53 protein-coding genes (1 of these 53 running past the window's edge) are annotated in these 57,671 nt (G+C 31.2%); 3 read left to right on the forward strand and 50 right to left on the reverse strand.

The window, feature by feature from the left end:
- Positions 1-237: 237 nt before the first annotated feature.
- From I6U48_RS04600 to I6U48_RS04760, 33 genes are all read right to left on the reverse strand, one after another.
- On the reverse strand, positions 238-972 hold the full coding sequence (locus I6U48_RS04600) for a hypothetical protein (RefSeq protein ID WP_218319234.1): 735 nt from the start codon (positions 970-972) through the stop codon (positions 238-240).
- 68 nt (positions 973-1,040) lie between these two features.
- Complete coding sequence (locus tag I6U48_RS04605) at positions 1,041-1,832, reverse strand: flagellar hook-basal body complex protein (RefSeq protein ID WP_218319235.1); 792 nt, start codon at positions 1,830-1,832, stop codon at positions 1,041-1,043.
- A gap of 57 nt (positions 1,833-1,889) precedes the next feature.
- Positions 1,890-2,669 (reverse strand): flagellar basal-body rod protein FlgG, encoded by a 780-nt coding sequence (locus I6U48_RS04610; protein WP_218319236.1) that lies wholly within the window; start codon positions 2,667-2,669, stop codon positions 1,890-1,892.
- A 196-nt stretch (positions 2,670-2,865) separates the two neighbouring features.
- Positions 2,866-3,405, reverse strand: a complete 540-nt coding sequence (locus tag I6U48_RS04615) for a hypothetical protein (RefSeq protein ID WP_218319237.1) — start codon at positions 3,403-3,405, stop codon at positions 2,866-2,868.
- Positions 3,406-3,467: 62 nt separating this feature from the next.
- Positions 3,468-4,196: a FliA/WhiG family RNA polymerase sigma factor gene (locus tag I6U48_RS04620; protein WP_218319238.1), complete on the reverse strand. Its 729-nt coding sequence runs from the start codon at positions 4,194-4,196 to the stop codon at positions 3,468-3,470.
- 4 nt (positions 4,197-4,200) lie between these two features.
- The gene (locus I6U48_RS04625) at positions 4,201-4,875 is read right to left on the reverse strand and encodes a flagellar brake protein (protein WP_218319239.1); all 675 of its coding nucleotides are present in this window, start codon (positions 4,873-4,875) and stop codon (positions 4,201-4,203) included.
- 13 nt (positions 4,876-4,888) lie between these two features.
- The gene (locus I6U48_RS04630; RefSeq protein WP_218319240.1) at positions 4,889-5,788 is read right to left on the reverse strand and encodes a MinD/ParA family protein; all 900 of its coding nucleotides are present in this window, start codon (positions 5,786-5,788) and stop codon (positions 4,889-4,891) included.
- The gene (flhF, locus tag I6U48_RS04635; protein ID WP_218319241.1) at positions 5,782-6,924 is read right to left on the reverse strand and encodes a flagellar biosynthesis GTPase FlhF; all 1,143 of its coding nucleotides are present in this window, start codon (positions 6,922-6,924) and stop codon (positions 5,782-5,784) included. The genes I6U48_RS04630 and flhF overlap by 7 nt, the downstream gene beginning before the upstream one ends.
- Positions 6,921-8,939, reverse strand: a complete 2,019-nt coding sequence (flhA, locus tag I6U48_RS04640) for a flagellar biosynthesis protein FlhA (RefSeq protein WP_246615208.1) — start codon at positions 8,937-8,939, stop codon at positions 6,921-6,923. The genes flhF and flhA overlap by 4 nt, the downstream gene beginning before the upstream one ends.
- Positions 8,940-9,115: 176 nt before the next feature.
- Positions 9,116-10,945 carry a fused FliR family export protein/FlhB family type III secretion system protein gene (locus tag I6U48_RS04645; protein WP_218319311.1) on the reverse strand — a complete coding sequence of 610 codons (1,830 nt, stop codon included), beginning with the start codon at positions 10,943-10,945 and terminating at the stop codon, positions 9,116-9,118.
- Between the two features lie 43 nt (positions 10,946-10,988).
- Positions 10,989-11,258, reverse strand: a complete 270-nt coding sequence (fliQ, locus tag I6U48_RS04650) for a flagellar biosynthesis protein FliQ (protein ID WP_218319243.1) — start codon at positions 11,256-11,258, stop codon at positions 10,989-10,991.
- Between the two features lie 10 nt (positions 11,259-11,268).
- Entirely contained in the window at positions 11,269-12,039 is a 771-nt protein-coding gene (gene fliP, locus I6U48_RS04655) for a flagellar type III secretion system pore protein FliP (RefSeq protein ID WP_218319244.1), read from the reverse strand.
- A complete protein-coding gene (fliO, locus tag I6U48_RS04660; protein WP_218319245.1) occupies positions 12,032-12,442 on the reverse strand; it encodes a flagellar biosynthetic protein FliO in 411 nt (136 codons plus the stop codon). The genes fliP and fliO overlap by 8 nt, the downstream gene beginning before the upstream one ends.
- A 34-nt stretch (positions 12,443-12,476) precedes the next feature.
- Positions 12,477-12,995, reverse strand: a complete 519-nt coding sequence (locus I6U48_RS04665; protein WP_218319246.1) for a flagellar basal body-associated FliL family protein — start codon at positions 12,993-12,995, stop codon at positions 12,477-12,479.
- A gap of 168 nt (positions 12,996-13,163) precedes the next feature.
- Complete coding sequence (locus tag I6U48_RS04670; RefSeq protein WP_218319247.1) at positions 13,164-13,358, reverse strand: flagellar FlbD family protein; 195 nt, start codon at positions 13,356-13,358, stop codon at positions 13,164-13,166.
- A 317-nt stretch (positions 13,359-13,675) separates the two neighbouring features.
- Positions 13,676-14,716, reverse strand: a complete 1,041-nt coding sequence (locus tag I6U48_RS04675) for a flagellar hook-basal body complex protein (protein WP_218319248.1) — start codon at positions 14,714-14,716, stop codon at positions 13,676-13,678.
- A gap of 93 nt (positions 14,717-14,809) precedes the next feature.
- A complete protein-coding gene (locus I6U48_RS04680) occupies positions 14,810-15,199 on the reverse strand; it encodes a TIGR02530 family flagellar biosynthesis protein (RefSeq protein WP_218319249.1) in 390 nt (129 codons plus the stop codon).
- A 24-nt stretch (positions 15,200-15,223) separates the two neighbouring features.
- A complete protein-coding gene (locus I6U48_RS04685; protein ID WP_218319250.1) occupies positions 15,224-15,886 on the reverse strand; it encodes a flagellar hook assembly protein FlgD in 663 nt (220 codons plus the stop codon).
- A gap of 153 nt (positions 15,887-16,039) precedes the next feature.
- Positions 16,040-17,575: a flagellar hook-length control protein FliK gene (locus tag I6U48_RS04690; RefSeq protein WP_218319251.1), complete on the reverse strand. Its 1,536-nt coding sequence runs from the start codon at positions 17,573-17,575 to the stop codon at positions 16,040-16,042.
- On the reverse strand, positions 17,576-18,025 hold the full coding sequence (gene fliJ / locus I6U48_RS04695; protein WP_218319252.1) for a flagellar export protein FliJ: 450 nt from the start codon (positions 18,023-18,025) through the stop codon (positions 17,576-17,578).
- A gap of 30 nt (positions 18,026-18,055) precedes the next feature.
- Entirely contained in the window at positions 18,056-19,363 is a 1,308-nt protein-coding gene (gene fliI, locus I6U48_RS04700; protein WP_218319253.1) for a flagellar protein export ATPase FliI, read from the reverse strand.
- Between the two features lie 4 nt (positions 19,364-19,367).
- Positions 19,368-20,147, reverse strand: a complete 780-nt coding sequence (locus tag I6U48_RS04705) for a flagellar assembly protein FliH (protein ID WP_218319254.1) — start codon at positions 20,145-20,147, stop codon at positions 19,368-19,370.
- Complete coding sequence (fliG, locus tag I6U48_RS04710; RefSeq protein WP_218319255.1) at positions 20,131-21,147, reverse strand: flagellar motor switch protein FliG; 1,017 nt, start codon at positions 21,145-21,147, stop codon at positions 20,131-20,133. Before fliG ends, I6U48_RS04705 begins: the two co-directional genes overlap by 17 nt.
- A 6-nt stretch (positions 21,148-21,153) precedes the next feature.
- A complete protein-coding gene (gene fliF / locus I6U48_RS04715) occupies positions 21,154-22,749 on the reverse strand; it encodes a flagellar basal-body MS-ring/collar protein FliF (RefSeq protein ID WP_218319256.1) in 1,596 nt (531 codons plus the stop codon).
- 17 nt (positions 22,750-22,766) lie between these two features.
- Positions 22,767-23,069, reverse strand: a complete 303-nt coding sequence (gene fliE / locus I6U48_RS04720; protein WP_218319257.1) for a flagellar hook-basal body complex protein FliE — start codon at positions 23,067-23,069, stop codon at positions 22,767-22,769.
- A gap of 12 nt (positions 23,070-23,081) precedes the next feature.
- Positions 23,082-23,516, reverse strand: coding sequence for a flagellar basal body rod protein FlgC (gene flgC / locus I6U48_RS04725; protein WP_218319258.1), 435 nt, complete (start codon positions 23,514-23,516; stop codon positions 23,082-23,084).
- 22 nt (positions 23,517-23,538) lie between these two features.
- Entirely contained in the window at positions 23,539-23,940 is a 402-nt protein-coding gene (flgB, locus tag I6U48_RS04730) for a flagellar basal body rod protein FlgB (RefSeq protein ID WP_218319259.1), read from the reverse strand.
- Positions 23,941-24,228: 288 nt separating this feature from the next.
- Entirely contained in the window at positions 24,229-25,119 is an 891-nt protein-coding gene (locus tag I6U48_RS04735; RefSeq protein ID WP_218319260.1) for a flagellin N-terminal helical domain-containing protein, read from the reverse strand.
- A gap of 29 nt (positions 25,120-25,148) precedes the next feature.
- The gene (locus I6U48_RS04740; RefSeq protein WP_218319261.1) at positions 25,149-25,826 is read right to left on the reverse strand and encodes an Ig-like domain-containing protein; all 678 of its coding nucleotides are present in this window, start codon (positions 25,824-25,826) and stop codon (positions 25,149-25,151) included.
- Positions 25,827-26,054: 228 nt separating this feature from the next.
- Positions 26,055-31,526, reverse strand: a complete 5,472-nt coding sequence (locus I6U48_RS04745; RefSeq protein ID WP_218319262.1) for a DUF5050 domain-containing protein — start codon at positions 31,524-31,526, stop codon at positions 26,055-26,057.
- A 191-nt stretch (positions 31,527-31,717) separates the two neighbouring features.
- Complete coding sequence (locus tag I6U48_RS04750; protein WP_218319263.1) at positions 31,718-34,024, reverse strand: cell wall-binding repeat-containing protein; 2,307 nt, start codon at positions 34,022-34,024, stop codon at positions 31,718-31,720.
- Positions 34,025-34,048: 24 nt separating this feature from the next.
- Complete coding sequence (locus I6U48_RS04755) at positions 34,049-36,838, reverse strand: cell wall-binding repeat-containing protein (RefSeq protein ID WP_218319264.1); 2,790 nt, start codon at positions 36,836-36,838, stop codon at positions 34,049-34,051.
- 282 nt (positions 36,839-37,120) lie between these two features.
- Positions 37,121-37,462, reverse strand: coding sequence for a hypothetical protein (locus tag I6U48_RS04760; RefSeq protein WP_218319265.1), 342 nt, complete (start codon positions 37,460-37,462; stop codon positions 37,121-37,123).
- 265 nt (positions 37,463-37,727) lie between these two features.
- Here I6U48_RS04760 and I6U48_RS04765 point away from each other — a divergent pair, with 265 nt between their 5' ends.
- Positions 37,728-39,428 (forward strand): sensor domain-containing protein, encoded by a 1,701-nt coding sequence (locus tag I6U48_RS04765; RefSeq protein WP_218319266.1) that lies wholly within the window; start codon positions 37,728-37,730, stop codon positions 39,426-39,428.
- A 350-nt stretch (positions 39,429-39,778) separates the two neighbouring features.
- Here I6U48_RS04765 and I6U48_RS04770 read toward each other — a convergent pair whose 3' ends face one another.
- The 4 genes from I6U48_RS04770 to I6U48_RS04785 all read right to left on the reverse strand — a co-directional run bounded on the left by I6U48_RS04770 (position 39,779) and on the right by I6U48_RS04785 (position 42,728).
- Positions 39,779-40,114: a single-stranded DNA-binding protein gene (locus I6U48_RS04770; protein ID WP_218319267.1), complete on the reverse strand. Its 336-nt coding sequence runs from the start codon at positions 40,112-40,114 to the stop codon at positions 39,779-39,781.
- A 59-nt stretch (positions 40,115-40,173) separates the two neighbouring features.
- Positions 40,174-40,533, reverse strand: coding sequence for a zinc ribbon domain-containing protein (locus I6U48_RS04775; protein ID WP_218319268.1), 360 nt, complete (start codon positions 40,531-40,533; stop codon positions 40,174-40,176).
- 8 nt (positions 40,534-40,541) lie between these two features.
- Positions 40,542-41,213 carry a superoxide dismutase gene (locus tag I6U48_RS04780; protein ID WP_376774528.1) on the reverse strand — a complete coding sequence of 224 codons (672 nt, stop codon included), beginning with the start codon at positions 41,211-41,213 and terminating at the stop codon, positions 40,542-40,544.
- A 456-nt stretch (positions 41,214-41,669) separates the two neighbouring features.
- Complete coding sequence (locus I6U48_RS04785) at positions 41,670-42,728, reverse strand: HD-GYP domain-containing protein (RefSeq protein ID WP_218319269.1); 1,059 nt, start codon at positions 42,726-42,728, stop codon at positions 41,670-41,672.
- A 192-nt stretch (positions 42,729-42,920) separates the two neighbouring features.
- Between I6U48_RS04785 and I6U48_RS04790 the strand changes: the two genes are divergently transcribed.
- Complete coding sequence (locus tag I6U48_RS04790; protein ID WP_246615204.1) at positions 42,921-43,601, forward strand: TrkA C-terminal domain-containing protein; 681 nt, start codon at positions 42,921-42,923, stop codon at positions 43,599-43,601.
- A 558-nt stretch (positions 43,602-44,159) separates the two neighbouring features.
- On the opposite strand, the gene I6U48_RS04795 is transcribed toward I6U48_RS04790, so the two are convergent.
- From I6U48_RS04795 to I6U48_RS04825, 7 genes are all read right to left on the reverse strand, one after another.
- The gene (locus I6U48_RS04795; protein WP_218319313.1) at positions 44,160-46,637 is read right to left on the reverse strand and encodes an MBL fold metallo-hydrolase; all 2,478 of its coding nucleotides are present in this window, start codon (positions 46,635-46,637) and stop codon (positions 44,160-44,162) included.
- Positions 46,638-46,678: 41 nt separating this feature from the next.
- Positions 46,679-47,335 (reverse strand): PilZ domain-containing protein, encoded by a 657-nt coding sequence (locus I6U48_RS04800; protein WP_218319270.1) that lies wholly within the window; start codon positions 47,333-47,335, stop codon positions 46,679-46,681.
- Between the two features lie 163 nt (positions 47,336-47,498).
- Positions 47,499-47,900, reverse strand: coding sequence for a type VII toxin-antitoxin system HepT family RNase toxin (hepT, locus tag I6U48_RS04805; protein WP_218319271.1), 402 nt, complete (start codon positions 47,898-47,900; stop codon positions 47,499-47,501).
- Entirely contained in the window at positions 47,893-48,321 is a 429-nt protein-coding gene (gene mntA / locus I6U48_RS04810; protein WP_376774529.1) for a type VII toxin-antitoxin system MntA family adenylyltransferase antitoxin, read from the reverse strand. Before mntA ends, hepT begins: the two co-directional genes overlap by 8 nt.
- Positions 48,322-48,476: 155 nt before the next feature.
- Complete coding sequence (locus tag I6U48_RS04815; RefSeq protein WP_218319273.1) at positions 48,477-48,653, reverse strand: YjfB family protein; 177 nt, start codon at positions 48,651-48,653, stop codon at positions 48,477-48,479.
- Between the two features lie 155 nt (positions 48,654-48,808).
- Positions 48,809-49,759 carry a flagellin N-terminal helical domain-containing protein gene (locus tag I6U48_RS04820; protein WP_218319274.1) on the reverse strand — a complete coding sequence of 317 codons (951 nt, stop codon included), beginning with the start codon at positions 49,757-49,759 and terminating at the stop codon, positions 48,809-48,811.
- Between the two features lie 162 nt (positions 49,760-49,921).
- A complete protein-coding gene (locus I6U48_RS04825) occupies positions 49,922-50,167 on the reverse strand; it encodes a hypothetical protein (protein ID WP_246615205.1) in 246 nt (81 codons plus the stop codon).
- A 234-nt stretch (positions 50,168-50,401) separates the two neighbouring features.
- On the opposite strand from I6U48_RS04825, the gene I6U48_RS04830 reads away from it, so the two are divergent.
- Entirely contained in the window at positions 50,402-51,640 is a 1,239-nt protein-coding gene (locus I6U48_RS04830) for a hypothetical protein (protein ID WP_218319275.1), read from the forward strand.
- Positions 51,641-51,680: 40 nt separating this feature from the next.
- On the opposite strand, the gene I6U48_RS04835 is transcribed toward I6U48_RS04830, so the two are convergent.
- From I6U48_RS04835 to rffA, 6 genes are all read right to left on the reverse strand, one after another.
- On the reverse strand, positions 51,681-52,757 hold the full coding sequence (locus I6U48_RS04835; protein ID WP_246615206.1) for a glycosyltransferase: 1,077 nt from the start codon (positions 52,755-52,757) through the stop codon (positions 51,681-51,683).
- 36 nt (positions 52,758-52,793) lie between these two features.
- On the reverse strand, positions 52,794-53,288 hold the full coding sequence (locus tag I6U48_RS04840; RefSeq protein ID WP_218319276.1) for a DUF8042 domain-containing protein: 495 nt from the start codon (positions 53,286-53,288) through the stop codon (positions 52,794-52,796).
- Between the two features lie 69 nt (positions 53,289-53,357).
- Positions 53,358-54,218: a glucose-1-phosphate thymidylyltransferase RfbA gene (gene rfbA / locus I6U48_RS04845; protein WP_218319277.1), complete on the reverse strand. Its 861-nt coding sequence runs from the start codon at positions 54,216-54,218 to the stop codon at positions 53,358-53,360.
- Between the two features lie 14 nt (positions 54,219-54,232).
- Positions 54,233-55,285 carry a dTDP-glucose 4,6-dehydratase gene (rfbB, locus tag I6U48_RS04850; RefSeq protein ID WP_218319278.1) on the reverse strand — a complete coding sequence of 351 codons (1,053 nt, stop codon included), beginning with the start codon at positions 55,283-55,285 and terminating at the stop codon, positions 54,233-54,235.
- Between the two features lie 151 nt (positions 55,286-55,436).
- On the reverse strand, positions 55,437-56,792 hold the full coding sequence (locus tag I6U48_RS04855) for a class I SAM-dependent methyltransferase (protein WP_218319279.1): 1,356 nt from the start codon (positions 56,790-56,792) through the stop codon (positions 55,437-55,439).
- Positions 56,793-56,815: 23 nt separating this feature from the next.
- On the reverse strand, positions 56,816-57,671 hold the 3' portion of the coding sequence (gene rffA / locus I6U48_RS04860) for a dTDP-4-amino-4,6-dideoxygalactose transaminase (protein WP_218319280.1). Its footprint extends 278 nt past the window's final position; the window shows 856 of its 1,134 coding nt (coding positions 279-1,134); the start codon falls outside the window, past its right edge; it ends in the stop codon at positions 56,816-56,818.

Consider the following 57,671-nt stretch of genomic DNA (forward strand, 5'->3'; position numbering starts at 1 on the left):
GGCTGTTACACTATAGAGAACCACACCAGACACTTAACTTATACGCAGGGATATATTTACATTCTGGAAGACACATTTAAATACTTTTCATACAAGTCTTAGCTTTTTCAAAAATATGTGCTTTAGACTTGTCAAAAGTATTTATCGTGCTGGAAGAATGTAAATATATCCCGGAGCATAAGTTAAGTGTCGGTCGTATTTATATATAAGTGCAACATCCCTTTTATTATAAATATCTTAATCTCTTAATTCTTCTATATTTACAACTTTTATTTTTACATCAACCATATCTTCATCGGCCATGCCTTGCATTAAAGAAGGATTCATCATTTGATGCTGCATTCCTGCAGTTGGAGGGACCATGTCCATCATTGGATAGTGCATTTCTTCTGTCGTAGGAACCATATCCATTGGTTGATGCATTCCCTCTATTGGTGAAGTCATATTCATCATTGGATGCTTCATCCCCTCCATTGGTGAAGTCATATCCATCATCGGATGCTTCATCCCTTCCATTGGTAAAGTCATATCCATCATTGGATACTGCATCCCTTCCATTGGTGAAGTCATATCCATCATTGGCTGATGCATCCCTTCCATTGGTGAAGTCATATCCATCATTGGACATTGCATTCCATACATTGGTAAAGCCATATCCATCATCGGATACTGCATTCCTTCTAATGGTAGAACCATGTCCATCATTGGTGGCATGTTCTCCATATAAATCATAGGACATACCATTGGCGGCACCATCATTTCCATTGGATGTTCCATTTTAGGCATATACATATGATTTTTTTTGTCATGCCTACTTCGATGCTGCTCATCAAAACTATGTTCTATAGGACAACCTTCCATAGCGTTCATATCATATAATCTATGCTGCATCATAGGTTCCATGCACATATAGCACATCATAGGACACTGATAATTCATATCTGTTTTACAGTTGTTTTTTCTTGTATCCACTAAATTTCCTCCTAAATAACATACATCAATATATTATATGTGGACACGTCACTTTTGTTTACAAAAATCTACTTGCCTTTCAAGTTATTAATCATTGACCACATCTCATCACCAGTTTGTAACGCTTTAGATCCCATTCCAAACGCCCTTTGCGCTACTATCATATCTGTTAACTCTTTTCCAATATCTACATTAGATTGCTCAACAAATCCTTGACGTATACTAACATTGTTTGATACATTCATTTGTCCGCCTTGCTTTAACACATAAAGATTTTGTCCTATGGAACTCAATGAATCCTGGCTTATTGGATTATAAATATTCATTTTACCATAGTAAACACTGTCAGCCTTGTTATCTACATATATCTCTCCGTTTTCTTTTACGGTAAAATTGTTATTAGTAAGTACTACTGGTGAGCCGTCTGCATTTTGACCTTGATCTGTAACGTCTATATCAATTTTATTTCCGTTTTTATCTACAAGCGTACCACTGTTATCCAGATTAAAGCTTCCTGCTCTTTCATATGCTTTACTTCCATCTGTCAATGTAACCCTAAAATATCCATCTCCATCTATAGCAAAATCCGTTTTTACATCAGTTTCTTTCAATGTACCCTGAGTAGTATCTCTTATCCATGCTCCTGCTTTAACACCAGTACCATTTAATATATTATTTTTACTATCATTAGTAGGATATCCTGTTCTCTTTACACTTTCATATACCAAATCTTGAAAACTAACATCCTCACCTTTATATCCTGTTGTATTCACATTTGCAATATTATTAGAAATACTATCTAACTTCTGCTGTTCAGCATTCATAGCACTTCTTCCATTCCATATTACTCTTAATGTCATAACTTTTCTCCTTTCATACAGTAATTCATAAAATAAAAATTTTGCAGTTCAAAATTTTTATCTTGCACTTCCTACCTCATTTACTGCTTTATTTAAAGTTTCATCTAAGGATTGTATAATTTTTTGATTTGTTTCAAAACTTCTCATAGTAGTAATCATATTAGCCATTTCATTTATTACATTTACATTAGACTTTTCTAATGAATTTTGCCTTACAACTGCATTATTGGGAGCCGCGTTATCACCTTGATAAAGGTTATCTCCAACCTTTTTTAGGCTGCTGTAATTATTAAAATCTGCTGTATACAATTTATACATTGGAGTTCCATTAAGGCTTATATTTCCTGAAGCATCACATTCAAACTTTTCCGCCCCAATGTTTATTGGTCCTAACTGTCCCGTCTGCAGATTTCTGCCTAAAACTGTATCTCCTGAATCATCAACAAGGGTTCCATTCATATTTACATGAAAATGACCATCTCTTGTGTAGTATTGTCCATTACTAACCCCATCATTTCTCTGTACAGCAAAAAATCCTCTACCTTCTATAGCAAAATCCGTAGGTTTTTCTGTATTCTGTATCATTCCTTGAGTAAAATCTGTATTTATGGAGTCTACTTTACTTCCTAAACTCAACGTTCCTATTTCATTCCTTACATTTTTTCCGCCAACTACTTTATCATAATTTTGCAGCATTACATCATCGAATCTTGTTATAGCTAAGTTATCTTCTTTATAACCTACTGTATTTGCATTTGCTAAATTATTGGTTACTACATCCTGCTTTGCTTCCTGCGTTATCATTCCTGATATTGCAGTATAAAGTCCTCTTATCATTTGCTCACTCCCTTATCATTTACAACTTTAACTTCGTCGGGATATATCATCCCCATAGATCTGGCTTTATCTTCCACCTGGCTTTTACTTAGCTGATAGTTAATCTTAGCTCCTGTCATGGTGGTTGTAGCTATAACAATTCCAACACCTATGCCTATTAGAATTTTTCTATCACTAAAAAACTCTAATACTTGCTTTATTTTATATATAATTCCTTTATTAATAGTACTTCCCCCTTACCTACACCTATCTTTTCAGCTATTTCATCCACCGATAACCCTTCATCTAAAAACTTACTTATTTCTTCTACCTTCACACTGTTGTGTCCTGATTTTTGTTGTCTATTAACTTCCTCTGTTTCAATATTTTCATTTCTAATAACATCATAATTAATGTCATTAATTATATTTTCGTACTCTATTACCTTATTGTTTAGTGTATTATTTATAAATTCCTCATCTTTATATATTTCTTCATTATTTCTATTATTATCTTCTTGATTTTCACGTGTTAATTTTAGTTCTATCTCAGCCTTTAACTCTTGAATTTCATTTTGCAATTCCAATACTGTTTCAGCAAATTCTTTTCTTAGTTTACCTATTTCTAATTCATAATCCTTAATATTACTCTCGCTGCTATTTAAGATATTATTAAAAGAATTCTTTTCTTTTCTAATAGTGTTAATATTTATAGCAATTAGAAGTATACCTATTAGTAAAAGTCCAACTGCAGTCATAAATTCCTCCTATCTATAATAAACAGCTTTAAAATTAATTTTAAAGCTGTTTATTTATGATACTATTTCATATATTTTAATTTCACCAAAGCTTTTCTCAAATGAACTATTGCTCTGCTGTGAAGTTGACAAACTCTAGATTCTGAAACATTTAATACATACCCAATCTCTTTTAAAGTAAGTCCATCATAATAATAAAGTGATAAAACAGTTCTATCTTTTTCACTTAACAGCTCTATTCCTTTAGCTAAATACTCTAATTCTTCTTTTTCCTCAAGACTTTTCTCCGGGCTTGGACTCTTAGTGTCTTCAATAGTTCCTATAAGCGGAATGTCATCCTCATCCGAAAATATTAAATCTTCTAGGGATACAATAGATATATAATTAATATAATTTTCAATTTCCATCATTTCTTTTAAACTGATTTTAAGTTCCTGTGCTATTTCTGCATCCGATGGCTCTCTTCCAAACTGCTTTTGAAGCCTTTCTATTGCATCATTATATCTATTAAGTTTATCCATGGCACCTTTAGATATAGGACTATTTTTTCTTAATTCATCTATCATTGCTCCTTTCACTCTTATAGATGCATAGGTAGAAAATTTCATTCCTCTTGTGTCATCAAACTTGTTTATTGCATCCATAAGTCCAAGCATTCCATAGCTTACAAGGTCTTCATATTCTATGTACTTTGTTTTTCCTATTATCACTCTCGATGCTATGTATTTAACCAGTGGTATATACTTCTTAACCAGTTCTTCTTTTATATCCAGGCCATCAACTAGCGACATGAAGCTACTCCCCCTTTGCTCCATTTTTCATTTGCTCCCTCATAATCTTGAAAACCAGCCCTACTATTTCTTCTCTGGTTTTCCTATCTAAATCTACAAAACTTAGACCATAAATAATTTTAGGGTTTTTGTTATCATTCTCTACTCTAACTACTTTACATTTTATTGCTAGGTTTTCATTTTCAATAGGAAGATTAACCATTAATAGATTTCCTAACTCAACTTTTTTATCAAGATTTCTGTCTAAAGCTATTCTCATGCCTCCACCACTTATATCAAGAGTATATGCATCAAAACATTCAACTTGGTTATTCATTATATTTTCAATTTTTCTACTGACTTCTAATAAAACGCAGTACACATTTATCATAACTTGAACTCTTACAAAGTTTCTCCTTTGATACATTACTACTTTGTCTGGTCTTCCCAGCATTATAATTAAAAGTTTATCTACTTTTCTGCCTATAACTACAGTCTCAAATTTATATATGTCTTTATTAATATAGTAAATTCCTGTAACTCTTTCACCTTTTCTAAGTGGCACATATTTTCCATTATTCACAGGTATACTTATTCCAATGTATTCATCTGTTATATCTTGAATATTACTTTTATATACTCCATCTTCCATTTCTATTTCTATTTTTTGATTTATTAGAAATTCTACCTTGTTCTTCATTAAAACCTACCCCTTATGAAAAAATATTAAAAATCTTTTTGAAAAAATCTTGAACTCCATTTCCTTTCTTTTCCACTTCCAAACCTATAATCTTACTTGCTATATAATCTATATCCCTAGCCACGTCGGAATTAGGGTAGCTGATTAGAAAAGGCTGCTGCTTACGTACCGCTTGTATAAGCTTTTTATCATCTGTCAATTGTCCCAAGTATTGTAGTTCAACATTTAAAAATTTTTTTACAGCACTATTAAATTTATTAAATGTGTTCTCACCCTCATTTGCATCCATAACTCTATTTACTATAACCTTTGCATCTTGTCTTATTTTAAAATGACTTACAGCCTTAAGCAAACTATACGCATCAGTAAGTGATGTAGGTTCTGGCGTAGTTATTAATATCAATTCTTCACAACAAGAAATAAATCCAAGTACATCTCTATTGACGCCAGCACCAGTATCCATAATGATATAGTCCAAATCCTCTAAATATGACAACTTATCTAAAAAATCATCTCTTTGCTTATCAGTCATCTGCTCTATCCTAGAAATTCCTGTTCCTCCTGGAAGAAGTTTTACTCCAAAAGGTCCTTCAACCAGTACATCCTCTATCTTTTTTCCCCCAAAGATTACATCATATACGTTATATTTAGGTAGAAATCCCATGAGTACATCATCGTTACCTAAGCCCATATCTGCATCAAATATCAATACTTTTTTTCCAATCTTCTGAAGGGCTATAGACAAATTTACCACAAAATTACTTTTACCTACCCCACCTTTACCAGAAGTAACAGTAATTATTCTAGGTTTTGATATATTTTCTTTTGGCTCAACATTGTTATCTTTTTCTTCAATATTGTCTTTTTTCTGCTGTTCTACCAGTTGTCTCAATTTCTGGGCTTGATCTAGCATATTATATCCTCTCCTAGTATAAGTTTAGTTAGCTCCTCAGAAGTCATTGTTTTTATGTCATCGGGTACATTTTGTCCTGTAGTAATAAAGCTTATAGGTTTCTTTGCTCTATCAAGTATATTTAATATAGATCCATATGTAGTTGTTTCATCCAATTTAGTAATAACGACATTATTATAATTCAGTGCCTTATAACCGGCAACTATGCTATCAATGTCCTTACTTTTTGTGGTACAGCTTATAACCAAATGTATATTATCTGTTTTTACTCTATCTATAAAGGCTCTAAGTTCTGAAATCTGCATTGTATTTTTACTACTTCTTCCTGTAGTATCAACAAGAACAATATCACAATCTGTCATATTTTCAAGAGCGGACTGCATATCCTTAATTGTAAATACTACATTAAAAGGTATATTCATTATATCAGCATAAGTTTTTAGTTGTTCAACAGCTCCAATTCTATAAGTATCAATAGTTATAAGACCAACTTTTTTATTTTCAACTAGTGAAAATCTTCCTGCAAGCTTAGCTATAGTTGTAGTTTTCCCAACTCCTGTAGGACCTACTAATACTAGAACATTATTCATTTCATTAGAAGCTACCTTAATCATATCATTTACTACTTCTTTAAGCTTTTCTTCCTCTGGTTTTTCCTCATCAATTGCCTGCATCTTTTTTGCTATCTTATCTGCAATCTTGCTATCAACATCGTTTTCTTCAAGCTTTAATTGAATATTACTCTTTTGTATATTTCCGGAAACTTGTCCATTCATCATATCCTTAAGCATATTTCTCATTTCTTGTACTTCTTTTGCAAGACTTTCACTGTTTGAAGATTCATAGTCTCTCTTTTTATATACATCTTTTTCATATGTACTTTTATATTCTTCATCAGCTTTTGTCTTCATAATCTTTTTTATTGCTTCAATGCCTTCTTTCATGTTTTCTTTACTACTACTTTTATTATTGTCTATTGCAGCAGTAACTTCAAGCATTTTTTTTGAAAATAATCCTAGAAAGCCACCTTTTCTAATTTTCCTTTGACTTACTATTATTGCATCTTTTCCTAGTTCATATCTTATGCGAGTTAATGCTTCATTCATGTTATTTACTGTATATTTCTTTATAATCATTGTACAGAAACCACTCCCTCAGTTTTTATCTCAATATCATTAGGTATTTCATTAAGCGACAATACATTCACCGCTGGAAAAACCATCTCAATTAATCTTCTAAATGCCGGCCTTACCTTTGGTGATACTAAAACTACTGGTTGATTTTCATAGAAATATACTGAATCTAAAGTATTTTTTAAGGAACCCAATATTCTTCCTGTAGTATCAGGATCTATAGCTGGGAAGGACCCCTGCATAGATTTTTGTATATTATTACTTATTAAATCTTCAATTTGTGGATCTAATGTAATCACCGAAATAGCTCCATTTTCATCTACCATAGGATTACATATGCTTCTTCCGAGAGCAAACCTTACATATTCAGTCAAAACTTCAATATCTTTTGTTGCTCTAGAGTTATCAGCTAAAGATTCCATTATAGTTACCATATCTTTTATAGGAACCCTTTCTCTTAAAAGATTCTGAAGTACCTTTTGCAGCTCTCCTATAGTCAAAAGATCTGGTATAAGTTCTTCAACAACGGTGCTGTATTTTTCCTTCACAGAGTCCACAATAAGTTTAACTTCTTGCCTTCCAAGTAACTCATAGCAGTGGTTCTTTATAGTTTCTGTTAAGTGAGTAACCATAACAGTAGTTGGGTCAACTACTGTTAAACCTTTTATTTCTGCTTCTTCTCTCTGGTCTTTATTTATCCAAATAGCAGGCAGTCCAAAAGATGGCTCCACAGTTGTAATACCTTGAATCTCACTTTCTCCATTTGTAGGATCCATGCATAACAACATATTAGGCATAAGCTCTCCCTTTGCTATTACTGTTCCCCTTATTTTTATAACATACTCATTAGTTTTCAGCTGAAGATTATCTCTTATTCTAATTGGCTGTACCACTATTCCCATCTCAATAGCGCATTGTCTTCTTACCGAGGTTATTCTCTGCAGTAAATCTCCTCCCGAAACTTCATCTGCCAGTGGAATAAGTCCATATCCTATTTCCACTTCCATTGGTTCAACGGAAATTAAACTCATAACATTTTCTGGTTCTTTATTCTCTATTTCAGTTATTTCCTGTTGTTCCATTTCAATTTGTTCTATAACCTTTTCTTTTTCATCTTTAAATAGCAAATATGCTGATATACCACAAGCTATTGCTAAAATAGCGAATGCCATATGAGGAAGTCCTGGTATTATAGCCAAGAATAAAAGTACTACAGCTGCTATTGCTATAACCTTCGGAAACCCAGTTAACTGTCTTGCCGCAAGGCTTCCAAAATTTTCATCATTTCCTGAACGAGTAACTAATATACCCGAAGCCGTAGATATTAAAAGTGCAGGTATCTGTGTTACAAGCCCATCACCTATAGTAAGTCTAGTATAGGTTTGTGCCGCTGTACTAGCATCCATATTTAACATCACAACACCTATTATAATACCTCCAACAATGTTTATCCCAGTAATTATAATACCTGCTATTGCATCCCCTTTAATAAACTTAGATGCACCATCCATTGCTCCGTAAAAGTCTGCTTCCTGCTGCAAATTCTTTCTTCTCTGTCTTGCACCCATTTCATCAATCATTCCTGCATTTAAATCTGCATCTATACTCATTTGTTTACCAGGCATAGCATCAAGAGTAAATCTTGCAGATACTTCTGATACTCTGCCAGCACCGTTTGTAATTACTATAAATTGTATAATTACAATAATTAGAAATATTATTATACCAACAACATAATTTCCTCCAACAACAAAGCTACCAAAAGACTCTATTACTTTTCCTGCATAAGCATCCTTCAATATTAACCTTGCAGAAGATATATTAAGTGCAAGTCTAAATAGTGTTGTTATAAGTAGTAAAGTTGGAAATACAGAAAACTGAAGCACTTCAGTAGTAAACATGGTTAAAAGTATAATCACTACCGACACTGTTATGTTAAAGGATATAAGTATGTCTAATACCTCTGCTGGAAGTGGTATTATAATCATAAGTACTATTGATATAACCACAAACGCCATTACTATATCTATATTATTTTTTAAGCTAAACCCTTTTCTGTTATTTTCCAAAATATCACCCCGTATGACAATTGACAGTTGACAATGGACAATGGACAATCAAGGTAGATTTTCCAACCCAAGGAGGAAAATTTTCATTAATTGTCAATTCTCAATCCTCAATTCTCAATTAGTATTTACTTTTTATTATTAATCTTAAAAACAATTGCTAATATCTCTGCTACTGCTTGATACATTTCAGCAGGAATTTCATCATCTATCTCTACTTCTTCATACATTAATCTAGCTAAAGGTTTATTTTCAATTATAGGAACTTCATTGTTCTTTGCTATTTGTTTAATTTTTATTGCTACATGATCAGCCCCTTTTGCCACTACAGTAGGTGCATTTTGTCCTTTTTCATAACTTAAAGCTATTGCTATATGTGTTGGATTTGTTACAACTACAGTAGCCTTAGGCACTTCCTGCATCATTCTTTTCATAGCCATTTCTCTTTGCTTTTGTTTAATCTTACCTTTTATTTGAGGGTCTCCTTCATCCTGCTTGTACTCTTCTTTTATTTCCTGCTTTGACATTCTAAGATCTTTATTAAATTGAAATCTTTGATATAAATAATCTATAATTGCTATAATAATCATTATTATCGTTATTCTAAAAAAGATTCCTATGGCTAAGTTGCCTACTGCCGCCATTACTCCTGCCGGATTTAAATCTCCAAGAGTAAGTATATATGTATAATTGCTTATTACATATTTAACTCCTACATAACCTATTACAATAATTATTGCAGAATCTTTGAGTAGTTCCATTAGACTTCTCATTGAAAACATTCTTTTAAAACCATTTATTGGGTTTAACTTTGAGAAGTCCGGCTTTAATGGTTCTCCAGTAATTAATCCACCTGTTTGTAAAAAATTAACAAGTATTCCTATCAACATAATAGGTACAACTATTGGTAAAAAAATTATTGCTACCCTCCATACTGTTATAATTGTAATCTTTTGTATACTCTCATAGGTTAAAGCCATTGTTATATAGTTATTTAAAAAAGTAACCATGGTATTCTTCATCTCATTTTCAGCATATCCACCAATCGATAAAAGAGTAATAGTAATGGCCAGTAATGTAAATGCTAATCCTATTTCTTTACTTTTAGGTATCTGACCTTTTTTTCTAGCTTCACTCTTTTTTTTCGGAGTTGCCTCTTCAGTTTTGTCATCAGATGCGAATATTATAAGTATAGGGATAGTTTTATAAAATCCTTTTATTGCATCAGGTATCCCATAAAAAGAATTTTCTATTATTCTCAAAAATATAGGAAGCGCAAAACAAAATGCTCCAAGCCCTACAAGGATTTTTATTGGCATTCCAAGTATCATTATATTTAACTGGGGAACAGTTCTTGCAATTAGACCCATAGTTAAATCAGTTATAAAAATTATAAGTACTATTGGTATAGCTATTTTTAGTCCTATAGCAAAATATTCAATGAATGCCTTTATAATTATATTTATCGAACTTTGCCCTAAGAAAAATTGCCCTACTTTTATAACCTTAAAACTATCTATTAATGTTCTTATAAGCATATGATGTCCATCTACTGTAAAAAAGACTACAACACTAAACCAATATAATAAATGCTCCATCAAAGTTGTATTACTGCCTGATGTAGGATCAAACATTGTCATCATAGAAAATCCTACATTAAAATCAATCAAGTTCCCTGCAACCCTTACACTAATAAAACATAAATTTGTTATGAATCCTAGAGTAAGTCCTGCTACAGCTTCGTTAAAGCAGTTAATTATAAAGGGCATATTATTAGTTATAGTGCTTATTCCTGAATAATCTATCCCAGGTATAAGTATATAGGCTATAACTAAAGTTAGGCCTACTTTAACAGTACTCGGAGTTCCATTTGGAAAAAATACAGGGACTATAAGAAAAAAACAAAACATTCTAATAGTTATTAGTATTAAAGCTGTAAAGTATAGCGTATCTATCAAAACTTTCACCTGTCCTCTAAAAAATGCTTCGCATTTTTTTATGCTACTGCGTAATATGTGCTATATATGTAAATATTCTTGTAGTAAAACTTACAAGTTGGTGGAGCATCCAACTTCCTGTAATAAGCCCTATTAGAGCTCCAGCTAAAATTTTAGGTACAAAAGTTAAAGTTTGCTCCTGTATTTGGGTTGTGGCTTGTAATATACTTATTATAAGTCCAACTACTATTGAAACTAAAAGAATAGGCGCTGACACTATAAGTCCTGTTTGTATGGCATCTTTTATAATGCCCATTACCATATTTTCACTCACTTAGCTCACCTCATGAAAAACTAATAATTAAAGATTTAACTAGTAGATACCATCCATCCACCATTACAAACAGTAATAGTTTAAAAGGTAGTGACACCATTACTGGTGGAAGCATCATCATTCCCATAGACATAAGTACACTTCCTACAACTAAATCTATTATCATAAATGGTATATATAGCAAAAATCCTATTTGAAAGGCTGTCTTAAGTTCACTTATCATAAAGGCTGGAATTACAACATAAAGAGGTGCATTATCTTTTGTCACCTTATAGTTTAACTTTGCTTCATCAATAAATAACTTAAAATCCTTTTGTCTTGTCTGCTTAAGCATAAACTCTCTTAAAGGCTTGGCCCCTTCTTCTATAGCTTGTTCCTGGGTTATTTTATTTTCCATAAAAGGTTGTATTGCATTAGTATTTATTTTGGTATAAACTGGCTGCATTATAAATACAGTTAAAAACAAAGCTAGTCCAATCATCACCTGATTAGGTGGTGACTGCTGAGTCCCCATAGCAGTCCTTAAAAAACCTAAAACTATTACAATTCTTACAAAACTAGTCATCATCATAATAATAGATGGAAGTAGTGTAAGTATTGTAAGCATTATAAGAAGTTTTATATTTCCTACATACTGCTGTGGAGTATTAGCATTATCCACAGAAATATTTATCTTAGGTATTGGAAAGGCTTCTGGTGCTGCGTGAACTTTTGCTGCAATAAATACTACACTAATAAAAACTAAGACTGCTGCTAAAATTTTGCTGTTTTTTTTATTCATTTCTATCTTCCTTTTTAAATTTAAGTTTTTCACAAAGGTTTTTAACTGGAATTTTTTCTTGAAACTTCTTTAATCCTGTTTTTTCATAAAAGTCTTTTAAATTTTCATATTGAGGTAAAACCTTTGAAGCTTCAACCTCGATTAATTCTCCTTCTAAAAGTTCAGATATTACTTCTATCTTTCCACTTGAAGACGCCACAACATACCCTTTTTGCCCTATTTTTACAACTAAAAGACTATTTTCTTTAGAAATAGGCGCCCTTTCTAGAATTTTTATATATTTTCCTTTTTGGATATCCTGCAGCTTACTTCCGCCATATTTCATTGACACATATATTAAAATTAATATAAAACCAAGAGCCATTACTGTTCTTAAAATTTCTGAACCAAACTGCAAATCCATCAACCTTCTCCATTTCTTATATAAAATACACTGTTTATTGCACAAGTAAATTATCAAAATAAATGTTATTTAGTTGTCCTTTCGTAAGATTTGTATTTATTCTTTGAATAAGTTCCATTTTTATATTATCCATTCCCTTAGCGGACATATCAGCTGCTTTTTTTGTTCTTAAAACACTTATAATTGCATCTCTTAATATAGGTTTTTTCTCCTCTAATTCAGTATCAAGCTTTTTATTATCATATCCTAAAGAAATTTTCACCTTTAAATATCTCTTTCCATCCTCATCTGCAAGGTTAACCAAAAACTCATCCAGATCATAAGTTTTGGCTGAAACTACCTGTTGAAGGTAACTTGTATTTTGAGCTACTTGTTGCCCTTGAGCTGTCATTTGCTGCTGTGGTATGACTGCTTTATTAGTAGTGTTTTCCTTTGAAGCAAAAAATTTGTTGTAACCAAAATATCCACCAGCACCTAAAATAGCAACTGCGACAATTCCTATTATTATAAATTTTAATTTACCACCACTTTTTTTTTCTTTCTTCTTCTCCATAATGTCTATCTTCCTTTCACTTATATAGCTTATTCCCATTCTAGTTAAAGTTTACACCTTACTTTAATCTAATCCAAATATGTATCTTATAATTAAGAAAGAAGTCTGCTTCCTGCCTAATTTAATATTCATTCTCAAGTACTTATAATATAAAATTTATAAGTTACTTTATTTTAAATCTCCAATAAATATTCTTCTTTTATATTGCACTACTTTTTTTATAATTTCATCATTTGATTCTTTTACAAGATATTTATGACCATTAGTTAATGTAATAACACTTTCTGGTATTTGTTCTAGCTTTTCAATATGATCTGAATTAATAACATATTCCTTTCCATCTAAGCCAGTAATGTTTATCATAATTTTCCCCTTTTCTATTACTTAATTGGTGATTAAAGAATAATACGACATATTATTTTTTAGAGGACAATTGACAGAGGACAGAGGACAGTGAAGGTGAGTTTTCTTCCTTACGTCTGAAAACTAATTTATTTTTTTAGGCTTGTTTTGCTAATGCAAAACATCACTAAATCTATATAAATTAAAGATTTTTCGTAGTTTAGCGGAGAAAACTCCTCTTTCACTGTCCTCTGTCAATTGTCCTCTGTCCTCTAATAAAAATATTGCTTCACATTTTCTTATTCAACGAATATATCTATTAACCGTTAACTATTTTACTATCTCTTTAAGTTAACTAAATCCTGAAGAATTTCATCTCCTGTTGATATTATTTTTCCATTTGCCTGGAAAGCCCTACTTGCTATAATCATATCTGTAAACTGTTCTGCTAGGTCAACATTAGACATCTCAAGACATCCTTGAATAACATCTCCATAACCGCCACTGTTGTCCTCAGTTGTATCACCAGCAATACTTCTTAACAGTGGATCTCCAGAATTGGCAGATGATGAATATAGATTTTTACCATCTTTCTTAAGTCCAGCTTCATTACTAAAAGATGCCATTGCTATTTGCCCTAGTGCTGCAGAGGCTCCATTTGCTAAAACAGCATTTATAATACCATCCTTACCAACTGAAAATGATTGAACTTTCACAGGAGTACCTCCATTTATTGTTACACTATCTGGTATAACTAATGGAACTAGTGCTCCAGTAGAACCTGGATCCATATCAGCACCATTTTGTGCATTAGGATTTGTTATATCTACTGTATGAGCTGTTTTAACATCTGTAGCGTAAGTTATTGCTACATTAGTATTAGCATAACCATAAACTCTTAAACCATCAGATGTTAAAAGGTTTCCCTGAGTATCTAACGTGAAAGATCCATCTCTTGTAAACTGAGACGTAACACCGTCACCAGCCATCTTATGAGTTGCTGGGTCTGGTATAGTAATTACGTTACCAGAAGTAGCAGCACTATCAGTAGGTAAACCACCAGTTCCTACTACAAAATATCCCGTTCCATCTATAGCAAAATCTAAATTTCTACTTGTCGGCTGCATGCTTCCTTGAGATGTGGTTGTATCTATACCCGCCAGCTGTACACCAAGACCTACTTGCTTACCATTAACTCCTCCTGTAGTATTAGTAGCTTGTGATGCCTGAGATACACTCTGGCTTATCATATCCTCAAATCTTGCCCTTTGACTTTTAAATGCAGTTGTACTTGAGTTAGCTATGTTATTTCCTACTACGTCTAATTTTCTTTGATTAGCTTTTAAACCACTAATTCCTGAATACAACGATGGTAACATATATTTTTACCTCCAAAATTTTATTTTAATTATTTTTATACTCTTTGCTTCACTCGATCCGCAAAGTACAGCCCCCGTATTGGTCCAGCTGTTTTACAAAATTACTACACTATCTACATTAGTAAAGACATTTCCTTTACTGCTTTCTTTATCTACTGCTGTAATTATTGTCCTATTTTTTATAGAAGTTATAAGTGCAGTATCTTTATACAATATCAATGATTCTTTTGAACCTTTTTCTTCCGCCTTATTTATTCCTTCATTTATGCTTTTCATATCAGCTTCATTAAAACTTATGTTTCTCTGTTTTAATCTTTCTGCTGCATGATTGGATATAACAAAACTTTCATTATTATTAATTTTTTTGTTAAGTATGTCCTCAAAAGAACCAGTATTCTTATTGCCTTTATTTTTTTCTACTTTATTATAGGCTGGAAAATCTCCAACAAGGTGCAGCTTACCATTTATAACCCTATATCCCATAATATCACTCTTTCTAACATACCTTTATTTTACTTTAGCTACCTTATCAAAAGAAAAATCCTTAGTTTCAGTATCTGATGTTTGAACACTTATCTTTATACCGCTAGTGTCTCTTAATATCTCCTTTACTATTCCAGTATAATTATTACCTTCACTATCCTTCTCATCTAACTCTACAGTTTTTCCTATTAAAGCAGCTGCGTTTAAAAGATCACTATTAGTACCTGCTGTTGTTGTATTATTGCCTTTTATTGAAGCTACATCATCTAAGTCAAAATCTTCTACATCATCAACAGTATTTCCACTACTATCTTTCTTTGTTCCAACCGAAACACTAATCTTTACAGCACTACCACTTTTTGCTACACTTTCTACCACACCACTATATGCTTTTCCATCTGAATCAGCTTTATTTAATGTGACGGTTTGTCCTATAAGATTGTTTGCCCCTGATAGCCTCATGGTGCTATTCAAATTAGCCATTTGCTCAAGGCTTGTAAATTGTGCCATCTGCGATACATATTCAGTACCATCTTTGCTGTTTTCAGGATCCTGATTGGATAACTCTGCTGAGAGTATCTTTAGAAAAGCGTCTTTATCCATGTCTTCCCCTGCTTTTACTATTTTTGTACCTCTTGTGGTCTCAGTCGCATTAACATCAATACTACTGCTAACTGTACTTGCCATCTTTTTTCCTCCTTTATTTTTTTATAAAACTTATTTTTGTAAACTCTGAGACGTAATCACTGAATAAGCGATCATCTGAAAATCAGCACTCTGTGTAAGTGACTATCACCAAATCATAGATTTGGGATATCTACTTAAGATTTTGATGCCTGTTTAAGCCAGTATATTTAAATTACTGTCAACATTTGCTACATTCTCTTCAACATTTTCTCCATCTATAGCTCCAACAGACTGACTCTTCTTACCTTTGTTTTGTTCACTGTTTCTTTGATCCTTTGAACCATCTTTAAAGAAAGTGGTATCATCATTATAAATATTTAGTGCTAAACTATTAATTTTTATATCGCTATTTTGAAGCTTATTATTCATATCCAATAAATTAGAATTTAATAAATTGTAAGCTTCTTTATTTGAAGCTGATATTGTTGCCTTCATAGCTCCTGATTCCATAGTAAGCTTTATAACAACTTCTCCAAGTTCTTTTGGATTTATCTTAACAGTAAGATCCTTCAGGTTATTCATCTCCATATACTTTACTGTTTTTATTAAATCTGCACCAATTGTAGCTTTATTTATAACTACATTCTCTGCACTAGGCATATTAGCATTTTCTACCTTAACATTATTAAACTGTGCCATAAAATTAGTAACCTTTGAAATTTTGTCATTACTGTTATCGGATAAAAGATTTTTCAGGAAATCTTCGTCTGACTTAGAACTGCTATTTTCCATCATTAAGTTTGTATTTTCTGATTTTTTATCAGTTTTAGCTATTACATTTGTTTGACTTTGATTCTGAATGTTTTGTGTTTCAGTTTTTATGTTTTGTGATAAACTCTTCTGATCTTTTTGATTACTACTGCCATCGCTTAATTTGCTTTTTAATATATCTACAAGTTCTGTTTGTGTTTTTCCTGATGTATTGTTAGTATCTAAGTCTTTAACATTATCTTTCAATATATTAGAAAATTCCAATTGCAATTTTTGAAGTATACTATCACCCTTTGAACTTAAAGCTTCTTCAACCTTAGAAGAATCTAACTTACTTGAGGATTGAAGTTCATTAAATAATTTTAATATATCAGAATTTAAACCACTTTTTGTATCTTTTGCTGTATCTACATTGGATAATTCTTGTTCAATACAATTAGATATAACATTGATTAGCTTATCGGCATTTTCTTCAGCAAAATTTTTTATTTTTAAATAATCAGCACTGTTAAACTGCCCATTCATAAGAGTCATAAGAATAGCCAATAGTGAATTCGAATCTCCACTGTCCTTGGTGTTTGCTCCTAAAAGTTTTTTAATTATAGCTTCCTTTAACTCCTTTTCTGACTTTATGGCATTGATTTCATCATCAGACATACCTGCTTCTTTTAAAGCACTCTTTTCTTCTTTTGACAAAGGCTTATTGTCTGTGTCATCAACCTTGTTATTTCTTGTGCTTTTATTATTACTTGAATTATCTTGTATAGTGCTATTTTTATCATTACTTTGATCTGTTTGTCTAGTCTGAGTAGTCTGAGTAGTCTGAGTAGTCTGAGTATCTTGGATGCTTTGAGTGTTTTTAACGCTTTGACTCGTCTTTGCAAATATCTGATTAAAATCATTAGAATCTGAAGATCTTGTATTTAACTTAGTTGAACCAGCAGTTAATGCTTTTAAATACAATGAATTAATCTCCATTTAGTCACCTCCTTTTAAATTTTTGAGATTTCTTATAAAACCATATAGGGCAAATTCATCATTTGCTTTTTGCTCTATTTGATTTTGTTCTTTCAAAAATGCTTCCTTTTGCTTTTCCTTTAAAGTCTCTACAGTTTTTCTTTCTATTTGCTTTTGCTTTAAATCTTCTCTTTTTAATTCAAGTACTTTTTCTTTTTTTGAAAGATCTTCAGTAGTCTCATTTATACTAAGATTTATAGCATTTAGATATACATGCCTTATTTTTTGTTCTATAACAGACTCTTTTTGTGGTGTATTTCTATACTTCTCATAACTTTCCTTTAATCCATTAAGCTTTTCTTCTGCCATTAGTTTCTCGCTTTGAGCCTCTTTAAAATTTCTTTTGCATTCTTCCTCTTTTTGTAATCTTATGTCTAAAAGCTTCTGTAACCTAAATTTATATTGATCCATATATCACACCCCACTTTTTTCAATTTACAATTAATTGAAAATTTTTCTTAATGCATTAATGCTTTCCTGAAAGCTAGAGTGCTCTTTCATACCCTGTTTTAAATATGATATTATTTTGTCGTAATATTCTATTGAAAGGTCTATTTTCTTATTACTTCCTTTAATATAAGCTCCAAGATTTATTAAATCCTCTGAGTTTTTATAAGTTGCCATCAAGTCTCTGGCAAAGGATGCTACCTCTTTGTGTTCATCTTCTGATATTTCAGACATAAGCCTACTTACACTATTTAGAACATCTATAGCAGGATAATGATTTTTAGTAGCTAGCGCACGAGAAAGTACAATATGTCCATCTAATATACCTCGCACTGCATCTGCAATTGGCTCATTAAAATCATCACCATCTACCAGTACTGTATAAAAAGCAGTAATTGATCCCTTATCCGACATTCCTGCACGTTCCATAAGTCTTGGAAGCATTGCAAATACTGAAGGTGTATATCCCTTTGTTGCTGGTGGCTCTCCTATAGCTAGTCCTATTTCTCTTTGGGCCATAGCAAATCTTGTGACAGAATCCATCATTAGTATTACTTTTTTTCCTTTATCTCTAAAGTATTCCGCAATTGCTGTTGCCGTAAAAGCTCCTTTAAGCCTAACTAGAGCTGGTTTATCTGAGGTTGCACATACAATTATGGATTTTTTCATTCCTTCTTCACCTAAGTCCTTTTCAAGAAAGTCTCTAACCTCTCTACCTCTTTCTCCGATTAGCGATATTACATTAACATCTGCCTCTGCATATCTTGCAATCATTCCAAGAGTTGTACTTTTGCCAACACCACTACCTGCAAATATTCCAATTCTTTGTCCCTCACCACAGGTTATAAATCCATCAATTGCACGAATTCCTGTTGGAATGACATTTTTAATTCTTCTTCTCTTCAAAGGATCTGGCGGCTCTGTATCCAAAGGATAAAGAGTACCTCCAAGTGATAACTCTCCTTCTAATGGATTTCCAATTCCATCTAAAACTTTTCCAAACAACTCATCTGAACACTTTATACTTAGAGGTTTTCCTTCTGGAACCACTCTACATCCTGGCGCTATACCTATTAATTCACCTAAAGGCATTAATATTACATTATCATGTTTAAAGCCAACAACTTCACAAGGAATGGCAGTATTCTTTTCATTATAAACTGTGCAAACTTCCCCGACAAAAGATCTTATTCCCTCTACCTCAACAGTAAGTCCTATAACTTTTTTTACAATTCCCTCAGAGTATGTGAAGTTAGTTTCTTCTATTTTTTTATTTAACAAATCAAAGTTTAAGTTAATCATTAATTTACTCCACACTATTAAATATTTCTCTAAGCTTTTCCATAGCTATATCTATACTCACTACTACTTTCCCACTATCTCTTTCTATAATTGCACTGCCCTCTTCTATAGATTCATCTGGTATTACAAATACATCTGCTTTTAAAGGTATTTGCGACTTCCACTGGTCTATATTTCTATCAAATTCTTCACAGTAAATTTTATTGCTTTTTATCACTATACTCTTAGAATTCTTTACTTCTGATAAAGTTTCAAATATTAAGTCATTTAATGCTTCTTTATCTTTTACTTCTCTTCTTAACATATTTTCAACACAATTAAATATTAAGCTTCTTATTTCTATTTCTTTTTCTTGTAAATATCTATCTTTTTCTTCTTCACAACTTCTTAATATATTATCGGCATTATTCTTTATAAGTTCTGCCTCTGCCAATGCTTTATCTATATTACTTTTATAACCATCTTCATAGGCTTTATTAAACCCATCATTATAACCTTTTTCATTCCCCAAATTATATGCTTTCTCATAAGCTTCTTTTTCTAATCTTTCTGCTTCTTGATAAGCAACTGAAAGTATTTCCTCACTTTGCCTTCTAGCATTTTCTATCATATTCTTAGCTAGATTTTCATAGCTATCGATGAAATTTTTAGCGTTAGTTTCACTTTCTTCTTTCTGCTTAATATTTCGTTCAATTTCTTGCTTTTCTTCAAATTCTGTAATTATCTCCTTTGGCTTGTTGCTAATTACGCTGGAACTTTTAATGACCCTATACGATGATTGCATCTTCGCCACCTCTTGATATTACTATTTCTCCTGATTCATCTAATCTTCTTATTACACTTACAATCTTTTGCTGTGACTTTTCTACATCCATAAGTCTTACTGGACCTAAGAATTCTATATCTTCTTTTAGTGCAGCAGCGGCTCTCTTTGATTGGTTTCTATAAATAGCATTTGCAACTTCCTCTGAGCAACCTTTGAGTGCCAACGCAAGTTCTTTAGTTTCAACCTCTCTAAGAACTCTCTGAATAGAAACATCATCAAGAGTAACAATATCTTCGAATATGAACATAGATTCTTTGATTTTTTCAGCAAGTTCTGCATCTTCTTTTTCCAACGATTCAGTAATATTTCTCTCTGTAGTTCTATCAACTTGATTTAATATATCAACAAGAGCCTGAACTCCACCAATTGCCTTCATATCAGATTTAACTACCGAAGACAACTTGTCATCTAAAACTTTTTCAATCTCTTTAACTACTAATGGTGAAGTATTATTCATCGAAGCAATTCTAAAAGCTACTTCTGCTTGAACTTCTTCTGGCAATTCAGATAGTATTTGACCTGATTTATCTGCCTGAAGATAACAAAGTATCAAAGCAATGGTCTGCGGATGCTCATTAGATATAATATTTAAAAGCTGCTGAGCATCCGCCTTTCTAGCAATTGCAAAAGGTCTAAACTGTTGTGTAGCCTCTGTTACTTTATCAAGTATTTCCATTGCTCTTTGATTACCTAATGCCTTTGAAAGTAGATTACGAGCATATTCTATACCACCTTCAGTTAAATAATCCTTAGCCTTGTTTATCTGTATAAACTCATGCAATATTTCCTGTTTCTGATCTGACTTTACAGCGGATATATTGGCAATTTCATAAGTTATTTTTTGTATTTCCGATTCTGGCAATTTTTTTATTATATCTGCAGAAGCTTCCGGACCAAGGGTTATAAATAATATTGCTGCTTTTTGAACTCCTGTTAAGCTAGGTGCTTCTTTTGGCATAATTTATCACCTCTCATCCTCTGCTAGCCATGATTTAACAATATCTGCAACCTGTTCAGGTTTCTCTTTAGCGTATTTCTTAATTTCATTTTCAATATGACTTTTTTCATCTTCAGTTTCAAAATCAATAGGCTTGAATTTAGGACGATCCTTTTCACTTTCCAATTCATCTCCTATAATTACATCAATTCCCTGACGTCCAAGTTGTTCTTCTAGTTCTGCTTCTTCTGCTTTCTTCTTTCTTCTCCATGCTATAAATGCGGCTATTCCTCCTGCTAATAGAATTGCCCCTAAAATTCCACCTATGATGTACATTTTACGCTTTGCAGCAGCATCGGCAGCTTTCTTCATAGCATCTAAATCATCCTTAACACCCTTTTGTGCTGTAGTATCAAAAGGAATCCCTTCAACACTTACAGTATCACCTCTAGTTGCATCAAATCCTATAGCTGAGGAAGCAAGATTTTTTATAGAATTTATAGTTGCAGGATCTACATTTCCATCTAATGCTATTGAAGCTGTTAGTCTTTTAACTGCACCTGGAGCCTTTATAGTCTTTTGCTCAACCTTCGGTACGTCGTAGTTTTTTGTACTTTCCTTATGAGTTGACGTTCCATTACCATTACTATTTGTTGTGGTGTTAGTCATATTATTATCTACGGGACTACTAGATCCTGATGTACCTGGTGTTGTAGAACTATCATCTACATTATGTTCGCTAACAACTACACTTTTGGGATCATAGGTTACAGAATCTTGCTGTGTTGCATCAAAATCCAAGTCTGCATTAATTTTTACCTTGACCTTGTCCTTTCCATACACAGCTTCCAGCATACTTAAAAGTCTTTTTTCTACATCTTTTTCATACTGTTGTTTTAATTGCTGCTGTTTTTCAGCTGGTGTTGTCGACGCTGATAAATCTTTGTTATTACCATCATTATATAAGTCCTTTGACAACAAATTCATTTTATCATCTATTACTTCTACATTTTCCTTAGGTATATTCTTAACACTGCCTGATATCAATGATACGATTGATCTTACTTGATCATCAGTAAGCTTTGCTCCTGCCTTCACCTTTATAGTTACAGATGCCTTTCCTGGATCTGTATCCTTAACAAATGTAGTGTCATCTGGCATTACAAGGTGTACTCTTGCATTTTCAACTTCATCAAATCCCTTTATTGTTCTTTCCAGTTCCCCCTGTAGTGCTCTTTGGTAATTTATCTTTATCTCCTGATCTGTAGACCCAAGTTTACTTTTATCTAAAAGTTCAAAACCCTGACTTCCATTTGTCAAGGATACTTCTGATAATATTTTCATTCTTACTGTATCTACTTGATCTTTTGGTACCAATATAGATGTTCCACTAACCTTGGCATCTACTTTATCAGCCTGTAATTGTTTATAGACTGCAGCCGAATCAGAAGAATCCATATTCGAAAATAGAACTGCATATCTAGTTTGCCCAAAATATACTCCTCCAAAAATGAGTGCTGCTACAACTCCAGCAGCTATAACTCCATAGGCTATTTTTCTTTTTTTACTCAGCTCTTTCCATCTTTCAATTAAATTTTTAAACATTTGTGATAGCTTACCCATCCATTTAGCACTCCTTACTACAACTGTGTTCTACTCAATTCTTGGTAGGCCTCCACAAATTTATTTCTAACCTGCACTGCTAATTCTAATGACATCTTAGCTTCTTCTGTATCCAACATAACTTTATGTATATCTGTATCTTCACCTGAAATAAATTTTTGCGTTGTATCATCTGCCTGAACTTGTTGATCATTAACCTCATCAAGCTTTTGCTTCAGCAGTTCTCCAAACCCACCATCCTGACTTTTGGTCTGTTTGTCATTCTTTTCTCCAATACTTTGAAAAATTTTGCTATCTGGCGTAAACTCATTTATTCTCATAATTTAGTCTCCTTATTTGCCAATTTCTAAAGCTTTTAAAAACATGCTTTTTTCTGAGTTAATAGCAGTAACATTAGCTTCATAAGCTCTGGTGGCTACTATCATATCTGCCATTTCATTAAGTATATTTACATTAGGCATTGTCACATAACCCTGATTGTCTGCGTCGGGATTAGAGGGATCATAAACTCTTCTCATAGGAGAATTGTCTTCTTTAATACCAATGGCTTTTACTCCCATTGGCACATCTTCATATTTTCCAGTTTCTTTGTTTAGTTCGCTGCTTAAATTTTCTTGAAATACTGCGATTTTTCTTTTATATGGTTGTCCATTTGCTCCCCTGGTAGTGTTAACATTAGCTATATTAGAAGCTATTGTATCCATTCTAAGCCTTTCTGCTGAAAGTCCACTAGCGCTTATTCTTAAATTATTAAAAGTTTTTATCATTTAATGTTCTCCCCCGTTTTTACTATTTTCCACTTATTACATATCTCTCCGCAGATAACCTACTGTTAACTTGATTTATTAATGCATTATACATTAATGTATTAGCCGCTGCATTTGTCATTTCGTTATCTACATCCACATTATTGCCGTCCTCTCTTATGCTTGTAGTATTATCTGTTTCTGTTTTGATTTCTCCGTATTCACTTCCATATTGCATATGCTTATCATCTGTATTTTTAAGTTCTAAATTATCTGTGCTTTGGTTTAGGGATTCTTCAAAAGTAACATACTGTCTTTTATAACCTTTAGTGTTAATATTAGCAATATTATTTGAGATGGCTTTACTTCGAGCAGAGGTTGCATCTAGAGACTTTTTTAACAAATTATAAGTTAACTGGTCTTTTGATAAATCTGTTATATTCAAGTTATCAACTCCTATACTATTTTATTATTAGACACCGTTTATGTGATTCCTCTTCTATTATAATTTATTTTTGTTTTAAATTAAATATTTTATTAAAAATATTTCTTCCTATCTTTGTCCTATTATTATACAACTAATTATACAATAGTTATTTATCATTTTCTATAAATATTCGATTTTATTATACATATATATAGATAAATATTTTGAAAAAAAAGCAAGTATTAACTTTTAGCTTAAATTATATGTCTAAAAGTTATCACTTGCTTTTTTAATGAACTTATTAAATTACTTACTTCTTACATTCTGTAAAATTTGCAATACATCTTGTGGAAATTTGTTGGTTTGCGCCATCATTGCGTTAGCTGCATCAATTAATATATTATCCTTACTATACTCCATCATTTCCTTAGCTATATCTGCATCTCTTAAACTACTGTCTACATTTTCCATTGTATCGGATATTTCATTTACATCGTTTAGGGTACCTTCAAATCTATTTTCTAGTGAACCATATTTACTTCTTACGTTAACAACCTTGTCAATGGCATTATCTACAATAGTTAACGCATCATCAATAGATGTTCCACCAGCTTCAATGTTAATATCATTTATACTTTTTCCTGCTAAAGCCCCACTGCCTTCTATTGCAAGTTTTCCTGGTGATAAATCATATATAGGTATTTTGACACTATCACCAGAATTTGCACCTATTTGCATATCCAAATTTACAGCTTCACCAATATCCGTTGGATCTAACTTTGTTTTATTCAGAACAGCTTTTCCATTAAATTCTGTATTATTTACTATATCTCCTATGCCTTTCACCATTTGATCAATTTCACTCTGTATGTTCTTTCTATCTTCAGGTGAATTAGCAGAGCTTCCCGCTTGCACAGTTAGTTCTCTTATCCTCTGAAGCATTTGAGTCATACCATCAAGACCACCCTCAGCTGTTTGAAGCATACTCACTCCATCCTGATTATTTTGGGCTGCCATTTGAAATCCTCTGATTTGCATTCTTGTTCTTTCACTTTGTGCTATAGCATTTGGATCATCCTTAGCACAGCTCACCTTGTAGCCTGAAGATATTCTGCTAAGTGCAGTACTTTGTTTTTGCGAAACTTTCATCTGACTTTTATATATCTCTAAGGATGCTATATTATGACTTAATCTCATCATATCACTCCAAACTATATTTTATAGTTTTAATTTGTTATTTTAATATCTGTAGTACTGTCGCTGCTAACATTCAGAAGTGCTGTTCCAATTTGAGTTATTCCATCGCTACTATAGAAATAAACATCAGCATTAGATCCAACTATTAATGATACTACATTCTCTCCTAGGTTACATAAATTATTGTTTCCTTCAACTTTATATTTAGTACCACTAGGAAGATTGGAAGAATTTATAGTTATTTGTTTTAATGTAGGTAAATAAGGTGTTAACGTAACTACCTTAGCATTCGCACTATAGCTATTGTTATCCTTTGCTTTAACAGAAAAAGATAGCACTGTCTTTTTAGGTAGAACCTCTCCTTTTTTTGATTTTACGCCTTTGTTTAAAACTAGCTGATAACTATGTCCTACAACATATCCACCAGAGGGTGCACTTATCTTTATGCTATAGGTATTATTTCCTTCAGTTACAGCAGGTGTAAATGTGCTTCCTGTTGTTAAATCATTAATTTGGACACTATTTGAAAAAGTGCTTATATCTATTTCAGATTTAAATCTTATAGTCCAAGCCTTATTCGTATCTGTTATAACTTTACTTCCCATGTCCTTTGTATCAGAATCTGAAGCAAAGGCCATATTGGGAGCAAAAGACAGACATATTAAAATAGCTAAAGCAACTAAAGCATACTTTTTTAGATTTTTCATACTATTAATTTCCTCCTTAAATTGTTTTACAAAAACATTTTACTCCATTACTTATTTTATCGTTGCTACAAGCTTTTTTCTTTATAGCTCTAATAAAATTTGCACATACATAACTATAACCTTAATTATTTTAATAAAAACAGCCCTATTACTAGGACTGCTTTTATTGAATTTTTCACAACCAAATCAAGTAAACTTACTGCATTTTCGACTTAAACTTGCCATCAATTAAAAACCTAATGATGCTGATGGTATTGTAAATATTATTGGAGCAGCCGCTGAATTTCCAGCTTCATCAACTACATTTACAGCAGTTATAGTTATAGTCTCCCCACCTGATATTGATTCACCTGTGCCTAATGTTATTTTAAAGGTATCGCTATAGGTTGTACCATTATAGGTTGTACTATTTTGAGGAGCTATTATTACTCCTGTAGTTCCAAAACTATTGCTGGATAAAGCTAAATTAGCAGCAGTAATATTACTTGTATTAATTTTGTCATTAAATTTAATTGTTATTGTATCTCCTGCTTGTATAGTATTAAGTGTTCCTCCATCATTTGATGCTGTTATTGGATTTGTTCCATCTGCTGCTGGTGCAGTTGTATCTATAACAATATTTTTAGTACTTGCTAAAGATGTACTATCTGCGTAAGCAGGCAAAATCAAAATATTAGCATCTCCTGTAACACTTCCTGCTGTTGATTTCATAGTTCCTGAATTTAGATTTATTGAACTTACATTTAAATAGTTTGAACTTGGAGTATTATCTGCAGCTCCAACAGTGTAATTAAATACTAGAATACTTGTACCAGATCCACTAGCATAAGTTGCAGTTCCTCCTGAATTTAATGTTAATTTTGGAATTCCTGTAACTGTAACATTACCACTAAAATTAACTGTTATAGGTATAACTGTTCCAGCTTTATAGTTACCATTGCTTTGAGAAGAAGTTATAGAACTTACAGCTGCAAATACATTTTGGCTAATTACAGCATCATTATACCCTGGCGAAGATATAGTTAAACTATGCACACCAGCGGTACTAAAGGTTCCTGCTGGTATCACTATTTTTCCTGATTGAGTTCTATCACAACTACTTATTATATCAGTAGTTCCATCCATTATATGGGTTATTCCAGTTCTCCATGTACTATCATCTGTAAATGTAATATCAATATCTTCTGCTGTAGACTTTCCTGTTGCTGGTGTTAAGTCTGGTGGATTAACGCCTAATACACTATTTGTTACCGTGTAACTACTAAGTGAACTTGCTAGATTTCCTGCTATATCCTGTATATTTCCTGTTGCCCCCGGAGTATAGTTTACTGTTACACTAATACCATGTGGGATTGATGAACCTAAAGTTAAAATAACAGTTTTTCCACTTACTGCAGCTGTAAAGCCAGAAGCAGCTGATCCAGCAATATTAACCCCAAAGTGAGTAGCATCTAAAGCTACACTACTGTTTAACGTTTCATCGTAAGTCAATACTATCTGATTATTCGCACCATTATTGACCGCAGCGCTTTGCAATATTGGTTTAGTTGAGTCAATTATAAAGGAACCTCCACTTTGTGCCAATACAGTTCCGCTACCAATAGTAGTTCCATCCACAAGCACTACTTTATAATCGTTTGTTTGTCTCGGTATAATTATGTTTGTATCTGCATTTGTAAAGTAGGTACAGTTATCTGAAGTCATATATTGTCTTATATCACTTTCTGCAGTATAATTCCAGGAAGTTGGTATTACATAAGCTCTATAAGTTGTTGGTAACCCAGAAACAATGCTTGATATCGGTTGAGATGTTCCTCCCTGTAATGGGGTTGCTGCTACTATCACTGGTGATGCTATAGCTGATGAAGCAGTACCTGGATTTATTAAAATTCCATTAAACAATACAGGATTTGATACATTATTATTTCCATCTAATAAATCTGTTGTAGGCGTAGAATTATCGTTTGTAACAGCTGCTCCAGTTACTTTTAGCACTGGTGCAACACAGTTATCAAAGTTATTTGGCTGTAATAAACCTAATCCTCCAATCTTAGCAGTACCCGCTGTTACGGCTACACCAGTATCAGCCCTTCCGACCGTAGGCACTGTATCAGTTGAAGAAGCTACGTAATGACTATAATTGGCAAACTTGTTACCTATAATCTCTAATGTTCCATTAGATTGGTAAACACCATTTTGATATCCATTTATTGACGCTGAATTTGCAGCAAAATTATTATTGAAAATTACTCCTGTGCTAGCAGAATTAAAATTTATAACTCTATTCAATGCATTTGTAGAATCAAAAACTGAATTTTTAACTGTTAAAGTACCTGAAGTTTGATTAATCCCCCAACATTGTCCATTGTCATTTTTAATATTAGTAAAGTACACCCCATCCAATGTTAAATTCTGTGAAGCATTAATAACATTGGATATATTTTTTGTATTCCCATCTATGGTTAAATTTTTAAGAGTTAACGAACTGCCACTTGCTGTGATAAAGGAACCGTTGTTTAAGCTGTTTATTTTAATTTGAGACATATTTCCTATTCCTTCTATAGTTAGGTCTCTATTAGAAGGCAGAGTGTAGTTATCCATAAGATAAACTCTAGATAACAATTTAATATCCGTTACTGTTGAATCTGCAAATGCAGCAGCCAGCTGTGTATCGTTAGCTACAGTTATAGATTTTTGTGCTCCTATAGTAATTATTACATAACCCTGAAGACCTGTACCATCTTTTGCAGTGGCCCAAACTTTTACTCTTCCATTCTCCAATCCACTTATTACTGCCTTTGTCGGCGTAGTGGCATTTGAATTAATAGTAGCTTTAGTTGTTGCTATTCCATTTGGAGAATCCTCGTCAGACACCGACCAGGTAACAGGAGTACTAGCTGTAAGATTTAATGTGCCATTAATTCCAGATATTGAGTATAACCCACTATCACTTGTTATTTTTATCTCTACTGCTTCAACACTTGGCAAAGTTGATGTCGTAGCTTTCCTTCTTACTTTTACAGGCTCAGTCTTTGGAACCGAACTTATTATAGTACTTCCTAGGCTGCAGGTTTGCCAGCCACTTGCACTTGTGTAATATTGCATACTAGCTGTTGTTCCTGTTATTGTAACTTTATTATTAGCTGTATCATTTGTAATTGCAGTATCATCAAAACTAAGTCCCGAAGGAGCAGCTGCTCTTGGAGAAATCACAATAGCAGTAGTAGGTGAACTAGCTGGAGTGTTTCCAGAAGCTTTAATTCTAAACTGTATTTGAGTTCCTCCCTTGCCTATACTTATTGTATTACTAATAACACCTGTTGAAGGTACATCCTTCCAATCAGATTCACCTACTGTTGCTACTTTTCCTGTAGTGCTTATTGGAGCAACTCTATATTGAAGATTTCCTACCACTACAGAGTCTGTGGAAGAGTTAACTAAAAGATTAGTAATATCTATATCATTAGTTGAATCTGCTGGACCAGATGTTGTTACTCCACTCAAATCTATTGACACACCTATTGGTGCTGCTGGTGATTCAACTCCATAGCTTACAGCGGTTCTTCTACTCTCAGCCTGAGTCCCTCTTGTTACACTTACGTATAAAATCCCACCATTTTTATTAAGATCCATCCCCGCTATAGAAATTTTCCCTGAAGAATCTGCCTTTTGTTGAACAATTGGCTTGGTAGCAGTTAACGAATCGTAAACTTTTAATGTATCTCCAGCTGATAAATTTGCACCATCTAAAGTAACTAAAGTATCATTTTTACCTATATTATTTGTAACCTGAACATATTGCGAACCAATTCCAGTGGAAGCCAAACTTAAACTTAATGTTATAGTTTTACCGTATCCAACTATAGTTCCATTAAAAATGCATACACCATTTTTATTCGTGTAATTACTTCTATTCCAATTAACAACTAATTGCTTTATAGTATTATCACTCATAGTTGCTGGAACCTTATCTGGAAGATACTTATCTAAATCTATGTCGCCTATTCCTTTTCCTACGTCAGTATCATCTACTGCAACAGCTATATTGTTTACAGTTTTAATAGTAACAGTAGATTTTGGCTTAGTCACAGCAGCAGTTTGAAGCTTATAAGTGGTATTTCCGTTTTTATCTACAGTAGCCACAGGATCTAGCACCTGATATAGCTTACCATTCTGTGTAAAATAAATTATATCTTTTCTTGTACTTGCATTATCAGGATTTTGTACGTATATGTTTATATCACTAGCTGCTACATCTGTAATTTTTTCTCCAACTCCACCGTTAGTTCCTACCTTATATATTTTATTTCCATCTAGTAAGCTTACGTAATATATATTGGAATCAGACACATTGATATGTGTAGCTTCTTCATCCTCTGGAACACTGCTATTTCCATTTTTATCAGTGGTAACCAGCTTTATACTTATACTAGATCCATCTAATTTATATACTTTCCCATCTGCAGTAGAGTAATAAACATTAGAAGAATCTGAAGTATTAATATATCTTACATTATATATAGAAGACGATCTTAGCAATCTATTACTTCCATCTAAGGATATACTATAAAGTCTTCCTCCATCAGAAGCATTACTGTAAAATATAGTATTTCCTCCTGATATACTTACATAATCAGCTTCATCACTACACAAAGGAGTAGAGTTTCCCGAAGCATCTAAACAATATAGTTTTCCTCCATCAGATTTATTACTATAATAAACCTTATCTCCAACTACATTCAAAAAGGTTCCAATATTATCACTTATTTTTTGCTTTTTAGTACCATCTATTTTCACCTTATATATTTTTCCGCCATCGCTATAATTACTATAATACACCCATCCACCTACAGCTGTAACATACTTGGCGTTGTCATCACATATAACATAATTTTCTAAGCCACTATCACTCATCTTGTATATTTTTCCACTATCCGCAGTATTAGAATAATATCTGTAAGTACCATCTGAAGCCACTAAACCTGTATTAGACATATTACCTTGTCCTAAACTGCTTGATGATGATGTAGGTGTAGTAGTAGCATATGAAGTTAGGGGAACATTAATTGTAGAAACACTTCCATCAGTAGTACTAGGTAACGTTAAACTACCTGTTGCTATAAAATTGGTTGTATCGCTATCAGAAAATAAATATAATGTTACTGATCCTGAGCTGCTAGTAACTGATGTAGCTATAGTATCGTTTATACTCTTTAGTGCAACCAATTTAGTATTAGCTACACTATAATAAGAAGAACCAGTAATTCCTGAAATATTTATAATTTTGGTATTTAAAAGATATAGACTGTTATCTATAATCTTTGTTAAACTAACCTGTACAGTAGCATAGCTTGAACTTGCTACTGGATTATATCCACTGCTATTCCCATAAACATAAGTAATAGTAGTTCCATTCTTGTAGTAGTATATGTTACTACCAATTAATGAAGATAGCTGAGTTTCTGAAACTACACTATTTGTAACTACATTTAGTATTGAGCTGCCATTACTATAATATATTTCAGTCGGATTATTAAATATTTGATTGTTTATTTGATCAATTTGGCTAGCTATGTTTGAATAATAATAAGCTTTATTGCCTACAATTAACATAGGCTCTTGTGGTAATGCTGCTTTGACATGTTGTTGAACTCCAACACAACCCGCAGCCGCCATCACTAGAAACCTTAATTTTTTCATCTTAATCCTCCTTTTGAATCTTTTGTTTAATACTATGTTTATCGTAAACTCCTATAATTAATTAAGTACTATAGACATCCACGGCCGACACTTAACTTTATACTTCAGGATATGTTAAATGTCTGTTTTTGGTATCTATATCATACTTTATCTAATAGAAGTCAATAGAAAAGAGCTTGAATTCCTCTTTTCTACTGTACTTTAATTACAACAGGTACTGGAACACCACTATTATAGTAGTCTATAGTAGCTTGTACAGTGTAAGAAGCTGAATCTGATGGAGATATAACTGGTGGATTCCATAATGATACTTTTACTAATTTATATAATGGAGTAACCCCCTGTGGATTTGATATTATAGCATACAATTTAATATCTTCCATTTTTATTACTCCACTTGCACTTATAGTAATCGGTATAGGAGTAGTAGGACTGTAACTGGTATTAGTAGCATTAGGATTAGTATAGTCTGATGTAATTCCTATAACTTTAGGAATTATACCTATAGTAGCAGCCACTTTAGTACCATTACTTGTAACCCCTTCTAATCTCATAGTAGCTATTCTACAATCATCAAGGTATTGACTCGCATCAGTTGTTATATTTGAAGAAGTACCTATACTTACTCCAGTTTTCCATGTAACCTTTACCTTTTTATTAGTTAACGGATCTGTTATCTGAGTTGGGTATACATCTCCTTGAACAATAGGTGATAACTCTCCTATATCTCTAGAAGGGCTATTTGAATTACCTCCATTATTTCCACTATTCCCTGAATTGTTTGGATCTAAATCTACCCCACCTTCAGATGTTACTATCATAAGGTAACTAACCCTTTTACCGCAGTCTGGAACTGTACCTTTTAGTATATGCGTACCTTTTCTGCTTCCCTTTATGAGTGTACTTGCTGCATCCCAATCCACATCAAAAGCGGTGCTGCTTCCATCTTGCATTAACGCTATTACTTGACTTGGCATATCAGAACTTATATAATCATTCATTTCATCTGTGGTTGCAAAAACCTTCTTAAAATCTGGTATGCTTGCTACAATTGATGCAGGATTTATATTTAGTGTCAGCTTAACTTTTTTACTATACTTGTCTACAGTACCGTTAAAAACATAAACTCCAGGTTTATTACTACTTTGTGTCCCGTAATCCCAGTTTACAGGAACTTCGGCCCAAGTTCCATCTGTCATTTGCGCAGTAACTGTTGATGGAATCTGGTAGGTTTCTCTGCTATCAGCAGTATCTGTTATATCATTAATCTTATAAGGTATTGGCTTTACTGTAAGTGTTGCATATACAGTCTTATCTGTTCCATTTATTTTTCCTAAAAAATTATATATTCCTGGCTTTGTCGTATTTACTTTAGTAAGATTCCAATCAACTGCTACTTCTTTTTTTGTACCATCTGTAGCAGTTATTATGATAGTTTGTCTAGGAGTATATTTTTCATTTTGCAATATAGTATCTGTTATATTTTGAGTACTTCCCACCGCAAGTGGAAGATCTTGCGCAGCTAGTTCTGTAGCATAGCTTACTGATCCATTTCCTCCCAGAATCTTCAATTTAGTTACTATATGTTTCTTTAAAAAGTCTTGTGTAGAGTTGTCCATAGGACTATCTACAAATAACACTGGTGATGATGTGCTAGGTGCTAAAGCAGATGCTCCCAAAGAATCGGGAAAATCTTTAGCCGAGGCTATATATAAAGTATTTGTATCCACTTCATTTTGGAAAGCCTCTATTATACTAGTGTTTCTTTCATAATCATTGCCATAGCCTATTCTCTTAACATTCGATAACCCACTTATAGCATTATCACTTATCATATTTTGATCCCCAATAACATATATCTGGGACATTTTTGATGTATTACCTAAATATTTTTTCACTGAACTACTTAAAGATGTCCCATCTGTTAAAATTATTGGCATACCTTTTAGTGCAGCTATGGATGCTATAGACATTCCATCTTTAAAATTATTACCGTTTATAATAGCAACTTCGTCATGTTTACCAATCTTTGCTGCTACTTGAATAGCAGTTTCATATCTATCGCTTCCTCCAAGTCTTGTAACCTTTATTTTTTTTGCCTTCAAAGCATCTTCTATACTCTGAGATACTACCCCTTTTCCTCCTATTATAAATACATTTTTCACATTTAATCTTGTAAGTTCTGAAGAAGTATATGGATTTAATATCTCTGCTCCAGTTAAAAGTATAGGTGCATCATATTTTTTTGCTAGAGGCGCTGCCGAAAGAGCATCTGGAAAATTTTCGCCATTTACTATCACTGCATAGTCTGTATCTTGCTTCCATCCATCCTCACATACTTTAGCTGCTGTTTCATATCTATCCATGCCATTATACCTAGTTACTACTGGCGAAGCCTGAACTTTTATGGTACCTAAGGTTCCTGCAACTGCAGCTGCTGCTACTAATAATACTAATTTTTTACTCTTAAGCACTCCTACTAACTCTGACTTATTCATTGATATATATGCAGCTCCTTTCCTTTAATTTTCTTCAATTACTGAACTTATTGCATTGAAGAAGTTTCTATAATTATCATACATATTCACCTTTTCCTGAGCAAAATCCTTATCTTTTTGTCTTTGCTCAATATCATATTGAAGTTCTTGAATGGTGCTGGCACCGCTGTAACTCGGACTTTGCATACTTGCTATCTGAAGCTGTGCTTTCATATTTTCTATTTCCTTATTACACCTTTCAACGGTTGTCCTATAATAGTCATACCTATAATCTGAATAAACACAATTTATATTATTTATTATTTTCATCATATCTTTTGCATTATAAGTAGCCACCAGTTGATTATTTAAATCTCTTACTTTAGTATTCATATCATCTTTTTTCTTTATATCCGCTATTTGATTTTCCATATTTTCTATATTATCATTTATACTCTTAAGTTGTGTACTTGATAATCCTTGTGCCGTTAGCTGGCTCTTTTTCCAATCTCTTTCTTTATAAAGTCCTGAAAGTGTACTGTCATAAGCTTCCGAAGCATACGGACGATAAAGTTGTCTATACTTAAGTTTATCAAAATCACTATAACCATACATAGTTGAAAAGTTATCAATTTCATTTTTGATTTGAACATTCATTTCAATATCTTTTGAATAAAAATCACTGCTCTCATCTATTAATGATGTATCAAAGTCTTTATAATACAATGAATCTTTATAAGAAAGTATAGGAGTATAATCCTTAATAGGGTTATCTTCTAAATACAAAGTATTCAAACCACTTAATCCTTTTATATAGGTTAAATCATCAATCCCATTACTGCTTGCATTTAAATATTTTAACTTGTTCAGATATTGTAATGGCTTTAAATCACTTCCGTCTATACTAGTGTTATTGCTTATATCTAAATAAGTAAGATTAGTTAATTTTTCAACTGAATCTAAATTACTTATATCAGTATGACTTAAATTTAAAGTAGTTAAGCTAGTCAATTTCTCGAGATTTGTAAGGCTTCCTAAATCGTTTCCCTTTAAATTTAAGGATGTAAGGTTTGTAAGTACGTTTAAATTTTCTAAATCTGAACTAGTTATCCTATTTCGTGTACTATAATATTCTTCAGAATTAGAATTACTCAAATCTAAGAAAGTTAAATTAGTAAGGTATCTAAATACATTTTCACTTATCTTATCATAGTCATTATCATTGTTATCACTGCTATTCTCTCTTGAATAATCAAAAGTACTTATATCGTTATCACTTAGATTTAACTGTTTAAGTTCCCTAAGGTTAGATAGATACGATATATCCTCTATTTCATTGTGACTTAAGTTAAGATCTTCAAGGTAATATAATTTCAAAAGCGGTAACACATCTGTTATCTGATTATAACTTAAATCTAAACTTTTTAAATTAGAACAGTTATCGAGTCCTGTGAGATCATCTATTCCCTGATTACTTAAATCTAAAGATGTAATATCCTTTAGATCTGAATAGTGCAATTCTCTGTCATGAATTCCCACCTTATCTCTTATAAGTTTTTCTAACTGCTTGTCCTTAAATTCTGCTGTATCTGAATTATTAAAAGGAGCAGTATTGTCAAAGGCCACAGTCCCAAAAATACTACTTACTCTGCTATCCGGCATTACCGCTTCTCCGCCTAACACCGTTAAATATTCTGGTGCTGTACTATTGTATCCATAATTAGGTATTTTACTTAAAATAAAGTTTTTTAGCATTTGTGTATTAGAATCTCCAGACAGTATAACTGGAGATTTAGTTTTTGCAGCAAGTGCTGCACCAGACAATGCATCTGCAAAGCCGTCTCCAGAGGCAACAAACATATTATTAAGTGAAAACAAATCATACTCTGTAGAATACTGAGTTTTCTTATAGTCATCACTACTATTGCTGTGATCATCATAATTTACAGTATTACCATCAGAATGTTCTATAAATCTAGCTATTATGTTTATGTTCCTTTCATATTTATCTTTTCCAGTTATTCTTTCCACACTTCCATACTGTTTTATACTAGCGTTATCTGTAAAGGTATTTTCAAATTCACTTGCTACATTATCACTCACTACATCATTATCCCCTACTACAAAAATCTGCATGTTTCTGAAGTCACCTACATTATCATCACTTTTATCCGTATCTCCATTGTGAAGATTACTGTATTCTGAATTCCTTATAGTATTTAAATTACGTATATATTGTTTAGTTGTATCTGGCATAATATTTCTAGGTACCAAGAGTACCGGAACTCCCATAGCGGCAGCCGCTGGTCCTACAGATATTGCATCTGCGTAATCTTCTCCTGTTGCTACAGTTAAAGTATCCACATTTCCAAACTTTTCTGCAATTTTTACAGAGGTATCATATCTATCTATCCCTCCTAGTCTCTCTATCTGCATTCCTTCAGCTGCAAGTTGTTCTTCAATATTGCTGCCTACTGATCCAGTACCTCCTATTATGAACACTTTTCCTACCTTCAAGCTTTTAAGTTCTTCCATTACATCTGCTGGAAGTGAATTTTTATATGTTAGTAATATAGGTGAATCATATTTTTTAGCTAAAGGAACTGCGCTTAAAGCGTCTGGATAATTTTCACCACAGGCAAGTATTGCATAATAAGAGGATGTCCAACCATCTTGAGCTACTTTCACTGCAGTAGCGTATCTATCGCTTCCCGCTAAACGCTTTGTAGTCGGAAAGGATGCATATACTTTATACGAAAAACCGTTTAGTAATATACTAGTACATAATGTACTTAATAAAATCATCTTAATTATTGGTTTATTATTTCTAATCAAATTTCTTCCCCCAATATCCTTATTAATGTTGCGAGCTAGTTGTTTTACACAAAATTTAACCAATATTACTTAATATTTATCTGCATTCTATACTTTACTATCGTATAATTTTACATAAAACTTAACCCAAGTCCACATATGGAAATATGTAACATAATATTACACATATATTTCATTATATAACAAAAAAACAAAAGACCTCAAGGTTAATTACTTAAACCTTAAGATCTAATCTCTCAATCTTTTCATTTTTATATAAAAATTTTATATAAAATTTATCTTTTAATAGATAAATTTTGTATCAAGATTTTCAGTTTTTACATACACTTCAAGGATTTGAAGTGCTTCCTTCTCTGTTATTTGCTTGTTTACAAGTTTACGATGCAATATATATAAATTAGCATTAGCATCAGGATCTACATTTTTTGTTTCTCTCATTCTCTTAAGAATCTTTTGTTCAACGGTCAACTCTTCCGCATTTAATTCATTTTCCAACAATTTAATCAAATCTTCTGATTCTTTTTTTATATTTTTATCTTTAGTTGTTAACTTAATAGTATTTAATGAAATTCTAAGTTTATCTATAAATTGCTGTGACATCAATATTTTTTCATCATTACTCAAATCAATTTCCCACCTTTTTACATTATTTTAGCATTTTCCTTTATATATCTATATTTTATCAACGCACTTTCTAGTATGTCAATTAAAATACTATGATATTTTAAGAAATTAAATTCAATCTCAGTCAATTTTATTACATTTTTTCTATTTATTGTTATATAATATATATTAAACACACTATATTTACCTTTATTATATCACATTGTTAAATAATATTTTTAAATACTCTTTGTAAACTATATTAGTGTAAAAGGAGATTTCTCATATGGAACTCAAAATTAAAGAGCTACCAAGCGTAGAAAAAGCCTTGAATTTTGATTTAGAAGAATATGCAACAATGTTATGGTCAACAAAGTATGGTTTGTGGAAATGGGATATTCTAAACAGTAAAATTTACTTCTCTGATAGATGTTTTGAAATGCTTGGATATAGCGAAAATAATATATATCCTTATATATCACATTTAATTTATAAAGATGATATTAAAGATTTTTCTGATAGCCTATGCTATCACATTAAAAATAAAATTGATATATTCCATTTCGAGGTCAGACTTGTAAAAATTGATGGAAGTTATATCTGGTCTTATATAGAAGGTAAGATCTTATATGACAAATGCGGAAAAGCTTTAAAAATGCTTGGTTCAATCTCAAATATTACTCACCGAAAAAAATGGAAAGATAATCTTTATAAAATAGCTTTTTATGATACTCTCACTAAACTTCCTAATCTAAATAAACTTAAAAGTGATCTAGAAAAATTATGCCGAAGTAGTAATAGTTTCTCAGTAATAACCTTAAATATTGATAATTTTAGGACTATAAATAATACTTTAGGTCATGATATAGGTGATAAATATCTAGAAAAGATATCTATGCTACTTCAAACCTTTTGTAGTAATAATTGCTCAGTGTATAGACACTCTGGAGATGAATTTGTATTTATACTGAAAAATAAGGATGCAAGCCAAGTTGTAGAATCCTTTGCTAATCTAGTTCAAAAAACATTGTCTAATAATACCTTCTACATTAAAGGTAATGAACTAAATATAACTACCACTATTGGTATAAGCATTTTTCCTGATCATACTTCAGTACCCTCCGAACTTCTTAGGTTTTCCAGTAGTGCTATGTATTATGCCAAAAACTTTGCTAAAAGTACTTATATAATATATAATGACACTATTTCTTTAATAGCTCTAAAAAAATCAAAACTCGAAAATAATTTAAGAGTAGCACTAAATAATAATGAATTTGAAGTTTATTATCAACCTCAAGTAAATATAAAAAATGGTAAATTAATAGGCATGGAAGCTCTTTTAAGATGGATCAAACCAGATGGAAGTACAATTATGCCTTCAGATTTTATCCCTATAGCAGAGGACACAGGACTTATAATATCATTAGGTGAATTTGTACTTAAAGAAGCCTGCAGCCAAACCAAGTTATGGCACACAAAATATAGTATTCCACTAAAGATTTCTGTAAATATATCTGAAAAACAACTGGAAAACAAAAATTTCGTATATATAGTCTCAGATATTTTGAAAGAAACTAAACTCGATCCAAAATATCTTGAATTAGAAATAACAGAAAGCTCTGCCATCAAGGATTTTAATAATATTGTAGCACTCCTCAATAAACTTAAAGATATAAATGTAAAAATAGCTTTAGATGATTTTGGTACCGGATACTCCTCCCTCAGCTATTTGAAAGAGCTTCCTTTAAACACAATAAAGATTGATAAAAGCTTTATAGATAACATCGAATGCGATCAAAAGAAAAAGGCAATAATAAAATCTGTAATAATTCTATCTCATGATATAGATTTGAACATAATATGTGAAGGTGTAGAAACTGAAGACCAGTTAAAATTTTTAAAGAGCATTAACTGTGATGAAGTTCAGGGATTCTATTTTGGAAAACCCCTTTATGCTGAAGAATTCGAATGTAGGTTTTTGAAATAGAGTTGTACCCCCGAAAGTAGGCTTATGCTGCATATAGAGTTGAACTGCCGAAACTTAGCTTACACTCCGGGATATGTTGCCAAACTTCGGCACTATAAAAACTTTTTGTCAGTCTAAAGTTCAGCATTTTGAAACTCTAAGAATCTTTGATAAACTCGTACCTCAAACATATCAAAACTTCTAAGACTTTCTAAAATGCTTCACTAAGACTGACTAAAAAGTTTTTATATGTGCTTTCAGTTTTGGCAACATATCCCTGCGTATAAGCTAAGTTTCTAGTTTCATTTTACTTCATATCTGAGTACATATCTTCAAAAATAATAAAAGATAATGTTTATTAGAATCGTAAATTAAACTGCATCTTCCTTTTTGCTGCCTAAGAACTGGATTCCATCTGCTTCAACTTGGGTAATGTATTTTTTCGAACCATTTTCAGTGGTATAGCTTCTTGTAACTATTTTTCCGCTTACTCCAATAAGTTTTCCTTTAGTAAGATGAGGACTGATTTTGTCTGCATGATTACTCCAGTAGACAACTGAAATAAAGTCTGTATCTCTTTCACCATTTTTCTTAGGGAAACTTCTATTTACAGCAAGTGTAAATTTTGCTACACCTCTTGTACCATCATCAAGCTGTACGAAATCTGCATCCTTTGTAATTCTTCCTATAAGTACTACTTTATTCAATGTTCAAACCTCCTAATTAGTTTTCTACAATTATGTCCACATTATGAGATTTTAAACATCTACTGAGGATTTCCGCATTTGTCGCAGTATTGAGCTTTTTTATCTATTAAGACACCACAAATTTTACATTCTTTTTTGTTTTTTAATTTAAGTATCTTCTTTTTAATTTTTCTCTTTTCTTCTTCCAATTCTTTAACTTCTTCACAGTATTTAACTATTTTTTCCGAGTCATATTCTTTGCTTTTATACATTTTATATACTTTTTTACCTATTTCCATATATATATCATTTATCGCATTATTATAGGATGCCATTGTCAGTGATAGATCCGAATACTCTATCAATTCTTGTGACTTCTTAACTGCTTCATCAGCACCCTCTTTTAGAGAAAGTTTTATTAGTTTTAATTTATTACTCATTGACATAGCTAAATATCATCGCCTTTAAGAGCCCACACAGGGTATAAAGGAACATTTTTTAAATTTCTAGTACTATCCGCTGCTGCTTTGATCAGATTGTATTGTCTTAATCTTTGATTAACTACTTTCCAATTTATATTTTTTATGAATATATCGATATATTTACTACGATCTGTTGCAAAATCTAAGAAATATGCATGTTCATAAACATCCATAACTAATAAAGGATACGAATTCCACACTGCTCCGACATCATGGGCGTCTGAACCAAAAACATGAAGTCTATTATCTAACGGATCTATAGCAAGGATAGCCCATCCCCTAACGGATAAACCAACTTCTTTAAGGTATCCAAGAAAATCTTCAAAGCTGCCAAAATCTCTTTTTATTAATTTTACTATTTCCCCTGCCGGATTATTAAAATCTCCTGTCATGTTTTGAAAATAAAGCTCGTGCAGCTTTACTCCATCAAGAGCATAAGTTTCCCCTAATTTTAAGCTTCTCATCTTACTATAAGTAGAATTACTGTTTGGAAAATCCTTTGCATTATTTGGAATGTTCCATATTTCATTCATTTTTGACACGTATCCCTCATATAACTTATAATGCTGCTGCAGTTGCTTTAATGTCATCCCCTGTACTGATGAAAAATTATATTCTTTTGGTGTTAATTTAAACACTTTTTATTTCTCCCAATAATATTAATTCACAATAATTATATTCTATAGCAAGTGAAAATGTACCAACATTTTATAGAGTTCCAGCATCGAAATTTAACTTATAAAAAATATTCATTGGTAATAGCTAACATAAGTTAAATATTTTTTAGAGGACAGAAGACAATTGACATAGGACAGTTAAGGAGGATTTTTCTCCGCTGTACTACGAAAAATCTTTAATTTAAAAGAAGCTCCTGTCCTCTTGTTTCGCAGGACTACTTTCTGAGTATCTGAATAAGCGATGTTTTGCATTCGCAAAACAAGCCTAAAAAAATAAATTAGCTTTCTGACGTAAGGAAGAAAACTTACCTTCACTGGCCTTTGTCAATTGTCCTCTAGAAATATGTTTTCATTTTCCAATTATTACCGATAATTCTCATAGTATAAGTTAAGTATCGGCCTTGAGTGTCTATAACTCTACACTACACTTGTAATTACTAAATTTATACTTTTTACTAAATCTATTTCGTAAGGTTCTATGTCCTTCTTTTGCTCATCATATATAACTCTTATTATAGGTCTATCTGGAAAATTTTCATTTTGCCTTACAACATATCCTTCCACTCCATTTGATAGCTTAACACAGCATCCTAATGGATAAACTGAAAAGGACTTTCTGAATACTTTTACTATATTTTCATCAAAAATTGTACCACTACCTGCTAGTATTAATTCATAAGCATCATTAGGACTGAAGGCCTTCTTGTAGTCCTTACTATTAGTAATCGTATCATATACATCACTTATAGTAATTATACGTGCAAATTTTGATATAGCTTTTCCTTCCAAGCCATAAGGATATCCTCTGCCATCCATTCTCTCATGATGCTGCTGAACAGCTTTTATTATGTTATCTGAAATTCTTAAATTCTTTTTAATGAGCATAGCTCCAAGATAAGGATGTTCTTTGAATCTTGCTAATTCCTCTGCATTTAGATTACCTTGTTTCTCAGCGATTTCTTTAGGAAGCTGAGTTTTTCCTATATCATGAAGTATAGCCGCCACTCCTAGTTCTTTTATAGAAAAACGATCCATTTTCATTGCATGTCCAATAAATGTGGCCATTATACATACATCTATACTATGTACATAAGTGAGATTACTACTTGTTTGAATATCATATAGACTTTTATTTATATCTGCATTTTCTTGAATGTAAGTTATTAATTCCTCAACAGTTTTTATGTAATCAGACATAGATTTCTTATCAGAAATCATATTTGTATTCTTCATTATTCTAGACATATTTTCTAAAGTAGTTTGTTTTAATCTACTTATCTTTTCATCCTCTACCTGTACATCCTTCAGCCTTTCGTCCTCTACATAAACATAAAATATTCCCATATCTCTCATTTTTGTAATGTAGCTCTCTGTAAGCCTTGTACCTTCTCTTAACAAAATTCTTCCATCACCAGTAAATATATTCTTACCCAATAGTTCATTTCCATTTAATCTGTCTATAAATTCTAATTTCATAAGTTCACCTCACAAATTGTAATATCTATTTTTATCATACAATATACGACAAGTATTTTCAAATGGTTTTAAAAACCGTTTTTAATTAAACAACAAAATATTTTAAATATACCTCCTTGTTATTTGGAAGGAATTATAAGACAAAATGCCGAATAATTTAATCTATATATATCGGAAAGGCAGGTAAAAACTATGCTAATATATTTTTTGTTATCTATAATACTTTTTTTATCTGTAATAGAATTTATTACTGTTCTCTTCAAACTAACAGGTCTATCAGAGGAAAAAGCCCGATTCCAGGTAATATCCCTTCTAACAGGTGCAGGTTTTACAACAAAAGAAGCTGAACTTATTACCCAGCATCCTCTTCGTAGGAAACTAGCACAATTGCTTATGCTTTTGGGATATATAGGTTTTTTAACTGAAACCTCTTTTTTAGTAAATATAATTAAAAATTCTATGAATATACGTAATATATTTATATTAATATCATTTTTTATAATCATCTGGTTAGTTTCAAAAAATAGTCTATTATTATCCTTTCTAGATCATATTATAGAAAAAATAGTTTTAAGAAAATATACACGAAAAAAATCTGTTGGAAAAATGTATAAATTGGTAAATAGAGCAAAAGGTTATGGTATATATAACATAATAATCGATGACAATTCTCCTTTGGTAGGAATCTCTCTTATGAATTCTAATTTAAAACCTAACAATATGATAATTTTAAATATAGATAAGGGTAATGAATTTATTGGTTTTCCTAGGCGTGATTATATATTAGAAAAGGGAGATAATATTTTAATATATGGAAAAATAGATCAAGTAATAAAAACCTTTCATCTTAACCAAAAGACCAAAGACAAATAATATTGAGGGATGCCTATATAGACATCCACGGACGAAAGTAGACTTACACTCCGGTATATGTTTCCAAGCTTCAGCACTATAAAAACTTTTTATCAATCTAAAACTTGGTATTTTGAAAATCTAAGAACATCTGATAAACTCGTACCTCAAACATATCAGAAGTCCTAAGATTTTCTAAAATACTTCGCTAAGATTGATTAAAAAGTTTTTATATGTGCCTTCAGCTTTGGAAACATATACCTGCGTATAAGTCTACTTTCTGGTGTGGATATCTATAGATAGTTAACTCTAGAACTGAACTTATCCAATTTGCTATATTTATTGAAAGAAGCAGTGTTTTTAACACATATAAAATACAAAAATGACAAGTTGGTACTTGAATAGGTTAATCTTTAAAGTTAACGATCTATATATAGTCACTTATAACCAAGACTTAACTTGTAAAAAACATTTATTGCTAACACAAGTTAAGTATTTTTTAGAGGACAGAGAGCAATGAAGGAAGAAAATTCATTTAAGACAATTTTGTCTGTAAACTCTACAATTGTAGCCTTTGTATTATCCTTTAAGCCTAAATCCCGTCTTATATTCAAATTCTTCTCTTATGCTTTCTATTTTATCTTTCTCTAAGCTTTCAGCTTTAAGTTCTACACTTAACTCTGATGCATTAAAAGATGGATTTTTCTTTAAATTTATACCCGTTTTTTTGCATAACATTGCAGCAAATCTTATTATTTCATTCTGATTTGAAGCTTCTGATATCTTCATACTCCACCCTGTTTTACTTACTAAGTCTTTAATCTTGCTTTTATACCTCTCTCCTATCATAGGTGATATAAAATAAAGTTCTATATATTTCCTATTACCATTACTTTTTACACCTTTTTTATATGGCTTAAATTCCTCCTCTGCAAAACTTTCATCTATTAATTTTAAAGCTTGATTTTGTTCTATAGCATTATCTTCAGCTTCAATAATACTACTAAGATTTTTCTCTATATTTATTCCCGGATTTTGCAAAAAGAGATCCAATCCCGTTTTTTCCTTAAACTCTTCTAATTTTTGTTTTTCTACCAAAAACTCAGAATTCAATATTGCAATTACATTTTTATCTTCAAGCCTAAAGGATATTTTTTTAATATCTGCATCATATAAAAATTCTCTCATCAAATCTTCTACTGCATTTATATTTACCTTATTGCTTATTTCTACCTTCCAACCCGTATTTCCCTCAAACTTCTCACATACTTCATATATACTCTTATCTATAACATAAGGAAAATCGAAACTTAAGGAAACCTTTTTTTCTTCATATATCAAACCAGCCTTTTTAAAAGCATACTGATAAAAATATTCGTTAACAAGCTCATTCAGCTCATTAGGCTTTAATTCTCTTTCCTTAGTGTCTTCCTCTACCTGCTCTGATGTTTTAGCCTTGAATAAAAATAGTCTTCTTAAATCTGTTTCAAAATAAACACACTTCATTATAAGTCTTTGTGTTTTCTCTATGTCTTCCTGTTTTATTTTATTGTTTCCACTCCATATGTATATCAAATCTTCTACAGTAAAAAGTCTTTGACTATAATTCTCTAGGACAAATCTCCACAGTACTTCTAAATTGGTTTCATTCAGTTCCTCAGAAGATTTTATAATATTGGGCATTTGCTTTTTCCACTGTTTTCTAGGATTTCTTATATTTATGTCGTAAGTTTCTCCACATTTAGGTGCATATATTTTTCCTCTAACCTCCGAAGATAGCTCACTGGCAAAACCTTCTATTATTTCTCCATCACCATGTACCAAAAATATATTATTAGGACTTAATAAATTTACAAGTGATTTTATCTCTCCCTTATCACCATGAGCAGAAAGACCAACCTTTTCTATTTTACATCTCACTGGAATGCTTCTTCCGTTTATCTCTAATATCCTCTCTTCACTATCTAAGAGATTCAATAGTTTCCTTCCTGGTGATTCTTCATCCTGATATCCAGTTATGACTATATATGCTCTCTCCATAGACGCCAACTTTTCAGCATAATATTGGCTTGGTCCTCCTGTAATCATTCCAGAACTGGCTACTATTATACAGGCTTCTTTGTCTTCTGCTATTTTCTCCCTAAGTTCCTTTTTATCTACTGGAATTATATTATCATCATAAAAAGGTTCTACACCTTTTAATATCTTTTTAGCTAGAGAATTTCTCAAATACACAGGATTTAATTTATACACTCTGTTAATATCCTTAATCATACCGTCCACGTATATATTAATTCCCTTTATTATCTTTTTATTAATAGCTTTTTTTAGAATAAGCAGAATTTCCTGCGCTCTCCCTAATGCAAAAGCAGGAATAAGCATTTTTCCTTTATTTATTTCACATTCCCGTACTAACTGTATAAGTCTCTCTTCTTCCACTTCCCTATTAGAATGAAGTCTATCTCCATAAGTGGTTTCAAAAATTGCCACATCTGGTCTCAATTTCGGTACCTTTAGACCCTCTACGGAACTTTGAGCAAATATTGAAAAATCTCCTGAATAAAATAGCGAGCCATCAGCTGTAGTAATATATACACAAGCAGCACCTGCTATATGACCAGCTATATAAAATGTTAGATTTATTCCTTCAAAAATAGGTAATTCAACCATGTAGTTTATTGTAAAAATCCTATTTAACATATTTTCTACATCCAATTCTGCATAAAGAGGTATCTCAGCTTCCCTGTTATTCATTATCTTTAAGCTATCATATAATAACACTTTCATTAAATCCTTAGTCATATTGTTTGTGTATATTCTGGCATTAGGGTATTCTTTGCTTATTAATGGAAGAGAGCCTATATGATCCAGGTGAGCATGGCTTATAATTATAGCATCAATGCCTCCACACTCCTGAATAGTTCTAAAGTCTGGCAGCGGGTCTTTTGATGCACTTTGTCTTATTCCGCAATCTAAAAGTATATTCTTATCACAAACTTTTACAAGTATACAACTTCCACCAACTTCATGAGCTCCTCCTAAAAATGAAACTTTCATCATATCACCAACCTTATGTCTTATATCGTAAGTAGTATTCCCTAAACTCTTAACTTATCGTTAACAAATTTATCTAATATTTTCCATTTTACTTTATCTATATCTTTAAATTGAAAAGCTGTTTTAGCTTTTTTAGTTACTTCATCAAACTCTCTTCTAATTACTGAGCATAATATTCTTATCTCTTCGTCAATAAACAATGAGAGTACTGCGCTTTCAGAATCGTTTCCATCTTCATAAGTTATAATTTTAATTCCATTTCCACTTATATCTACTGTAAAAGTTTTTTTCATTTTTCTGTAATATGCTGCCGGCACCTCACTAATAGTTTTGTATTCTATTCCCAAAGGAAGCATACAATATTCTGCTGCCATCACAACTTGTACTCTTGGATATTTTCTTCTTTCAATTGAATTTTCTATCTCCGGAAAACTTAGGAGCACTATTTCATAAGCATCCCCTAACTTACATCCGAGCACATCTGATGAGCAAGTATGAGCTTCATTTCTACTAACCAATATAAATCTAATTTTTTGTTTAGCTTCAATAGGCTTATACATATCTTGCCTTGTAGATATGCTAACAGCAAAACAATTCTCATATAAATTAGTAACAGTACCTTCAAAGAAATTTTTATTATTAATAACAAAGTGTATTTCCTCGCCAATTGATAAGTAGTCTTTACTTAACTTTTTCATACAATTCCTCCAGAACACACATAATGAATAACATTCTTATTACATATTTTATCATATTGTACAAAGTTTAAAAACTAAAATAAATTGAACTATGTGTATTACAGAAATAGTTATATTACGACATTTTTTCAATACCGTCCCTAGCTATTTGTCTACTAATCTTCTATTTTAAAATCACCTGAACAAATTCCTTTAAATCCGACAAATGATTTTCAATTATTTGTTTTACTATTTCTAAATTTACAACTTGGTAATCATGAACTGCTATATTTCTAAAGCCTACCATAGCCTTTAAATTTTTCATAAGTTTTTTATCTATTATATCGCTGCTATAAAGCACCTCAAATGCATCTCTACTATTTTGCGGAATTCCAAGTTTTTTTTCAGAAATAATATGCATTGCTAAGTCTATAGAAGCTTCACAAGCCCGCTGTATATTTAAAATTATAGAATCTTGTTTTGTATAATTTTTTAAATTTTCAAAGTCATTTTGATACTCTTCATTTATCCTTTTCATACATCTTTCAATAACTGATATTTTATTCAATATTACATCTTTACTCATATATATGTCCCCTTTGTTCTATACTCTTTAAAATTATTTCTCTTTCTTCATTTAGCAAAGCATAATCTTTAAGTGCATACATTTCAAAATACATTCTTCTTTTATTATCCGAGCAGTATATACTTTCCCCTTTACCTATTATCTGTACTTTAAATACTGTAGAAGCATTTTTTATGTTAATTAAATCTACATCTCGTTTTAATATATCTGCCAATTCCTGAGCCAACATAAAAGTTTCATAGTCAGTAATTTTTTTATCACTCATAAAGGCAATGTCTATATCACTATCCTCTCTAAAATTTCCATTTACACTTGAGCCAAATAGATATATCAGATATGGATTTATATTTTTAACAAGAAAATCTACTATTTTTTGTATGTTATGCTTATCCAACTTCATTTCATTCACCACCAAACTCATATTCCTTATGTTATTTATTTTACCATATTCATTTTTCTTTAAACACAAAAAGAAACTATAAAACATTAATTTTACAGTTTCTAAAAAGTTGGACTCAGCTCTTATTTTTTTGACATAATATTTATTATATTAGACAAAATGCAAACATACAAATTTTATGCTCTTGAATCTATATTATTTCCTAGATTAGGCAAAGCTGATTTTTCAATCATATCTTTCATATTTTGTGCATTCTCTTTATTTGTGTCCATAGCCATTTTTGTCAATGAAATACCTGCCTGCTGCATAGCATTTGCTTGACTCATTACTACTGACAATTCTGGTATATCCATAACAATCCTCCTTTAACTTGTTTTTTATTTTAATTTAAGTTTCCATTATAAATATCGTATATTAAATTATGATTTAAAGAGGTTTTATCAAAATTTTTCTATATTATTACATATAAAAATCAAGTCAAAATCTAATGCAAGAGAATCTCATTAAGCTAAAGTGACTTTAATAATTCTATAACGCCTTTCGCCTGCTGATTAGCTTGCGAAAATAATGCCTGTGCACCTTGAAAGAGAATATTATATCTAGCATATTCCATCATTTCCTTTGCCATATCAGCATCTGCGATCCTTGATTCTGCTGATGTTAGATTTTCTGCTGCATTATTCAGATAATCAGCCCTATATTCTAATGCATTCTGCTCAGCTCCTAATCTTCCTCTACAGGAAGACACCTTCTCTATAGCATCACTGTATATTTTAATAGCATTACTAGCATTTTCAGGATTTGTTACATCTAATGCATATTCTACCACTTTATTTCCGCTTTCATTTGTAACTCCATTATTAGGTTCCTTAGAATCTGCCTTGGCAAATTTAGCTGTTATACTTCCATCCTTAGAAACAACACTTCCTCCAGAGTCTCCACTTATTCCAAGTGCTCTTGCTCTCATATCCTCCAGTTCAATGCCCACCATCTGACCACTACTTGCTCCTACCTGTATCTTAAGTTCATTTGTATTTTTACCATTACCATTTAAAAGTTTTATAGTGTTAAATTCAGTATTGTTTCCTATGTCATTAATTTCAGATGTCAATTGGTTAATCTCTTGCTGTATACTATTACGATCTGTATCATTTAATGTACCATTAGAGGCTTGAGTTGCCAATGCTTTCATTCTTTGAAGAATTGAATGACTTTCGTTTAATGCTCCATCCGCAACCTGTATAACAGAAATAGCATCCTGAACATTTCTTGACGCCTGCTCCAATCCTCTAATTTGTCCTTTCATTCTCTCTGAAATCGCTAAACCTGCTGGATCATCTGCTGCACTATTTATTCTCAAACCCGAGGAAAGTCTCTGCATAACCTTGCCAAGCATATTCATATTTTTTGTCATGTAATTACATGCAATCATTGCATTAATATTATGGTTGATTATCATATAACCACTTCCTTTTATATAAGCAAACTTAGTTTCTAAAAACCTTTTTCATTTAACAAAATTTTATTACTTTAAATTACTATGTAATTAATTTTTTCATTACTAGTTATATTTTACCACAATTAAGCATGTAAAATCCATTTTTATAATTAATCTTTTTTGTTATTCATGCCTGCTTTCTTCATCTAATGCATTAACCTGCATCTCCAACCATTTTATTTTCTTATTCAAATCATTTCTTTCCTCTGCAGAAATGTTCTTTGCGGATTTCTGTGCTACATCTCTCATTTGATAAAGTTTTTTTTCCATTATATCAAGCATACGTAACCTGTATTTCACCCACTCTAATTCTGCTTGGAGCTTTTCTTCTAATTCTTCTTTAGTCATGTGATTTTCATTTTCATCCATTATAATTCCCCTCATTCTCTCTATTACTAGATATTTTATCATATTAGTACTTCTAATTTAAATAATTATTTTCATCTATATTGCTTCCTAATATCATTTATAAATATAAAGTTTTTTTAAACTTTATCGATAAAAACATTGAGATAATTATTCCAAATTAGTAATAATATTGTTTTTACTATAGTGCACTGAAAAGCATTTTTTATCATATTTTAGATAAACAGGAGGTTAACTATGAATTTAAATATATCTCAAAGTGAAGCTATTAACTTCTATGATGGATCTAATACAGATTATTATATAAAAAGAACACCATCAGTAAAAACATCTATAGATTTACCATTAAGTACAGTTAGTAACCTGTCACAAGATAGTATTGAAATATCTAATGACGCAAGATCTCAATGTAATTATATTACAGAATTTAAAACTGCAACTACAGTTACAAATCATACCCCCACTTTAGAAAATATCACAACAAGCAGTAATACTTTTATCTCTAGTGATTCTATAGATCCTGAATTTATTAAAAATTATTCTTTAAAGTATGTAGAAATTAGAAAAGAAATTTTAGAAAATTCTTCTCAGGATGAAGCTGCTAAAAAAATAAATCTTTTAGATACTGCCTATAATGATGCTATTAATAGTGCAGCAGGAAGTCTTGCTAGTGATTTTCAAAATTTTTTTGATTATGCATCTAACGAATGGAGTTATAATAATTCAGAAGGCGAAATCAATAAGTTTGATGTTGACGCGTTCAAAAATAACATACTCTCTCTAGCGAATGAAGCTTTTTCTGTAGTTAAACAAGCCTTTAATGATAATAATTTTGATAACTTACAATCAAAATTAGAAAATAAACTTTCAAATATACAATCAGGTACAACTATAGAAAGTATGAATTATACTGATATAAAAGAAGTTGATAACTTTTTGAAGAATCTACCTAAACTAAAAAATCATGTTAAGGAATATTTTGATGATGGTACTTATAGACCTGTATCTGGTAACTGGACTACAAGTGATGCAGTAAATGCTATAAATCTGGAATATACTATGGCTAAAAACTTTCTTAACTCAGGAGGAGCCTATGATTCCGTCAAAAAAACTGTATATAATACTACTTTAAAAAACATCTCTTCCTATCATAAACGTTTCGCCTTTGATTATCAATCGGACCAAAATCAAGATCAAATAAACAAAGATAGAAACAATTACAAATTATTAAAAGAGCAATATGAAAATTTTGAAAAAAAGTTAGATGCAGCTAAAAAGCAAAATAATATGAAGATGGTATTAACATACCTTGAGATACTTAACGGTCTTAAGACCCAGCTAGCAGAAGCAACTGCTAAGTTAAAAGACGATACAGAAGCTCAAAATAAGTTATCCAAAAATCCAAACAATGTTGTAGAAACTGAGGCTTATAAAGATATAAGCAATGGTGAGATTTTTAATGAAAATCAAGATTAAACTTATAGGGTTTCAAAATAGAAACCCTATAAGAATCTAATTAGTTTAATTGTGACTTAATTCTTTTTAAGGCTGGTCCATATTCTCCGCACATTCTATAATAATCTAAAGCCTGTTCTTTGAATCCAAGCACATCATATATAACACCTATGTTGTAATAAGCTAAAAAACTTGTAATACCTTCTACCTTTCCATGAGGAAACTTAGTACAACATAAAAATTTCTCAATAGCCTTATCAAACATTGCATTATTCATATATACTAGCGCTATAAGGAAATGAAAATCGGGGCTATTATCATATATATATGCAACATTTTCAAGTACAAGAGCATCTGAATATCTTCCACTATTAATTAAGGAGTATCCATAGGTCTCCACAAGATCTGATACATATTCCAAGTAGTAATTCAAATCAAAATCTAATGACTTTTCAAAGTATAGAGAAGATGTTTTGTAGTCTTTAAGCATATAGTATGATTTTCCCAACTGATAATATAGATATGGATCCTCCGAATTTAAACTTAAGGCAGATTTTAGCATATCAATATTTCTTTTAATTTTTTTCGTTCTGCCTAATACTTCTTTTGTATACCCTACATGCTCTGCTGTTATATCCAAACACTCAGTTTCATATTCCTTACCATCTTTAGCTATTATCTGTTCATGTATTATTCCTTCATAACAAAAATAATTCTTGTTAAAAAGCCTATTAACCCATTCTGTATATTTTTTGGTTTCAAAAGAATCTTCCATTATGTTTATTCTTTTTATTCTGCCTACCTTATTTTCATTTGATGGATTATTTATAAACTCATCTACAGTATATCTGAAAAAGTCGTTAACAAATTCATCTGCATCTAGAATAAGTACCCATTCACTTGAAGCTTTTGATATAGAGTAGTTTCTGGCTTTTGAAAAGTCGTTACACCACTGAAAATCGTATATTTTATCTGTAAATTCTGATGCTATCTTTCTTGTGTTGTCTGTAGAGCCTGTATCTACTATTATTATTTCGTCTACAAAAGAATGTATTTTTGATAAACAGCTCTCTAGATTCTTTTCTTCGTTTTTAACTATCATACATAAAGTTATCATGTTTTTTTTACTAGTTTCCATGCTTGCTATTTGCTCCTTACGTACTTTTAAAACCTATTACAAAGCACTTAACTTGTTTCTCCAATTTTCGTATTCTTTTTCTATAGAGAAATTTATTATTTTTTCTGCTTTATCCATTTTTAATTCTTCAAGTGATGTTTTTAATTCTTTAAAATTTTCTTTTAATTTTTCAGTGTATTCTATTAGGTTACTTGTATTTTCACTTTTATTTAAAGCATTTTCTATACTTTCTAAAGCTATTATGGAATCATCCGTTAAACTTTTTAATTCTTGAAGCTTATCTTTACTATTTACATTATTCTTTATATATTCAATAGCTTCACCTAAAGTATTTGAAAGTTTTAATATATGTTCTTTTACATCTGAATTTTTCATTAAATTTTTATTATCAGCTTGGATTGATTTATTATAAAATATATATTTTATATCTTGAATAAAATTTTTTGCATTGACAGCTATTGATGTTAAAAAAAATACAATGCTAATTATAACAGCTATTTTTTGTTTTCTAAAAATTTTTTTCATAAACATTCTATTGTTACCTTAAGCTTAAATCCTATTACATTCTATTTCAAAACCTCAAATCATAAACTACATTCATTATACAATAGTCATTAAATATCTCCCATATTCCGTCGTCATTAAAGGCTGTGCTAGTAAATGTAGTTGCTCTTTCCCTATAAATCCCTTCCTATAAGCTATTTCTTCTATGCAAGCAATATATAATCCTTGCCTTTTTTGAACTGCCTGTACAAAATTATTAGCTTCAAGCAAAGAATCATGAGTTCCTGTATCAAGCCATGCAAATCCTCTTCCTAATACTCTTACATTAAGCTTTTCACGTTCTAAGTAAATTTTATTTATATCTGTAATCTCAAGTTCTCCTCTATTAGAAGGATTTATACTTTTAGCTATTTCTATAACTGAGTTATCATAAAAATATAATCCTGGAACAGCATAATGAGACTTTGGATCTTTTGGTTTTTCTTCAAGAGAGATAACCTTCCCTTTTTCATCAAATTCAACTATACCATAAGCTGATGGATTATTTACATAATACGCAAAAATACAAGCTCCATCTTCAATTTTTGCTGCTTCTTCAAGGGCAGGAGTGAATCCTTGCCCATAGAATAAATTATCTCCTAAAACTAAACATACATGCTCATCTTTTATGAACTCTTCTCCTATTATAAATGCTTCGGCTATACCTAATGGTTTTTGTTGAGCTTTATATGAAAATTTCATTCCTAACTGACTTCCATCTCCCAAGAGTTCTTCAAAAAAAGTTAAATCTCTTTCTGTAGAAATTATCAAAACCTCTCTTATCCCTCCAAGCATGAGCGCTGATAAAGGGTAATATATCATGGGCTTATCATATACTGGTATTATTTGCTTACTTATTGCTTTGGTGCTGGGATAAAGTCTTGTACCCTTCCCGCCTGCTAATATTATACCTTTCATTTAGTACGCAACTCCTATCTTCCATAGAACTTTTTATAGTAATTCATATAATCACCATTTACTATTTTGCCAAGCCAATCTTTATTATTTAAATACCATTCTATTGTTCTTAACATCCCATCATTAAAATTTACTGATGGATTGAATCTTAGTTCCTCTCTTATTTTTGTTGAATCTATAGCATATCTTCTGTCATGACCTTTTCTATCCTCTACATATCTTATTAAAGCTTCTTCTACATCCAACCCTTTATGTTTTAAAGCATAAATTATATATTTTACTATTTCGATATTTTGCTTTTCATTATTTCCTCCAATATTATAAATCTCTCCAACTGCCCCTTCGTTTATAACCAAATCTATTGCTGCACAATGATCTTCAACATAAAGCCAGTCCCTAACATTTTTTCCATCACCATATATGGGTATATCTCTATTTTTTATACAATTATTAATAATTAAAGGAATAAGTTTCTCTGGAAACTGATACGGTCCATAATTATTAGAACATCTAGTTATATTTATTGGCATTCTATAAGTATCATAATAAGCCTTTACTATTAAATCGGCTGAAGCTTTACTTGAAGAATATGGACTATGCGGATCGATAAGAGTCTTCTCCGTAAAATATCCATCTTCCCCTAAAGAACCATAAACTTCATCTGTGGATATTTGAATATATTTTTTCCCTTCTTTAAACCCATTCTTCATTTTCCAATATTTCTTAGCAATCTCAATGAGAACTTGTGTTCCTAAAATATTAGTTTTTACAAAAATTGAGGGATCTTCTATGCTTCTATCTACATGAGACTCCGCCGCAAAATTAACTACATACTCTATATCATAAGTTTTAAATATTTTACTTAAATTTTCTGCATCGCAGATATCCCCCTTAATAAATTTATAATTATTTAAATTCTCTATATTCTTTAAGTTGTTTAGGTTTCCTGCATATGTCAGATTATCAATATTTATAATAAAAATTTCTTCTTTATATTTATTAAACATGTAATGTATGAAGTTTGAGCCTATAAAACCAGCTCCACCTGTTATTAAATATGTTTTCATATCTATCTACTCCTAATTTTAGTATTATTCTATTTATCGTAAAAAATCAAAAAAAATTTAGGAACAAAAATTTTTGTTCCTAACCTATAATTACATTGTTTCTTGTCATTAATATTAGCCTCATTAATAAGTATCCACTATTAAATAACTTTTATATGAAAAAATCTAAAATTATTTTTTTTATACACTCACGCCATATATAATAACTTTTAATTAAGTTTTCAACTTCTTCTTGTAATTTTTTTAATTCATTAGAATTATAATAATTTTTAAACTTATTAATTAAAGTAATTAAATCTTGCATTGCTTTAATTAATTCTATATTTGAATTCGTAAAAATTTTATTAGTTAACTCTTCTAATTTACTTATTGCTAAAACTATATCATTAAAAACAGCTGCTGAATTATTTAAATCATTCTTTTCCAAAGTTATTTTTACATAATTTAGTCCTTCACCTACTGTTTCTATAAGTGCTTCTATATTATTTAGCTCATTTAAATTTATTTCATTCTTTTCTTTTATTTTCTTAGCTAAAAGCCAAATTCCTGTTCTATTGTCAGCTGCCTTTGAAAATGGTGCTATTTCTTTAAACAATGTATTAATTAATCTTTTTCCTATATGAGCTAATACTTCTTTATCCATTTGTATGGTATTTTTATATTTATTTCTATTTTGAGTTATTATATTTAGTAAATTAGTCTTTTCTGATTCTAAGTTAATTAAACTTAATCCTTCTCTGTTAATGTAATAACCTTCTGGATAAATAGTATCACCATCATATTCAAAAGGCTGTGCAGTACCTGTTTCTATAATCTGAAATCCATACTTATTCAAAAAATTATTTATTGTGATTTTGTTAAATTCATATAAATGTATTGGTGGTGTAGGATGAAACCAATAATTAAGAGTTTGGGAAAAAAAGTACAATATAGCTTGACTCTCATAAGAATCCACATTTGGTACTTCTAGTAACAAATATCCATCATCTTTCAATAAGTTATAAATTTTTTTAATCATAATATCAGGATTAGGAGTATGCTCCAATACAGAAAGTGCTGATATAACATCAAACTTTTGGTCAGTGCTTAATTTAGATATATCAACATTATACACTGGAATATTCAAATTTTCCTCAACAGCCTTACTTATTGACTTAGACACTTCTAAACCATATACATCAAAATTAGCATTCTTTAAAACTTTTAAAAACTCTGCACAATGACAGCCTATATCTAATACACTGCTTCCTTCATTATAATATTTTAGTAATAAGTTTTTATAAAACTCAAATCTTCCTTCAACATAAGTTTTATTTATATTTTGCTTTATATACTCTTCAGTATACTGTGCTTGACCATATGATTGATAATACTCTATAGTCTCTTCTAATGTTGGCATCGGTTCAATATGAACCATTCCGCATTTATTACATCTAACCACTTCATAATTAGATTTTTTAAATATCAAAGTATGTTGAGCGTTATCGCAAACAATACAGTTATTCATTTTGCCTCCATAATAATAAATTATTAGTTTTCTAAAATCTTCTCTATATTTTCTATAATATACTTAATATCTGCTTCTTTTAATTCCGCATACATAGGAAGTCTTAAAATCCTACTGCTTAAATTTTCTGTTTTAGGAATATCTCCCTGCTTATAGCCAAGCTTTAAGCCCATAGGAGAACTATGTAATGGTATATAATGAAATGCTGCTGAAATTCCTTTTTCCTTCAATTTATCCATTAAATAGTTTCTTTCGTTTTCTGAATTAAGCAGAATATAAAACATGTGGTAATTACTCTCGCAATATTGTGGTATCACTGGAAGTCTAAGCTTTTCTTGCTTCTCTAGATCTTTTAAACTATCATAGTAGTTTTCATAAACTTTTTTTCTTTTTTTCTGAATTTCATCTAGTTTTTCAAACTGAGCATATAACAATGCTGCTAAAATATCAGAAGGTAAGTAACTTGAACCAATATCTACCCAGCTATATTTGTTTACTTCTCCCCTAATAAATTGACTTCTATTTGTACCTTTTTCTCTTATTATCTCAGCCCGCTTAATCAAAGTTTCATCATTATTTATAAGAATTGCTCCTCCTTCTCCTGAAGAATAATTCTTAGTTGAATGAAAACTATAACATCCTATATCTCCAATAGTTCCTAAATATTTACCTTTATATTTAGAATTTACTCCTTGTGCTGCATCCTCTACAACTTTTAATTTATATTCTTTTGCTATATTCATAATATAATCCATATCACAAGCTACCCCTGCATAATGAACTGAAATAATAGCTTTTGTTTTCTTAGTTATTTTTCTTTCTATATCTATAGGATCTATATTAAGTGTGTCCTCACATATATCTGCAAATATAGGTTTA

The organism is Clostridium thailandense, assembly GCF_019207025.1.
In the GTDB taxonomy this organism is placed as follows: Bacteria; Bacillota; Clostridia; order Clostridiales; family Clostridiaceae; genus Clostridium_AM; species Clostridium_AM thailandense.

Excerpts from the sequence above, each read along its gene's own strand:
- I6U48_RS04855 (WP_218319279.1), bottom strand. The coding sequence starts at position 56,792 with ATGAATAACTGTATTGTTTGCGATAACGCTCAACATACTTTGATATTT.
- I6U48_RS04750 (WP_218319263.1), bottom strand. The coding sequence starts at position 34,024 with ATGAATAAGTCAGAGTTAGTAGGAGTGCTTAAGAGTAAAAAATTAGTA.
- flhF (WP_218319241.1), bottom strand. The coding sequence starts at position 6,924 with ATGATTATAAAGAAATATACAGTAAATAACATGAATGAAGCATTAACT.
- I6U48_RS04835 (WP_246615206.1), bottom strand. The coding sequence starts at position 52,757 with ATGGAAACTAGTAAAAAAAACATGATAACTTTATGTATGATAGTTAAA.
- I6U48_RS04765 (WP_218319266.1), top strand. The coding sequence starts at position 37,728 with ATGGAACTCAAAATTAAAGAGCTACCAAGCGTAGAAAAAGCCTTGAAT.
- I6U48_RS04790 (WP_246615204.1), top strand. The coding sequence starts at position 42,921 with ATGCTAATATATTTTTTGTTATCTATAATACTTTTTTTATCTGTAATA.
- I6U48_RS04605 (WP_218319235.1), bottom strand. The coding sequence starts at position 1,832 with ATGACATTAAGAGTAATATGGAATGGAAGAAGTGCTATGAATGCTGAA.
- I6U48_RS04735 (WP_218319260.1), bottom strand. The coding sequence starts at position 25,119 with ATGAGATTAAGTCATAATATAGCATCCTTAGAGATATATAAAAGTCAG.
- I6U48_RS04615 (WP_218319237.1), bottom strand. The coding sequence starts at position 3,405 with ATGACTGCAGTTGGACTTTTACTAATAGGTATACTTCTAATTGCTATA.
- I6U48_RS04630 (WP_218319240.1), bottom strand. The coding sequence starts at position 5,788 with ATGCTAGATCAAGCCCAGAAATTGAGACAACTGGTAGAACAGCAGAAA.
- I6U48_RS04665 (WP_218319246.1), bottom strand. The coding sequence starts at position 12,995 with ATGGAGAAGAAGAAAGAAAAAAAAAGTGGTGGTAAATTAAAATTTATA.
- rfbA (WP_218319277.1), bottom strand. The coding sequence starts at position 54,218 with ATGAAAGGTATAATATTAGCAGGCGGGAAGGGTACAAGACTTTATCCC.
- I6U48_RS04830 (WP_218319275.1), top strand. The coding sequence starts at position 50,402 with ATGAATTTAAATATATCTCAAAGTGAAGCTATTAACTTCTATGATGGA.
- I6U48_RS04775 (WP_218319268.1), bottom strand. The coding sequence starts at position 40,533 with ATGAGTAATAAATTAAAACTAATAAAACTTTCTCTAAAAGAGGGTGCT.
- fliI (WP_218319253.1), bottom strand. The coding sequence starts at position 19,363 with ATGATTAACTTAAACTTTGATTTGTTAAATAAAAAAATAGAAGAAACT.
- fliF (WP_218319256.1), bottom strand. The coding sequence starts at position 22,749 with ATGGGTAAGCTATCACAAATGTTTAAAAATTTAATTGAAAGATGGAAA.
- I6U48_RS04820 (WP_218319274.1), bottom strand. The coding sequence starts at position 49,759 with ATGATAATCAACCATAATATTAATGCAATGATTGCATGTAATTACATG.
- fliJ (WP_218319252.1), bottom strand. The coding sequence starts at position 18,025 with ATGGATCAATATAAATTTAGGTTACAGAAGCTTTTAGACATAAGATTA.
- I6U48_RS04800 (WP_218319270.1), bottom strand. The coding sequence starts at position 47,335 with ATGAAAAAGTTAAGTAAAGACTACTTATCAATTGGCGAGGAAATACAC.
- I6U48_RS04610 (WP_218319236.1), bottom strand. The coding sequence starts at position 2,669 with ATGATAAGAGGACTTTATACTGCAATATCAGGAATGATAACGCAGGAA.
- I6U48_RS04705 (WP_218319254.1), bottom strand. The coding sequence starts at position 20,147 with ATGCAATCATCGTATAGGGTCATTAAAAGTTCCAGCGTAATTAGCAAC.
- fliE (WP_218319257.1), bottom strand. The coding sequence starts at position 23,069 with ATGAGAATAAATGAGTTTACGCCAGATAGCAAAATTTTTCAAAGTATT.
- fliP (WP_218319244.1), bottom strand. The coding sequence starts at position 12,039 with ATGAATAAAAAAAACAGCAAAATTTTAGCAGCAGTCTTAGTTTTTATT.
- I6U48_RS04785 (WP_218319269.1), bottom strand. The coding sequence starts at position 42,728 with ATGAAATTAGAATTTATAGACAGATTAAATGGAAATGAACTATTGGGT.
- I6U48_RS04685 (WP_218319250.1), bottom strand. The coding sequence starts at position 15,886 with ATGGCAAGTACAGTTAGCAGTAGTATTGATGTTAATGCGACTGAGACC.
- I6U48_RS04675 (WP_218319248.1), bottom strand. The coding sequence starts at position 14,716 with ATGTTACCATCGTTGTATTCAGGAATTAGTGGTTTAAAAGCTAATCAA.
- fliG (WP_218319255.1), bottom strand. The coding sequence starts at position 21,147 with ATGCCAAAAGAAGCACCTAGCTTAACAGGAGTTCAAAAAGCAGCAATA.
- I6U48_RS04625 (WP_218319239.1), bottom strand. The coding sequence starts at position 4,875 with ATGAAGAACAAGGTAGAATTTCTAATAAATCAAAAAATAGAAATAGAA.
- I6U48_RS04620 (WP_218319238.1), bottom strand. The coding sequence starts at position 4,196 with ATGTCGCTAGTTGATGGCCTGGATATAAAAGAAGAACTGGTTAAGAAG.
- I6U48_RS04745 (WP_218319262.1), bottom strand. The coding sequence starts at position 31,526 with ATGAAAAAATTAAGGTTTCTAGTGATGGCGGCTGCGGGTTGTGTTGGA.
- flgC (WP_218319258.1), bottom strand. The coding sequence starts at position 23,516 with ATGATAAAAACTTTTAATAATTTAAGAATAAGCGCTAGTGGACTTTCA.
- I6U48_RS04840 (WP_218319276.1), bottom strand. The coding sequence starts at position 53,288 with ATGTTTATGAAAAAAATTTTTAGAAAACAAAAAATAGCTGTTATAATT.
- fliO (WP_218319245.1), bottom strand. The coding sequence starts at position 12,442 with ATGGATTTGCAGTTTGGTTCAGAAATTTTAAGAACAGTAATGGCTCTT.
- hepT (WP_218319271.1), bottom strand. The coding sequence starts at position 47,900 with ATGAGTAAAGATGTAATATTGAATAAAATATCAGTTATTGAAAGATGT.
- I6U48_RS04815 (WP_218319273.1), bottom strand. The coding sequence starts at position 48,653 with ATGGATATACCAGAATTGTCAGTAGTAATGAGTCAAGCAAATGCTATG.
- rfbB (WP_218319278.1), bottom strand. The coding sequence starts at position 55,285 with ATGAAAACATATTTAATAACAGGTGGAGCTGGTTTTATAGGCTCAAAC.
- I6U48_RS04670 (WP_218319247.1), bottom strand. The coding sequence starts at position 13,358 with ATGATAAACATTACTGGCTTAGATGGAAAGGAATATGTTATTAATTCA.
- I6U48_RS04690 (WP_218319251.1), bottom strand. The coding sequence starts at position 17,575 with ATGGAGATTAATTCATTGTATTTAAAAGCATTAACTGCTGGTTCAACT.
- I6U48_RS04795 (WP_218319313.1), bottom strand. The coding sequence starts at position 46,637 with ATGAAAGTTTCATTTTTAGGAGGAGCTCATGAAGTTGGTGGAAGTTGT.
- flhA (WP_246615208.1), bottom strand. The coding sequence starts at position 8,939 with ATGGCGTTTGTGGTTATATCAATAGTACTTATGATTATAATACCACTT.
- I6U48_RS04740 (WP_218319261.1), bottom strand. The coding sequence starts at position 25,826 with ATGAAAAATCTAAAAAAGTATGCTTTAGTTGCTTTAGCTATTTTAATA.
- mntA (WP_376774529.1), bottom strand. The coding sequence starts at position 48,321 with ATGAGTTTGGTGGTGAATGAAATGAAGTTGGATAAGCATAACATACAA.
- I6U48_RS04680 (WP_218319249.1), bottom strand. The coding sequence starts at position 15,199 with ATGGGATATAGGGTTATAAATGGTAAGCTGCACCTTGTTGGAGATTTT.
- I6U48_RS04825 (WP_246615205.1), bottom strand. The coding sequence starts at position 50,167 with ATGGATGAAAATGAAAATCACATGACTAAAGAAGAATTAGAAGAAAAG.